This is a genomic window from Aeromonas crassostreae (assembly GCF_054052445.1).
Genome location: NZ_JBSTYM010000012.1, coordinates 56,293 through 113,315, shown reverse-complemented (window position 1 = coordinate 113,315; position 57,023 = coordinate 56,293). Strand labels below are relative to the sequence as shown.

Sequence of the window (57,023 nt, the reverse complement as noted above, 5' to 3'; positions counted from 1 at the left end):
AGCTCGGCCTAGGGCTCCAGCTCGCCGAGAGCGGCTATGTTGACCGGTGCCTCATAATCCACCCCGGGCAGTTCGAAGCCGTTGAGCTGCATGAAGTCCCGCCGCAGCCCGGCGAAGTCCCCCATGCTGGTGAAGTTCTCGGGCGTGACCTTGGGCCAGAGCGCCGAGACGGCGGCCTGAATGGCCGGATCCAGTTCGTGGTCATCCATGCGGATCAGCCGGTTGCCATCGGCGATCACCCCCCCGGCCCCATACATCTTGTCGGCAAACAGGCGGCGCATCTGTTCGATGCAGCCCTCGTGCACCCCGTGCTCCTTCATCACCCCCATCAGCAGACCCAGATAGACGGGCAGCACGGGAATATAGGCGCTCGCCTTGGTCACCAGCGCCTTGCAGACGCTGACCCAGGCGTGCCCATTTAGCTGTGCAAGCTGCAGGTTGATCGCCTCGGCGGTGCCGTGCAGGTGCTCCTTGGCGTAGCCTATGGTGCCGTCTCGATAGAGGGGATAGGTGGAGGCGGGGCCGATGTAGGAGTAGGCCACCGTCTGCACCCCGGGGGCCAGGCAGTCAGCGGCCAGCAGGGCCTGCATCCATTGCTGCCAGTCCTCGCCCCCCATCACGGTGACGGTATCGCGGATCTCCTCCGGGCTGGCCAGCGGCAGGGTCTGCTCCACCAGGGCATTGTGCTCCAGGCTGAGCCCCCAGCCGGTGAAAGGCTGCCCCGTGGCCTTGAGCACGGAGCGCACCCGGCGCCCGTCCGCCAGCACCCGCTGACCACTGGCCAATGAGTAGATGACCAGGTCCACCTCTCCCCACAGCTGGCGTATGGTGGCGATGGCCTGCTGGCGCATGGCATCGGAGAAGGCGTCCCCGATCAGGTTGATGGCCTGGTAGCCCTCCCGCTCGGCGGCCTGCTTGAACCAGATGTTGTTGTACCAACCCGCGCTGCCGATGCCCTGATCGGACGGACCCCGCTCAAACGACACGCCCAGGGTGTCCGCCCCGGCGCCGAAGGTGAGGGCGATGCGCGACGCCAGCCCAAAACCGGAGGAGGCCCCCAGGATCAACACCCGCCTGGGCCCGCTGAAAGGGCCGGCGGCACGGATCTCGGCTATCTGTTGCTCCACGGCGGCGCGACAGCCGATGGGGTGGCAATTGCGGGCGACACAGCCCTGGATCTGGGGGTGGATGATCATGGTACTTCTCCTGCGGATACAGGCTTGATCATAGCCAGCCGGGGCGAAGATGGCCTTGATGTGGCGAGGGGTTGGGCAGAGAAAACGGGGCAGAAAAACAAAAGGGAGCCATCGGCTCCCAAAGCGGTATTCAGATGCTTCTTGTTATGGTGCTCGTTGCGAGACACGGCCACATCCTATGCCGAGCACGGATGGCGGGCAAGGCGAGCACAGTGACCCCCGTCATGTTTCTGCTCGTTTTATCGCCACATCCTGTCCACAAGGGGTGCCGGCTCACACCGCTGGCACGCCAGGATGCCATCGCCGCGCCAGGCTGTGACGAGACTGACATTTTAGTTGCAACAGAGATTGGTATAGTGAAGGGAACACCTGTGAGGAGAATCCCATGAGCGGAACCCATTACCAACATGTGCTGGTCGCGATCGACCTGTCGGAAGACAACCGCAAGGTGATAGAGAAGGCGGTGGACAGGGCCATCTCCAACGGCGCCAAGCTGTCGGTGATCCATGTGGACGTCGACCTCAAGGATCTCTACACCGAGATGATCGATATCGACATCGACAACGTGCAGGATCAGGTCATCGCCGAGGCGAAAGAGAAGCTGGAGACGTTCCTGGCGCCGGTGGAGTACCCCATCGAGAAGAAGCTGGTGATCTGCGGCGATCTCAGCGAGCGGGTCAACCAGGCGGTGCGCGATTACGATATCGACCTGCTGGTGTGCGGCCATCGCCAGAGCTTCTGGAGCCTGCTTACCTCCAGCGCCCGTCAGCTGATGAATACCGTGCCCTGCGACCTGCTGGTGGTGCCCTTGCAGAAGTGAGCAAACAGGCGTAGCTTGATATGCCATGAACATGACCGCATTCAACCACAAGCACTGGTGGTGCCGCTCCTAAACAGGCGGCACCGCGTTTCTATTCTATTTTTCCCAAAGAAAACACCGTGACCGCCGAGAGGCGGTCATTGTTTCTATCCCTTTGTCGCCTCCCGGCTCACCCCGACTGGAGAGAGTGACATGCAAGACCCCATCATACTGACCGGCGACCGCCCCACCGGCAAACTGCACATAGGCCACTACGTCGGCTCCCTGCGCCAGCGCGTGGCCGCCCAGCACCATTACCGTCAGTTCGTGATGATCGCCGATCTGCAGGCGCTGACCGACAACGGCCAGGATCCGGCCAAGGTGAGCGGCAACGTGCTGGAGGTGATGGCCGACTATCTGGCCGCAGGCCTGGACCCGGCCAAGACCACCTTCTGCCTGCAAAGCGCCCTGCCCGCCCTCCCTGAGCTCACCACCTATTACCTCAATCTGGTCAGCGTCGCCCGGCTGGAGCGCAACCCCACGGTCAAGGCGGAGATCCAGCAAAAGGGGTTCGAGCGCAGCCTGCCGGCCGGTTTTCTGGTCTATCCCGTCAGCCAGGCCGCCGACATCACCGCCTTTCGCGCCACCCATGTGCCGGTGGGCGAGGATCAGCTGCCCATGCTGGAGCAGACCAACGAGATAGTACGCCGCTTCAATGCCCTGGTGGGCAAAGAGGTGCTGACCGAGTGTCAGCCAATCCTGAGCGACACCGGCCGCCTGCCCGGCATCGACGGCAAGGCCAAGATGTCCAAGTCCCTCGGCAATACCATAGAGCTCGGCATGTCGGAAGAGGCGATCCGGCAGGCGGTGTTCGCCATGTACACCGACCCCCATCATCTCAGGGTGAGCGATCCGGGTCAGGTGGAGGGCAATACGGTATTCGCCTATCTGGACACCTTCCACCCGGACAAGGCCCTGGTGGCCGAGATGAAGGCCCACTACCGGCGCGGCGGCCTCGGCGACATGCGCTGCAAGCAGCTGCTCAACGACTGCCTGCAGAGCCTGATCGCGCCGATGCGGGCCCGCAGGCAGCAGGCCATGGCCGATCGCGGCGAACTGCTCCGGCTGCTGCGCCAGGGCACAGAGCAGGCCCGCGTCATCACGGCCGCCGTGCTGGCGGAGGTGAAGGGCGCCATGGGGCTCAACTACTTCCCCTGATCCGGCTCAGGCCGGGCCGAGCGGCGTCAGGCCGTAGCGCGCCAGGGCCAGGGCATGGAGCTCGCCCTTGAGCCAGCGGATCGCCTCGTCGTGGGCGCTCAGGGGATGGCCCGCCATCAGGTAGACGATGGGAATGGCAGGCTCGAGCTGGTGCAGCCGCAGCGGATAGTGTTGGCTGAAGTGGCGCCCTATCATCTCGGGTACCACCACCAGGTAGCGGCCGGTCGCCATCAGCTGGGGCACCGCCATGAAGCTCGGCAGCCGCACCCCCAGCTCCCGCTCCACCCCGAAGCGGGCCAGCCAGAGATCCACCATGGCCTGGCTGTGGCCCCAGCTGGAGGTGTGAATATGGGGGCGGCCGATCAACTCGGCCGGCCCCAGGGTATCGGGCAACGCGCTGCCGAGGGGCGACAGGCAGACCAGGGGGTTGCTGAACCAGTCTTCGCGCCACAGCCGGGGGGAGAGATGATCCGCCCCGGCGAAGCCGACCACCAGATCCAGCTCCCCCTTCTCCAGTTCTCGCTCGTAGTCGCTGGCCGCCAGCTCGCACACCTCCAGGCGGCAATGGGGCGCCAGCTCATGGAGCCGCTCCACCATGGCCGGCACTAGGCCGTGCTCCACCGAGCCGGGCAGGGCCATGCGAAACACCCGGCGGGCGCTGGCGGGATCGAATCCCTTGGCCTGGCGCAGCCCCTGCTCCAGCATGGCCAGGGCCTGGCGCACCGGACCCGCCAGGGCCTTGGCCCGCTCGGTCGGCATCATCTCCCGCCGGCTCATGACGAACAGGGGATCATCCAGTGCCTGACGCAAGCGCCCCAGGGCATGACTGACGGTGGACTGGGAGAGGTGCAGCCGTTCGGCGGCGCGGGTGACGTTGCGTTCCTGCATCAGCACATCGAACAGGGTGAGCAGGTTGAGGTCGAGGCGGGCGAGGGAGAGTTCCATCGATATTCACCATGGGTTAATGCCAACAATTCATTTTCGACATAGTAGCAGACTCCCTAGAATGCGCTCATTGATTGCATCACCGACAACGAGACAAGACATGCGTAGTTATCTGTTGCTGCTGGCCATCGGCCTGCTGTGGGGTTCCCAGTTCATCTTCATGCATCAGGCCGTGGCCGAGCTGCCCCCCATACTGGTGGCCGCCGGACGAGCCCTGTGCGGCAGCCTGACCCTGGGTCTGCTCTGCCTGTTCATGCGCCTCAAGAGCGAACATACCCCCTGGCGCACCTACATGCTGATCGCCCTGCTCGATGCCACCATCCCCTTCATCATGGTGGCCTGGGGTCAACAGTACGTGGATAGCGCCATCGCCGCCGTGGTAATGGGCTGTATCCCCTTCGTCACCATACTGATGGCGCCGCTGTTCATCTCGGGGGAGAAGATCACCAAGAGCGGCCTGCTCTCCGTGGTCATCGGCTTCGTCGGCGTGTTGGTGCTGTTCTGGCCCGAGCTGGCCGGCGGCATGAATGCCGGCCTGCTGGGCGCCATGGCGATCCTGTTCGGTGCCAGCTGCTTCGCCATCGGCCTGCTGATGATCAAGCGCTTCGCCAAGGATCACCCCGTGGTGGTGGCGCGCAACATCCTCATCTCCTCGGCCATCCAGCTGCTGATCGCCGCCCCCTTCCTGATCGACTTCGACCGGCTCACCCTGCCGGGCCAGCGCGCCATCGGCGCCGTGGTCATGCTGGGCATCTTCTGTACCGGCCTGGTCTATTTCCTCTACATGGCGCTGATCCAGAAGGCGGGTCCCACCTTCGCCTCCTTCAGCAACTATCTGGTGCCCCTGTTCGGGGTGGTGCTGGGCGCCCTCTTCCTCGGCGAGCAGATCCACTCCACCACCGGGGTGGCGCTGGCCCTGATCCTGGGCTCGGTCGCCATGAACCAGTGGGCCCAGCAGAGACGCAGCCGTCGGGAGAACCTGTGTCAGGCATCCTGACCTCCCTGTGTGGCGGCCTGGTGCTGATCGCCAGCTGGCAGTACCGCCACAGGGTGGCGGGCCTGATCGGCCTGCTGATGGTGCTGCTGCCCTGGCTGTTCGACGGCAGGCTGCAGGCCATGCTGGGGTATGCCTTCCATGCCTGACGGGCACCTGGTCTGGCAGGAGAGTCCTCTCCTGCCGGTGGGGCCCATCGACGAACCCGCTCTGCCGCAACCGGTGCCCTGCACCGGTTTTTTGTGGCCGGGATCCGTTACCGGGCCCGATAGCGATAACCCAGACGTTCGTTCTTGCGCGGCCCCCGGATCTGCCAGGCGAGCAGAAAACCGTCCTCCCTCAGGGTCAGCTCGGCGCTGTAGTGATCCTGGCCACAGAGGTGGGGCTCGGCGGTCAGCCAGCGATCCTCCCCTTGCGGCAACAGCTCGAACAGTTCGACCGGCTGCCCATAACGCAGATGGGCGAGGCGGATCCCCCTATCGCTGTGCCGCCACCAGAAGCGGTTGTGCATGGCCAGCACCTTGCCATGGGGCGTGGTGTAGCGGCCCTGCTCGTCGAACAGCCAGCCCCCCTGATGATCGGTCACCCGCACCTCTCCCTCCCCACAGCCGCACCAGTCGGTCGCGGAGCCCGCCCCGTTGCTCGCCTCGAAGGCGAAAGATCCGATCTGTGGCAACCGCTCCCATAAACGCTGGATCGCGCCTTCCAACTCGGCCATCATAGCCACCTCCAAATTGACAACTGACGATAAATCAAACACATGAACTACTTGATAGGGGTTACCCTGCTCTGGTCCTTCTCCTTCAGCCTGATCGGGGTCTATCTGGCCGGTCAGGTGGATGCCTACTTCTCCGTGCTGACCCGCATCGTCCTCGCCAGCCTGGTGTTTCTGCCCTTCCTGCGCCGACGCTGGCTGCGCCCGGACCTGGCCCTCAAACTGATGGCCCTCGGCGCCATCCAGCTCGGCATCATGTATCTGTTCTACTACCACTCCTTCCTGCTGTTGACGGTGCCGGAGGTGCTGGTGTTCACCATCTTCACCCCCCTCTACGTCACCCTGCTCCACGATCTGCTGGAGCGGCGCTTCAAGCCCATCTATCTGTGGGCGGCGCTGCTGGCGGTGCTGGGGGCGGCCGTCATCCGCTTCGACGGCCTGACCGAAAGCTATGTCCTGGGATTCCTGGTGGTACAGGGGGCCAACCTCAGCTTCGCCCTGGGGCAGGTGGGCTACAAGGTGCTGCTGGCACGGGAGAAAGAACAGCCGCCCCAACATGCCGTGTTCGGCTGCTTCTATCTGGGGGCCCTGCTGATCGCCCTGCCCGCCTGGTGGCTGCTCGGCAAGCCGCAATACCCCAGCACCGGCTTGCAGTGGGGCATACTGCTGTGGTTGGGGGTCGGCGCGTCCGGCCTGGGTTACTTCCTGTGGAACAAGGGGGCGACCCTGGTCAGCAGCGGCGTGCTGGCCATCATGAACAACGCCCTGATCCCGGCGGGCCTGCTGGTGAACCTGATGCTGTGGGGGCGGGAGACGGATCTGCTGCGCCTCACCGTCGGCGGCCTGCTGATGCTGGCCTCCCTCTGGGTATGCAAGCCAGGGCGACTGGCCCGGGCCTGATCAGCCGACGACCTGGTTGTGCTCCTGGCGGGCCTGACCATGGCAGGAGGCGAGCCGGGCGAGCAGGTGATCGATCTGCTCCCCCGGTTGGTGCTGCACCAGGCCGATGCTGATGGTGACCGGACGCTCCGGCAGCAGGCTGGCATCGGCAATCTCGAGGCGCAGCCGCTCGGCTATCTCCAGCGCATCGAGCCGCTCTATGCCGGGCAGCATCAGGATGAAGGTGTCATCGTCCCAGCGGGCGAAGGGATCGTCCTTGCGCAGCTCGTGGCGCACGATGCGCGCCAGCTTGGCCAGCATGGCGTCGCAGTCCGCCTCGCCAAACAGCTGCAATATCTTGGCCCTGTGATCCACGGTCAGCTGCAGCAGGCTGAAGGCACCGCCCTGGCTTAGCCGCTCACCGAGCCGCTGCTCGAAGTGGCTGCGGCTCTCGAGCCCGGTCAGGGGATCCGTGCCCTGCGGCTCCGCCGCCTGGGCGTGGCGACAGCGGCGCACCATGCCGAGCAGATCGCCGTTCGCCATGCGCCTGGCCCGCTCGTCGAGCCGGATGTAGTGGCCGTCATGGTGCAGGATGCGGTAGTCCAGCCGCAGCGAGTCATGCCCATGCAGGCAGGCGGCGAACGCCTCGGCTACCCGCCCCATGTCATCCGGGTGAACCCGGGCCAGCCAGCTCATCTCATCCAGGGTCTCCGGGGTGAGGCCGAGCAGCGCCAGGCAGGAGGGATCCCGCTCTATCGCCTGATGCAGTGGCCAGCGCCAGACGCCGGCATCCATGATGGCCATGACATCCGCCATCAAGGAACAATCCAATTGGGTCACTGTATCCGCCAGCGGAGCCTTCAGTACATCCATCAAACGCCTCGAAACTGTAAAAATTATCATGAACCCCAATAAGTAGCATCGAGGCAAGGGATCGGCAATCCGGGTCCGGGCAAAAAACCGGGACGTCATGGCCAGGGCCGGGATCAGGCCACGCGGTAGCCTTCCATCAGGGTCTGCCAATTCTCGGGCACGAAGTGGAAACTGGTGTGCAGCTGCGCCTCCTTGTTGAAGGAGCGCAGCAGGCGCTCCAGATTGGCTTGCTGCCAGCTGCCCGGGGCGCGGATCTCCCCCTTGTCGAAATCGATCACCCAGACCTTCTGATCCTTGTCGAGCAACAGGTTGTGGCTGTTGAGATCCGCATGGTAGACGCCGGCATCGTGCAACTGGCGGATCGCCTGGCCGACCCGCAGCCAGATGTCGGCCGCGATGGGGCCTCGCTTGAGCAAGGCCACCAGGTCCTTGGCGCCGCGAATGCGCTCGATCAGGATGTCGGCCCGATAGAAGGGGCCCTGCTTGACCATGCGGGCCGCAAACGGCCGCGGTACCGGCAAGCCCTGTTCGCTCAGCTGGGCCAGCAGGCTGTACTCGGCCATGGCCCGGCTCGACTCCACCCCTTCGAACCAGAAGCGATCCCGCACCACCTTGCCCACCATGCCGCCACGGTAGTAGTGGCGCAACACCAGATGGCACGACTCCCCCTTCACGAACCAGGTCACACCGCGACCGATGGCGGACCCCACCACCTTGCCCTGATCCTGCCACCAGCCGGGATCGAACAGCCTGGGCGAGGGGTTGTGGAAGTGATCATCGGCAAACCAGCACACCTGGTTCTTGTCGGTTTGAATTTGCATCTGGCGGGTTCCGGGCAGTGATTGGCCGCAATTTTACAATCCACGAGGGAGTTTGCATAATGCCATTCATCGATTTCCCATCCATTGCGCCACATCATGCTGCCGTTCCAAACGCCACCCTCTTCCATCTGCATCCTGCGGCTCTCCGCCATCGGGGATTGTTGCCATGCGCTGGCCCTGGTGCGCGTCATTCAGCGGGCATGGCCAGAGACTCGCATCACCTGGGTCACCGGCAAGCTGGAGGCCGGGCTGTTTGCCGATCTGCCCGGCGTCGAGGTGATCCCCTTCGACAAGGGCCAGGGCTGGCGCGGTTATCGCGATCTGTGGCGTCGGCTGGCGGGCCGCAGGTTCGATGCCCTGCTCCATCTGCAGGCGGCCCTGCGGGCCAGCATCGCCACCCTCGGCATCCGGGCCGGGGTCAAGCTCGGCTTCGACCGGGAGCGGGCCAACGATGGCCAATGGCTTTTCACCAATCACCAGGTGCCCTCTCCCGCCTCTCCCCATGTGCTGGACGGCTTCCTCGCCTTCGCCAGGGAGCTCGGCATCCAGGATCTGACCCCGGACTGGCAACTGCCCATCAGCCCGGAGCACCAGGCCTGGGCCAGAGAGCAGATTGACGGCAAGCCCACCCTGCTCATCTGCGCCGCCGCCAGCAAGCCCTTCAAGAACTGGACCGCGGCCGGTTATGCCGCCCTGGCGGACCATGCCGCGGCCAGGGGGATGCAGGTCTACCTGTGCGGCGGACCGGCCAAGCTGGAGCGGGATCTGGCCGCCGAGATCCGGCGCTTAAGCCAGAGCAAGCCGGCCGACCTGGTGGGACAGACCAGCCTCAAGCAGCTGCTGGCCCTGATCAAGGAGGCGAGCCTGGTGCTGGCGCCAGACACGGGGCCCACCCACATGGCAACCATGGTCGGAACCCCCGTCATCGGCCTCTATGCCCACCACAACCCGGCCCGCACCGGTCCCTACCTGGCGCGGGACCGAGTCGTCAGCGTCTATCAGGAACTCATTGAAGCCGAGACCGGCAAGCCCCTCGATCAGTTGAGCTGGCGTACCCGGCTCAAGGATCCGGACGCCATGGCCAGGCTGCCGATAGCACGGGTGATCGCCCGATTCGACGAATATTGGCAGCAAAGCGCAGGATCCATCGAAAATCCCGAGTGATCAGCGAGAGATAACCTGATGGTCAGCCGGCGGCTTGCTCGCCAGAATGGCGGCCGTGTGGAGGCGACTCCCACAGCAAGCTACGAATCCTTTGATCGGCTGGAATATGATTCCGGCCGTTTTTTTATCTGCCGCCGTCTGCTACCATCTGCCGCCTTCATATGCCCCAGTGGCTTAATTTTCCGCGTTTTGTGCTTGGCTGTCGCCCTGTCGGGCACAAGACGGCGGCCTCTGCTACAACCAGAACACTATCATCGCTTAAAGGTACGGACATGGCGCAACAAGGCACCCTCTACATCATCTCCTCCCCGAGCGGAGCGGGTAAGTCCAGTCTGATCAGTGCCCTGCTCCGCCAGCCGGAAGCCGCCGGCCGGATGCAACTCTCCGTCTCCCACACCACCCGCGCCATGCGCCCGGGGGAAGAGAACGGGGTGCACTACCATTTCGTGCCGGTAGATGAGTTCAAGGCGCTGATCGAACGCGGCGATTTTCTGGAGTGGGCAGAGGTATTTGGCAACTACTACGGCACCTCCCGCGCCGCCATCGAGGCCTGCCTGGCCCAGGGCATCGATGTCTTTCTCGACATCGACTGGCAAGGCGCCCGCCAGATCCGCGAGCAGATGGAGACCCGCTCCATCTTCATACTGCCGCCGAGCCGCCCCGAACTGGAGCGCCGCCTGATCGGCCGCGGCCAGGACAGCGAAGAGGTGATCCGGGGTCGCATGGCGAAAGCCGTTGCCGAAATGGTGCACTACGACGAGTATGACTATGTCATCATCAACGAAGAGTTCGAGCTGGCCCTGTGCCAACTCAAGGCCATCATAGAGAGCCAGAGGTTGACGACGGGCCGCCAGCAGCAGGCACAACAAAACTTGCTACAACAGCTACTGGCGGAATAAGCTAAAACCAAGTAAACTTTTGCGTCATTTTTAAACACTGGAGTCCTGCATGGCACGCGTTACTGTAGAAGATGCTGTAAAACAGGTAGGTAACCGTTTTGACCTGGTGCTGGTCGCCGCGCGCCGCGCCCGTCAGATCGCGGTTCAAGGTAAAGATCCCCTGGTTGACGAAGAGAACGACAAGCCGACTGTTATCGCCCTGCGTGAGATCGAGCTGGGTCTGGTGAACAATCAAGTAATGGACACCCAGGACCGTTACGAGCAGCAGGAGCAGGAAGCCGCCGAGCTGGCTGCCGTTGCCGCTATCGCCGAAGGGCGCGGTTAAGTCCTCCAAGCCGGCACCCGCCCGGGTGCCGACTGTTCTCCCCCATTTACAACCGCTCGAAAACCTCGCAAACTCAGGGCTATACCCTCAATACCACGGATTGCTGAATTACCGCAGCGGGGCATGTCTTGTATCTATTTGAAAATCTTAAAGAAGTAGCTAGTTCTTATCTGCCAGCAGAGCAGGTTGAGAAACTCAAGCAAGCCTATGTGGTAGCCCGCGATGCTCACCAGGGTCAGATGCGATCCAGTGGTGAACCCTATATTACCCACCCGGTCGCGGTAGCCCGCATCCTGGGGGACATGCGTCTGGACCACGAGACCCTGATGGCCGCCGTGCTGCACGATGTCATCGAGGACACCCCGGTCACCAAGGCCGAGCTGGCAGAGCTGTTTGGCGATGCGGTGGCCGAGCTGGTCTCCGGCGTCTCCAAACTCGACAAGCTGAAGTTTCGCGACCGCAAGGAAGCCCAGGTCGAGAACTTCCGCAAGATGATGATGGCCATGACCCAGGACATCCGGGTCATCCTGATCAAGCTGGCCGACCGCACCCACAACATGCGCACCCTGGGCTCGTTGCGCCCGGACAAGCGCCGCCGCATCGCCCGCGAGACCCTGGAGATCTTCGCCCCCATCGCCAACCGCCTCGGCATCCATACCATGAAGAACGAGCTGGAAGAGCTCGGCTTCGAGGCGCTCTACCCCATGCGCTCCCGGGTGCTGAAGGAGTCGGTACGCCGTGCCCGTGGCAATCGCCGCGAGATCATCGAATCGATCCAGAGCGAAATCCAGGGGAGGCTGCAGGAGTCCGGCATCGAGGCCCAGGTGAGCGGTCGCGAGAAGAACATGTTCTCCATCTACAACAAGATGGAGAAAAAAGAGCTGCAGTTTCATGAGGTAATGGATATCTATGCCTTTCGCGTCAAGGTGAAGGACATAGACACCTGTTACCGGGTGCTGGGGCAGATGCACAGCCTCTACAAGCCCCGTCCCGGCCGCTTCAAGGATTACATCGCCATCCCCAAGACCAACGGCTACCAATCCCTGCACACCTCCCTGGTGGGGCCGCACGGGGTGCCGGTCGAGGTGCAGATCCGCACCGAGTACATGGATCAGATGGCCGACAAGGGGGTTGCCGCCCACTGGGCCTACAAGCAGGATGGCGACAGCTCGGGCACCACGGCCCAGATCCGTGCCCAGCGCTGGATGCAGAGCCTGCTGGAGCTGCAGCAGAGCGCCGGCAGCTCGTTCGAGTTCATCGAAGGGGTCAAGACAGACCTGTTCCCGGACGAGATCTACGTGTTCACCCCGGAGGGGCGCATCATGGAACTGCCCACCGGTGCCACCCCGGTGGATTTCGCCTACACGGTCCACACGGACATAGGCCATGCCTGCGTCGGTGCCAGGGTCGACCGCCACCCCTATCCCCTCAGCAGCCAGCTGCAATCCGGTCAGACGGTGGAGATCATCACGGCGCCGGGGGCCCGCCCCAATGCGGCCTGGCTCAACTTCGTGGTGACCACCAAGGCCCGCTCCAAGATCCGCCAATTCCTCAAGAACCTGCGCACCGAGGAGTCCGTGGTGCTCGGCCGTCGCCTGCTCAATCATGCCCTGGGCGCCAAGAACATAGAGGACATCCCGGAAGCCCGTATCAAGCAGGTGCTGACCGATACCAAGCACGAGAACCTGCATGGCCTGCTGGCCGATATCGGCCTGGGCAATGCCATGAGCGTCATGGTCGCCCGCCGCATGCAGGCCGATGAGCTGCCCCAGGACGATCAACCCAGGAGCAGCAGCAAGAAGATGCCGATCAAGGGTGCCGACGGCATGCTGGTCACCTTCGCCAACTGCTGCCGCCCGATCCCGGGGGATGCCATCATCGCCCACATCAGCCCGGGCAAGGGGCTGGTGATCCACCAGGAGTCGTGCCGCAACATCAAGGGCTACAGCCGCGAGCCGGACAAATACCTGCCGGTGCAGTGGGAAGTGGATCCGGATCAGGAGCAGGAGTTCAAGACCGGCATCCATATCGAGATCGTCAACCACCAGGGCGCCCTGGCGGAGCTGGCCAACGTGATCGCCGCCACCGGTGCCAACATTCACGGCATCAGTACCGAGGAGAAGGATGGCCGCGTCTATCTGGTCACCCTGCTGATCACCACCAAGGGGCGCATCCATCTGGCCAACATCATGCGCAAGATCCGGGTCATGCCCAATGTACTCAGGGTGAGCCGACAGAAGAACTGATCCCACAGGCGGCGCAAGCCGCCTGTTGCTTTTCAAGAGACCATCATGGCCCCACGCCATAGCAACCCCATATGACACTTGAACGCTTTAAATGGATCTCCGATATGCTGGCCCGGCGCCAGCTCGATCTCACCGTCTGCATGCAAGAGATGCGTGCACCAGCCCCACGCCATAGAAACCCATATGACACCTGAACGCTTTAAACGGATCTCCGACATGCTGGCCCAGCGCCAGCTCGATCTCACCGTCTGCATGGAAGAGGTGCATAAACCGCATAACCTGGCCGCCATCGTCCGCACCGCCGATGCCATCGGCATCCACCGGGTTCACGCCGTCTGGCCAAAGACCTGGATCCACAAACGCAAGGGCACGGCCCGCGGCAGCCAGAACTGGGTCGACGTCAAGCTGCACCCGGACATCGGCAGTGCCGTGGCCGAACTGAAAGCCTCCGGCATGCAGATCCTGGCGACACATCTATCTGAAAATTCAGTAGATTTTCGCTCCATCGACTACACCAGGCCGACCGCCATCCTGGTGGGCCAGGAGAAGCACGGCATCGGCGAAGAGGCGCTGGCCCTGGCCGATCACCATATCGTCATTCCCATGGTGGGCATGGTGCAGTCCCTCAACGTCTCTGTGGCCGCCGCCGCCATCCTGTATGAGGCTCAGCGCCAGCGCGAGCTGGCCGGCTGCTATCGGCGGGGCTGCCCACTCGACCTGGAAGAGCAGAACAGCATACTGTTCGAGGGGGGCTATCCCGTCTATGCCCAGCTCTGCAAGGAAAAAGAGATGCCCTACCCCCAACTGGGTCCGGCCGGCGAGATCCTGGCGGACGAGGCCTGGTGGCAACGGATGCAGCTGACCCGCAAGGGCTGGGCCGCACAACAGGACGATCCCCTGGATATGGAGTATCCAACCGATGAAATTTAACTATCTTCCCCTGTTGGCCCTGACCCTGTTCTCTGCCGGAGCCCTTGCCGTGACCAATCCCTATCAGCTCGCCACCGAAGCCGAGGTCCCCGTTCTCCATCAGCAAACCCTGCCCGACTTCTGGCGCCAGCATGCCGTTGAGGGAGAGTTCGAAGGCAAGGATGGGGTGACCATCCGCTACGCCGCCCTGCGCCAGGCCAAGGTGGACCGCGCCATCCTCATCGTCAACGGCCGGGTCGAGACCTATCTCAAGTATCAGGAGCTGGCATGGGATCTGTGGCGTCAGGGCTACAGCCTCTACCTGATAGACCATCGCGGCCAGGGGATGTCGGATCGGCTGCTGGCAGACAGGGAGAAGGGCTATGTGGCCGACTTCGAGGACTATGTGGTGGATCTGAAGCAGTTTCACGACCAGGTGATCCTGGCAGACCAGCCCGCCAAGCTGTTCCTGCTGGCTCACTCCATGGGGGGAGCCATCTCGGCACGCTATCTGGAACGCTGGCCAGATGACATCCGCGCCGCCGCACTCTCCTCCCCCATGATGGGCATTCACCTCGGCGGCCTGCCCCACTGGCTTGCCAAGGGGCTCACCGCCACCATGGCCAGGGTCGGTGGCTGGCTGGGCGAGCCCCCCTACGGTCCCGGCCAGGGCGCCTATCAGGATCAGGGGTTCGCGGGCAATGAACTGACCCACAGCGAGGCACGCTACGCCGCCTTCCGTCGGCAATACGAGCAAGCCCCCCAGGTCAAGCTGGGGGGCGCCACGGCGCACTGGATCCACCAGGGGATGACGGGGGCGGAGCGGGCCCTGGCGGAGGCGGGCAACATCAAGACGCCGCTGCTGGTACTGCAGGCGGGGGAGGACAGTGTGGTCGACAACCAGGCCCAGACCGACTTCTGCCAGCGCGCCCCCTGCGAGGGCGGCCAACCCCTGCGCATCGACGGCGCCTGGCATGAGCTCTTCATCGAGGCCGATTACAAGCGCCAACCCGCCCTCACCGCCATCTTGGACTTCTTCGGCCGCTTCTAGCCGCCGTTGGCCCATCGTCAGTGGTGCCCGGGCTGGTTATTTTTTGTAACCCTAAATAAATGGGGCGAGCCCAATGGCTGGAGTACACTGCCCCGGCATTTCTGTGAAACCGAGGTAACGATGTTCAAGGTAGTTGTATCCGATCTCGACGGTACCCTGCTCAACAAGCAGCACCAGATCTCCCCCCGCACCCGCGACACCCTGCACCGGCTGGTGGCCAAGGGCATCAAGTTCGTGGTGGCCACCGGACGCCATCACGTGGATGTTCGCACCATTCGCGATACCCTCGGGCTGGACATCTACCTCATCACCTCCAACGGTGCCATGGTCCATGACAAGCAGGACAAGCTGGTGTTCAACCAGTCCCTGCCGGCAGAGGTTGCCGCTGAACTTATCGCCCTGCCCCGCGACCCCGACATCCACCTCAACATCTATCAGGGGGATGAGTGGCTGGTCGAGGAGGAGCTGCCCTGGCTGCTCAGCTTCCATGACGAATCCGGCTTCAACTATCGGCTGGTCGATCTCCAGGCCCAATCGAAGGAAGGGATCAGCAAGGTGTTCTACATAGGCGAGCACGAGAAGCTGCTGCCCATCGAAGCCCGGCTCAACGCCCAATACGGTGACAGGCTCAATGTTACCTTCTCCCTGCCGGACTGTCTCGAGGTGATGCATGCCGGAGTGCACAAGGGCAATGCGGTGCAGGCGGTCTTGGCCCAGCATGGGCTGGAGATGTCTCAGGCGGTGGCCTTCGGCGATGGCATGAACGACTTCGAGATGCTGGACATGGTGGGCCGTGGCGTGGTGATGGACAATGCCCACGATCGCCTCAAGCAGGCCCTGCCCCGCCACGAGCGCACCCTGAGTTCGGATGAAGACGGGGTGGCCGTCTACCTGGAGCAACTGTTCTCGCTCTCCCCCTGCCCCCAGACCGAATAAGCGCAACAGAGGCGCCCCCGGCCGGATCGGGGGTTGCCTTGCGGCGCAGCTCAGGCGCCAGAATGCGAAAAACCCCGCCGAAGCGGGGTTTTTCTGAAAATGGTCGGTGATAAAGGATTCGAACCTTTGACCCTCTGGTCCCAAACCAGATGCGCTACCGGGCTGCGCTAATCACCGAGATATTTGGCATTCAAAAACAAAAAATGACCTTGCCGGTCATCTCTCGCATTCAGTCAGTATGGTGCGAAGAGAGGGACTCGAACCCTCACACCCGGGGGGCACTAACACCTGAAGCTAGCGCGTCTACCAATTCCGCCACCTTCGCGTACCTAACCAACTGTCACTTCTTCAGCTTGAATGGGGTGGCTGATGGGGCTCGAACCCACGACAACCGGAATCACAATCCGGGACTCTACCAACTGAGCTACAGCCACCACAGCTGTTTTTCGTTCCACAACACGCCCGCTATTCGGCGCACGTTTGATGGTGCGCCCGACAGGATTCGAACCTGTGACCTCTGCCTCCGGAGGGCAGCGCTCTATCCAGCTGAGCTACGGGCGCTACGCTGTCGAACGGGGCGGATTATTCATTACCCGGGACGACTTGTCTACTCTTTTTTTATTCTATCGATTCAACTGCTTCTTTTTCAGTCACTTGGCATCATTTTCCATCACTAACTCGGTGTTAGGCCCAGATCGGCACCAAGATGGCTTGTTTATGCTGCTTCTGTTTCCTTGACTTGCCTCCACATGATTCTAGAATGAATGAACGTTCATTCATGCGATCACCACAAGAGCCATGGACAAGAAAGAACGCATCTTCGATGCGGCACACGACATTCTCGCCGAACAGGGCTTCCATGGACTCTCTATTGCCCTGGTCGCCAAGCAAGCAAGGGTAGCGACCGGAACCATTTATCGCTATTTTAGCGATAAGGAAGACCTGATCCGCCTGCTTTATCGGCACACCATCCAACAATGTCATGATCTGATCATGAGTGACGTGGATATAGAAGAGACAACGTTCACGCAATATCGACAACTGTGGCTCAATATTCATCAGATCTTTGCCTCCGACCCCAATGCCCTCACCTGCAAGCTGCAGTATGAGAGTTCGCCGCTCGCCTGTGAGCTGGAGAAGGACCCCGTGATACTGGCGCTGTGGGAACCCCTGGATCGCTTCTATGAACGGGGACGGGCATCGGGACTGTTTATCGATCTGCCGCTCAGGGTGTTGCAAACCCTCAGCCTGGATAGCGCAGCCCAGCTGATGCAACAGTGCCGGGTGCATGAGCTGGAACTGACGGACAGCCAGCGGGAGGCGGTGATACACGCCAGCTGGCAAGCCATATTACAACCCTCAACCTCTCTACCAGGAATCTGTTCATGAAAAAGTGGATGGTCATTATGTTGTTGATCGCGCTCGCCCTCTTTGGCAGCGTCATCGGCTTCAACATGTTCAAACAGAAGAAGATCGCCGAGTACATGGCCAACCGGCCCGAACCTGAATTTCCGGTCACCGCCATGGTCGCCCAGGCACAGGACTGGACCCCGACCATAGAGGCAATCGGCTTCATCGAGCCAAACCAGGGGGTCACACTGTCGACCGAGCTGGCGGGCACCATAGACCAGATCGCCTTCGAATCCGGGATGGCCGTCAAGGCTGACCAGCTGCTGATCGGACTGGACTCCAGCGTCGAGAAGGCCAATCTGCGCTCCTCCACCGCCAGATTGCCCGCCGCCCGGGCCAAGTTCGAGCGCTACCAGAACCTCTACCAGAAGAACTCCATCTCCCGGGATCAGCTCGACGACGCCGAGGCGAGCTACCGCTCCCTGGAGGCCGACATCGAGAGCCTGAGGGCCACCATAGCCCGTCGGGAAGTCCATGCGCCGTTCGCCGGTGTCGTCGGCCTGCGCAATGTCTTCCTCGGCCAGTACATGGAGCCGGGCACCGACATAGTGCGCCTGGAAGACATCAGCGTGATGCGCCTGCGCTTCACCGTGCCCCAGACCGATATCTCCAAGATAAGCCTGGGCCAGACCATCAAGATCAGCGTGGATGCCTATCCGCAGACCGAGTTCAACGGCAAGATCAGCGCCATCGAGCCCGCCGTCAACTACCAGAGCGGTCTGATCCAGGTGCAGGCCGACATCCCGAACAACGGCGGCAAACTGCGCTCCGGCATGTTCGCCCGCGCCAGCATCATTCTGCCGACCATCAAGGATCAGATAGTGCTGCCGCAAAATGCCATCACCTTCACCCTGTATGGCCAGAACGTCTATGTCATCAAGGAGAAGGACGGCGTCAAGCGTGCCACTCAGGTGGTGGTCAAGGTTGGCGAGCGCCGCGGCAATGACGCCCATATTCTGAGCGGCCTCAAGGCCGGCGATGAGGTGGTGCTGTCCGGGCAGGTGCGACTGAGTAACGACACCAAGGTCAAGGTCGAGCAGAACGACGCCCTGGCCGCCCCGGCACAACCCCCGATGCTGTAAGCGCGGAGATCCGTAATGCGATTTACTGACATATTCATAAAACGGCCCGTGCTGGCGATCTCGATCAGTTTCCTGATCGCCCTGCTCGGCTTCCAGGCCATCTTCAAGATGCAGGTGCGGGAATATCCCGAGGTCATCAACACCGTCATCACGGTCAATACCAGCTACTATGGCGCCAGCTCCGACCTGATCCAGGGGTTCATCACCCAGCCGCTGGAACAGGCGATAGCCCAGGCAGACAACATCGACTTCATGACCTCCTCCAGTCAGCTTGGCAGCTCGACCGTGACGGCCTACATGAAGCTGAACACGGATCCCAACGCCGCCCTGTCCGACATCCTGGCCAAGGTCAACTCGGTGCGATCCCAGCTGCCCAAGGAGTCTGAGGATCCGTCCGTCACCTCCTCGACCGGCTCCACCACCGCGGTGCTCTACCTCGGCTTCACCAGCCCAGAGCTCAACTCGAGCCAGATCACCGACTACCTGGAGCGGGTCATCAAGCCCCAGCTGTTCACCGTGGGCGGTGTCTCCAAGGTCGATCTGTACGGGGGAACCGAGTTCGCCCTGCGGGTCTGGCTGGATCCGGCCAAGATGGCGGCATTCGATCTGACCGCCAGCGACGTGATGACGGTGCTCAACAGCAACAACTATCAGTCGGCCACCGGCCAGTCCACCGGCTACTTCATGCTGTTCAACGGCGACGCCAAGACCCAGGTCACGAATACCGAAGAGCTCAAGCGTCTGGTGGTCTCGACCCGGGAAGGCAAGGTGATCCGCCTGTCCGACATCGCCAAGGTGAGTCTGGAGAAGAGCCACGACATCTATCGCGCCACCGCCAACGGTCGTGAAGCCGTGGTCCTGGCCATCAACGCATCCCCGACCGCCAACCCGATCAACATCGCCCACGACGTGCTGGCGCTGCTGCCCAGCCTCAAGAGCAACATGCCGAGCACCATGGAGCTGAACATCCTCTATGACTCGACCGTGGCGATCAACGAATCCATCAACGAGGTCATCAAGACCATACTGGAGGCGGCCGCCATCGTACTGGTGGTGATCACCCTGTTCCTGGGCTCGTTCCGTGCCGTCATCATCCCCATCATCACCATCCCCTTGAGTCTGATCGGGGTGGTGATGGTGATGGACATGTTCGGTTTCTCCATCAACCTCATGACCCTGCTGGCCATGGTGCTCGCCATCGGTCTGGTGGTGGATGATGCCATCGTGGTGCTGGAGAACGTCGACCGACACATCAAGGAGGGTGAAGAACCGTTCCGGGCCGCCATCATAGGCACCCGGGAGATAGCCGTGCCCGTCATCGCCATGACCCTGACCCTGGCGGCCGTGTACGCCCCCATCGCCCTGATGGGTGGCATCACGGGCTCCTTGTTCAAGGAGTTCGCCCTGACCCTGGCGGGGGCCGTGTTCGTGTCGGGCATCATAGCCCTGACCCTCTCCCCCATGATGTGCTCCGTGATGCTCAAGGCCAACGCCAAACCGGGCAAGTTCGAGAGCACAGTGCACCACCTGCTCGAGCGCATGACGGATCGCTACGATCGTATGCTGCACGCCGTGATGCACAAACGTCCCGTGGTCATCGTGTTCGCCGTCATCGTGTTCGGCAGCCTGCCGCTGCTGTTCAAGTTCATCCCGAGCGAACTGGCGCCGTCCGAAGACAAGGGGGTCATGGCGGTGCTGGGCACGGCGCCCTCGAACGCCAACCTGGACTACATAGAAAACACCATGAAAGACGTGAACAAGATCCTGGATGACCAGCCGGAGATCGCCTATTCACAAGTCTTCTCCGGTGTCTTCAACGCCAACCAGGCCTTCGGCATCGCCTCCCTCAAGCCCTGGAGCGAACGGGAAGCGAGCCAGAAAGAGGTGCTCGACAGGGTTGGCCAGCAAGTGCAGCACATCCCCGGCATGTCCATCACCACCTTCCAGTTCCCCGAACTGCCGGGTGCCTCCAGTGGCTTGCCGATCCAGTTCGTCATCACCACCCCCAACAGCTTCGAGAGCCTCTTCATCGTGGCCAGCGAGATGCTGACCGAGGCCCAGGCCAGTGGCCAGTTCGTCTATTCGGATCTCGATCTGAACTATGACTCGGCCACCATGAAGATCAGCATCGACAAGGACAAGGCCGGTGCCTATGGCATCACCATGCAGGACATTGGCGTCACCATGGGCACCATGATGGCGGATGGCTACGTCAACCGTATCGATCTGGATGGCCGCTCCTACGAGGTGATCCCCCAGGTGGAGCGCAAGTACCGCCTCAACCCTGAGTCCATGAAGGGTTACTATGTGCGTGCCGCCGATGGCCGTGCCGTGCCCCTCGGCAGCCTGATCTCCATCGAGGTGGTTGGCGAGCCCCGCGCCCTGCCCCACTTCAACCAGCTCAACTCGGCCACCATTGGCGCCGTACCCACCCCGGGCGTGGCCATGGGGGATGCCATCGGCTGGTTCGAGACGGCCGCCGCCGACAAGCTGCCCCAGGGCTATCGCTATGACTTCATGGGCGAGGCACGCCAGTTCGTCACCGAGGGCAGTGCGCTCTACGCCACCTTCGCCCTGGCCCTGGCCATCATCTTCCTGGTGCTGGCCATCCAGTTCGAATCCGTGCGCGACCCCCTGGTGATCATGGTGTCGGTGCCGCTGGCCATCAGTGGTGCCCTGATCGCCCTGGCCTGGGGCATGGCCACCATGAACATCTACTCCCAGGTGGGCCTGATCACCCTCGTCGGCTTGATCACCAAGCACGGCATCCTGATCTGCGAGGTGGCCAAGGAGGAGCAGCTGCTGCACGGCATGAACCGGATGGAAGCCGTGATGCAGGCGGCCAAGGTACGACTGCGTCCGATCCTGATGACCACGGCGGCCATGATAGCCGGCCTGATCCCGCTGATGTACGCGACCGGCGCCGGCGCCGCCCAGCGCTTCAGCATCGGCATCGTCATCGTGGCGGGCCTGGCCATCGGCACCCTGTTCACCCTGTTCGTGCTGCCGGTCATCTACACCTTCCTGGCATCCGAGCATGAGCCGCTCAAGGAGTTCGACGAGTCGATCCCCCCCAAGGCGAAGGCGGGTCATTGATCCCCTGACGCAAGAGGCCCCGCGAGGGGCCTCTTCTTCATCCACATCCAGGGTCCGGCGACGGACCAATAAAAAGCGGCCACCCCGGGGGGGCCGCTTTCATGTCCGGCGCTTGCCGGCTCAGCCCAGACGCTTGACCGAGCGACGCACGATCAGTTCCGGCTGCACCGTCATGGACTCGACTTCGAGCTCCTTGTTGCGGATCCGGCTCACCAGCTGCTGCACCGCCAACAGGCCGAGCTCGGCCTTGGGGTGGCGAATGGTGGTGAGCGGCGGGCTGGAGAAGCGCGCCATCTCAACGTCGTCATAACCGATGACGGAGATGTCGTCGGGTACCTTGACCCCCGCCTCCCAGGCGGCGCAGATGGCACCGATCGCCATGGGATCGTCGAAGGCGAACACCGCGGTCGGCCGCGGCGTCAGGGCCAGGATGCGCTGCATCTGGTCGAACCCGCTCTGGCTCTCGTAGTCCCCTTCGAAGATCTGCTCCTCTTTCAGGGTGAGGCCCTGCTCGGCCAGGGCATCGCGCACCCCGTCCAGGCGCTGCTGGGTGGTCGGCTTGTCGATGTGCCCCGTGATGCAGACGATCTCCCTGTGCCCCTGATCCAGCAGATGGGTGACCGCCATGCGGGCACCGATGCGGGCGTTGTCGTTGATGACGTTGGCAAAATCGCACTCTGTGCCCCAATCCAGCACCACCTGGGGCACATTCTTGTGAATGCGAAGCATGTCACGCAGCGGCGTGTCTATGTCGGTCCCCAGCACCAGCAGGCCATCAACCCGCTTCTCCATCAGCATCTTGAGGTAGTGCTGCTGGCGAGGAGGCTGGTTCTCGGTGTTGCACAGGATCAGGCTGTAACCTTGTTCGAAGCAGTAAGCCTCGACGCCGCGCACCACTTCCGCGAAGAAGGGATTGGCGCTGGTGGTCACCAGCATGCCTATGGTCTTGGTCGAATTGATCTTGAGGCTGCGTGCCACCGAATTGGGTGCGTAGTTGAGCTCTGCCACCGCCTCAAGCACTTTCTGGGTCGCGTCTTCGCTGACCCGACGGGTGTGATTGAGTACATGTGAGACGGTGGAGATGGATACGCCCGCCCTGGAGGCGACATCTTTGATTGTGGCCATCTCTGTCTCCTGAATATGAAAAAGCGGAACCTTAGCAGATTTCCCGAATAAAGGCTTGAAATTCACGGGAACTGTCAAGCAATTACCGCTGCCGGCTAATCTAGGTGCTCCCCCTGATTTGCGCAAACGGATTTTGAACGAAATGGGAGCAGCATCAGAGTAAAAACTCCTCAGCTTTTTCCGCTATCAAATCAAACAGATTCAAATGTTAACTTGATGTTGCCGAGTCAATTCAGCAGGAAACACCAGCTAAATGTCTATACATAGCGATTAGCTTCATTCAACACCCTGCAAGTCCCCCCCCAGCCATATCTTTAACAGCTTGTTATTACCGGGGCAGGAGTGATAGAACCTTAACTATTGCCGGACAAGCGGGAAGTCTGTCCGGAGTGAAACAATCCACTGATTAAAGGGACGAATCTATGAATAACTGGAGCAAGGTAGCGGTCAGGGCAGCGGTTTCTATGGCGCTGTTTGGTTCTGTTTCCATGGCACATGCCGCCGACACCATCAAGATTGGCATCGCCGGGCCCGTCACCGGGCCGGTCGCTCAATATGGCGACATGCAGTTCACCGGCGGCAAGATGGCGGTCGAGATGATCAACAAAGCCGGCGGCATCAAGGGCAAGCAGATCGAAGCCGTCATCTATGACGATGCCTGCGATCCCAAGCAGGCGGTGGCCATCGCCAACAAGGTGATCAACGACGGCGTCAAGTTCGTGGTGGGCCACCTCTGCTCCGACAACACCCTGCCCGCCTCCGACATCTATGAAGATGAAGGGGTGCTGATGGTCACCCCCGCCTCCACCAACCCCAAGATCACCGAGCGTGGCTACCAGCTGACCCTGCGTACCATAGGCCTGGACAGCGACCAGGGCCCGACCGCCGCCAAGTACATCATCGAGCAGATCAAGCCCCAGCGCGTCGCCGTCATCCACGACAAGAAGCAGTACGGCGAAGGCATCGCCTCCAGCGTGAAAGCCGCCCTGGACAAGGCCGGCACCAAGGTGGTGGCGTTTGAAGGCATCACCGCCGGGGACAAGGACTTCTCCGCCCTGATCGCCAAGTTGCAGAAAGAGAACGTCGACTTCGTCTACTACGGTGGCTATCACCCCGAGCTGGGCCTGATCCTGCGTCAGGCGAACGAGAAGGGTCTCAAGGCCAAGTTCATGGGGCCGGAAGGGGTAGGCAACAAGGATATCTCCGCCATCGGTGGCCAGGGTTCCGAGGGGCTGCTGGTCACCCTGCCGAACAAGTATGACCTGGTCCCGGCCAATGCCCCGATCGTGGCCGCCTTCAAGGCCAAAGGACAAGACTCTTCCGGCCCCTTCGTCTGGACCACCTATGCCGCGGTCCAGACCCTGGCAGCCGGTATCGCGCAGGCGGGTGAAGACCCGATGGCCGTGGAAAAAGCCATCAAGGCCAGCACCATAGACACCGTCATGGGCCCCCTCAGCTGGGCGCCGAATGGCGACTTGAAAGGCTTCGAGTTCGGTGTGTTCGAGTGGCACGCCGACGGCACCTCTACCCAGCTCAAATAATAAATCTGCCGGAGGGGGTGAGCATGCTCACCCCCTCACGTCTTTGCGGGCAAGTACAGGGAACGCAGTATGTCCGAACATATACTCTATTTTGTTCAGCAGTTGCTGAACGGATTGACCATAGGTAGCACCTATGCGTTGATCGCCATCGGCTACACCATGGTCTATGGCATCATCGGCATGATCAACTTCGCCCACGGCGAGGTCTACATGATTGGCTCCTATGTCGCCTTCATGGTCATGGCCGCCCTCATGATGATGGGCATAGACGCCACGACCGTCCTGCTGGGCGCCGCCTTCCTCATCAGCATCATAGTGACCGGCACCTATGGCTGGACCATAGAGCGGGTCGCCTACCGCCCCTTGCGCGGCGGCAACCGTCTCATCCCCCTCATCTCCGCCATCGGCATGTCGATCTTCCTGCAGAACATGATGCGCATGGCACAGGGTTCGCGGGACATCGCCATGCCGACCCTGATCAGCGGTGGCTGGACCCTGGGTGGCGAGGAGGGCTTCCAGGCCAGCCTCTCCTACCTGCAGCTGGTCATCTTCGTGGTCACCTTCATCACCATGCTGGCGCTGACCCAGTTCATCAACCGCTCCCGCATGGGACGTGCCTGCCGCGCCTGTTCGGAAGACATCAAGATGGCCAACCTGCTGGGGATAGACACCCATGTGGTCATCTCCATCACCTTCGTGCTGGGGGCCACCCTGGCCGCCGTCGCTGGGGTACTGCTCGGCATGTATTACGGCGTCATCAACCCCTACCTCGGCTTCATGGCCGGGCTGAAGGCGTTTACCGCCGCTGTCTTGGGCGGCATCGGCAGCATTCCGGGCGCCGTGCTCGGCGGCCTGCTGCTGGGGGTGGTCGAAGCCCTCACCGCCGGTTATCTCAGTACCGAATACAAGGATGTGATGGCCTTCGCCCTGCTCATCTTCGTGTTGCTGTTCATGCCGACAGGCATCCTGGGTCGCCCGGAGGTCGAGAAGGTATGAAAATCCAATCTACGCATGCTCTCGCGCCGCTGTTCATGTCCACATGCAGCATCCTCGGTCGCCCGGAGGTCGAGAAAGTATGATGAAACGCCAATTTATTCATGCCTGTATCGCCAGCCTGGTGCTGATGGTGCTCTCCTTCTGGCTGCTGGGCTTCAAGCTCGAGACCGAAGGCACCCGCTTGCTGGTGGTGAGCCGCCTCGATGTGTCGCTGGCCTGGCTGCTGGGGGGCGCCGCCCTGGTGTTCTGCTTCCAGCTGCTGCGCAGCCAGATCCTGGGGCTGTTCAAGGGCTCCACCAGCGGCTTTGCCAAACTGGTGCTGCCAAGCCCCGAGCAGGCGCCTCGCCTCTACAACAGCGCGGCCCTGATCGTGCTGCTGCTGGCGGTCAGCTGGCCCTTCGTCGCCTCCCGGGGCGCCGTGGACCTCGCCACCCTCACCCTGATCTACATCATGCTGGGGCTGGGGCTGAACGTGGTGGTCGGGCTCGCCGGCCTGCTGGATCTCGGTTATGTCGGCTTCTACGCGGTCGGCGCCTACAGCTATGCCCTGCTCAACACCTATTTCGGCCTGAGCTTCTGGGAGTGCCTGCCCATCGCCGGTGGCATGGCCGCCCTGTTCGGCTTCCTGCTCGGCTTCCCCGTGCTGCGGCTGAGGGGGGACTATCTGGCCATCGTCACCCTGGGCTTTGGCGAGATCATCCGTATCCTGCTCAACAATCTCACCTCTCTCACCGGTGGCCCGAACGGCATCTCCGGCATTCCCAAGCCCACCCTGGGGGGACTGGAGTTCAACCGCACCGTCAAGGACGGGGGCTTTGGCACCTTCCATGACTTCTTCGGCATCGCCTACAACGCCAACCACAAGGTGATCTTCCTCTACCTGATGGCGCTGGTGCTGGTGATTGCCACCCTGTTCGTCATCAACCGCCTGCTGCGCATGCCGCTGGGCCGCGCCTGGGAAGCGCTGCGGGAGGACGAGATCGCCTGCAAGTCCCTCGGGCTCAACCCCACCATCATCAAGCTGACCGCCTTCACCATAGGCGCCTGCTTCGCAGGCTTTGCCGGCAGCTTCTTCGCCTCGCGCCAGGGCTTCATCAGCCCGGAATCCTTCGTCTTCATCGAGTCCGCCATCGTGCTCGCCATCGTGGTGCTGGGGGGCATGGGCTCCCAGATCGGGGTGGTGCTGGCCGCCATCGTCATGACGGTGCTGCCGGAGCTGGCCCGTGAGTTCAACGAGTACCGCATGCTGATGTTCGGCCTGCTGATGGTGTTCATGATGATCTGGCGTCCCCAGGGACTGCTGCCGATGACCAGACCACACTTGGAGCTGCAAAAATGAATCAGACGTTGTTAGAAGTCTCTGATCTGTCGATGCGTTTCGGCGGCCTGCTCGCGGTCAACGGCGTCAAGCTGGATGTGAACAAGGGAGAGGTGATCTCCATCATAGGGCCGAACGGCGCGGGCAAGACCACCGTCTTCAACTGCCTGACCGGCTTCTACCGCCCGAGCGGCGGCACCATCCGCTACAAGGGCGAGGAGATCCAGGGGCTGCCCGGCCACCTCATCGCCCGCAGAGGGGTGGTGCGCACCTTCCAGCACGTGCGGCTGTTCAAGGAGATGACGGCGGTGGAAAACCTGCTGGTGGCCCAGCACAGGCACCTCAACACCGGCTTCCTCGCCGGCCTGTTCAAGACGCCGGCCTTCCGCCGCGCCGAGCAGGAGGGGCTGGAGCAGGCGGCATACTGGCTGGAGAAGGTGGGGCTCAAGGATCTGGCCAACCGCCCCGCCGGCAACCTGGCCTACGGTCAGCAGCGCCGCCTCGAGATCGCCCGCTGCATGGCGACCCGGCCCGAGCTGCTGATGCTGGATGAACCGGCCGCCGGCCTCAACCCCAACGAGACCGACGATCTCAACGCGCTCATCGTCGGGCTGCGGGACGAGTTCGGGGTCTCGGTGCTGCTCATCGAGCACGATATGAAGCTGGTGATGGAGATCTCGGATCGCATCTTCGTGGTCAATCAGGGCACGCCGCTGGCCCACGGCAAGCCGGATGAGATCCGCAACAATCCGGCCGTGATCAAGGCCTATCTGGGCGAGTCGTAAGGAAAATGAGATGTTAGAACTTCGCAACGTATCGACCCACTACGGCAAGATCCAGGCGCTCCATGACGTCAGCGTCGAGGTAAAAGAGGGGGAAATCGTCACCCTGATCGGTGCCAACGGCGCCGGCAAGACCACCCTTCTGATGACGCTGTGCGGCGAACCCAAGCCCAGCAGCGGCAGCATCTGGTTCGAGGGGGAGCAGATAGACTCCCTCAGCACCGCCCGCATCATGCGCAAGGACATCGCCGTGGTGCCGGAGGGGCGCCGCATCTTCGCCCGCCTCACGGTGGAGGAGAACCTGAGGATGGGGGCCTTCTTCGTCGACAAGGCCGAGCAGCACGGCCTGCTGGATCAGGTGTTCACCCTGTTTCCCCGCCTGCACGAGCGGCTGGAGCAGCGGGCCGGCACCATGTCCGGCGGCGAGCAGCAGATGCTGGCCATCGGCCGTGCCCTGATGAGCAAGCCGCGCCTGCTGCTGCTCGATGAACCCTCCCTGGGGCTGGCCCCCATCATCATCCAGCAGATCTTCGACACCATAGAGCAGCTGCGCCAGAAGGGGATGACCATCTTCCTGGTGGAGCAGAACGCCAACCAGGCCCTCAAGCTGGCGGACAGGGGCTATGTGCTGGAGAACGGCCACGTGGTGCTGCAAGACACCGGGGCGGCCCTGCTGGCCAACCCTGCCGTGCGTCAGGCCTATCTGGGTGGCTGACAAGATGCGCCAGGCCAGGGGCGGCCTCCTGCTGGCGCCATCGCCGCCGGGAGTCACATCTCCCCGGAGGAGCGAGCCATGAGCCGGGCCGGAACCACGCCGGATCGCCACCTGTTCTGGCGTGACCCTGCCCTGCCCTTCATCGAGGCGCGGGCGGTGCAGGATGGCCGCCGCGTCTGCTACGACAAGCACAGTCACGCCCACTTCTCCATCGGCGCCATCACCGGCGGCCACAGCCACTACCTCAACCAGCGCAGCAGGCAGGAGGTCGGTGGCGGCAGCCTGGTGCTGATGAACCCGGAAGAGGTCCACGCCTGCAACCCCATCGCAGATCAGCCCTGGTCCTATCTGATGTTCTATCTCGACCTGGACTGGCTGCAGCGCCAGCAGCAGGAGGCCGGCCTTGGCACCGAATTTCGTCCCTTCGACATGACAGCCAGCCGGGATCCCCTGCTGTATCTCGCCTTGCAGCGCCTCTATCGCACCCTGCAAGACGAGGAGCAGGCCCCCCTCGCCAAGGAGGTCGCCTGCCACCAGTTCAGCCACCAGCTGCTGGCCAGGCTGACCCCAGCCAAGTGGGGCCGGCACCCTCCCCCGCACCTGAGACGCGCCGCCGAGCTTATCAAGGATGAGTGCGCCTCCCCCCTCACCCTGGAGCGGCTGAGCACCGTGGCCGGGCTGACCCCCTCCCACTTCGTGCGCGCCTTCAGCCGCCATTACGGCATGACCCCCCACGCCTACCTGCTCAACCGGCGCATCGGCCATGCCCGTGACCTGCTGGCGCGCGGCCAGCCCCTGGCCGAGGTGGCCCTGGCGACGGGTTTCTCGGATCAGGCCCACTTCCAGCGCCAGTTCAAGCGGCTGGTCGCCGCCACCCCGGGACAGTATCGCGCCCTGCGCCGCCCTCAGGACTCCAGCACCAGATAGGCGGCGCTGAGCAGCAGCAGGAGCGCCATGGCCCGGTTGAACCAGCGCAGCCGACGCGCACAGAGCAGGGTCTGCTGCAGAAAACTCCCGGCATAGGCCCAGCAGGCGATGGAGCCCAGGCAGATCACCAGATAGAGACTGGTGAACAGGGCCACCTGCCCAACCCCGCCTGCCACCCCGTAGGCTCCCATCCCCATGCTGGCGGCCAGCCAGGCCTTGGGATTGAGCCACTGCATCAGGGCGCCGTACCAGAAGGCGGGGGGCGCGCCTCGCTCGGCCTCGATCTCCCCCTTGTCCCGTATCAGCAGCCAGGCCATGTAGCAGAGAAAGAAGATGCCGCCCCAGTGGATGGCGCCAAGCGCCATCGGCCACCGGGACAGGGCGCCACCCAGCCCCAACCCCATCAGCAGCAGCAACAGGATGAAGCCCAGGGTAGCCCCCACCACATGGCGCAGGCTGGCCCGAAAACCGTACTGCGCCCCGGCGCTGAGGGCGACCAGATTGACCGGTCCCGGGGAGATGGACATGGCCAGGGCAAACCCGGCCATGGATAACAACAGACTCAGTTCCATGGATGACACTCGTTGCGGATATCGAGGTTCCACCCTAACCGCCGGCCTGGCCGGAATATTGAAGGAAATTGCGATCTCGTCCCATCAGGGAATGAACACATTGCGGGCTTAGCGCAACCGCACGCTTGCGGTAAACTGGCCGTCAATCACCTATTCGCAGGACATGTCAATGGACCAGTTTGCCCATATCAGTGCCCATGATGCCCACCAGAAACTCCTCGCCGGCGAGGCTCGCCTGGTGGATATTCGCGATCCTCAATCCTTCGAGGCGGCTCACCCGGTCGGCGCCTTCCACCTCACCAATGGCACCCTGGTGCGCTTCATGGACGAGGTGGACTTCGACACCCCCGTCATCGTGATCTGCTATCACGGCAACAGCAGCCAGGGGGCGGCTCAGTACCTGCTGCAACAGGGCTATGACGAGGTCTACAGCCTGGATGGCGGCTTCGAAGCCTGGCGCAAGGCGTTCCCCATCCAGGCGGGGGAGGAATGAGCGACGCTCCCGCCGGCATGATCCAGCTGCTGGTGCTGGGGGATGCCCGCATGGCCCAGGCCCTGGTGGACTATCTCACCACCCTGGGCATTGCCTGCGAGCTGACCCAGTCCGAGCTCGGGGTCAGCGTCTGGCTCGCCGACGAGCAGCGCCTGGCCCAGGCCCAGCTGGAGGTGAAACGCTTCCTGAGCGAACCCAATCACCCCCGCTACCTGGAGGCCTCCTGGCAGTCGGGCCGGGCCGATGCCCGCATCGACTACAGCAAGGGCATGGCGGATCCCGTCACCGACTTCCTGCACCATGCCGGGCCCCTCACCCTGCTGCTCATCGTCGCCTGCCTCGCCATCTACGCCCTGCAAGCCATAGGCCTGCCCATCTTCGATCTGCTGGCGTTCCACCCGACCCTGGCACAGTTCGGTGACTGGCAGGCCTGGCGCTACGTCACCCCGGCCTTCATCCACTTCTCCGTGCTGCACCTGGTGTTCAACCTGCTGTGGTGGTGGTATCTCGGCGGCCAGATAGAGCAGCGTCTGGGCAGCGGCAAGCTGCTGATCCTGCTGCTGGTCGGCGCCGCCCTGCCCAACATCGCCGAGTTCCTGGTGAGCGGCCCGCGCTTTGGCGGCCTCTCCGGGGTGGTCTATGCCCTGCTCGGCTACTGCTGGGTGCGAGGCCGTCTGCAGCCAGCGTCCGGCTTCACCCTGCCCCCGGCCCTGATGGGCTTCATGCTGTTCTGGCTGGCGCTGGGGTTCTTCGATCTGCTGGGTACCCGCATGGCCAACATGGCCCATCTGATGGGCTTGCTGGTCGGCCTGCTGCAAGGCTGGCTGGACAGGCACCACAAGCCGGGCTGAGGTGCTGTTGCCTGCTGGTTTAACCTGCTCGGCAACCACCATGATGGCCAACATGGTTCCTCTGTCTGATGGGCTTGCTGGTCGGCCTGCTGCAAGGCTGGCTGGACAGGCACCACAGGCCGGGCTGAGAGGTTCCATTCGCTCGGCAACCACCATGATGGCAAACATGGTTCATCTGTCTGATGGGCTTGCTGGTCGGCTTGCTGCAAGGCTGGCTGGACAGACCACAAGCTGAACTGGGTGATATCCAGCCCCATAAGAAACGCCGCCCCAAGGGGCGGCGTTTTTGCGTCTGCCAGCTAGCGCGGCTTATTGCGCGAGCAAGGTGGCATCCGTGACCTGGACCGCAGCGCCGCCGCTCATGAAGAAGCTGGCGAACTGGGTCTGCATCTCGGTAGTAACGTCGCCGGTCGGGTCGAAGTTCTCGTCCGGCGCCAGCAAGGAGCCATGACCCCCGGCCACGAAGCGGGCGGCATGGTGGTTGGCCGCCCCGGTGGCGCTCAAGGCTTGCAGGCCCATCAGGCTGAACAGCGGCTCAGTGCCCCCCAGCGGTGCGGTGGCGATGCGGTTCGGGATCACCTGGTCCGGCAGGCTGGTGGCGCCATCGCCGACGACTTCGGTGGCAAACAGCGGGAAGTCCGCCTTGATGCCGGCAACCAGGTTGACCGGGTCGGCGGAATCCAGCACCGACTGGGCCGCGAAGCTGTAGCTCTGCAGGGTGCTGGCCGCCGTCGCCTGGCTGGCCGCATCCAGGCTCGGCAGGAACTCGTTGACGAAACAGGTCGGTACCGCCGTCTTGCAGTTGGGGGCATAGGCGCTGAAGCCCGTCTTGAGTGCCGGGCTGCCCGCGGTCAGCACGCCCATCTTGATGGTCGGGCCGAAGGTGGGCGAGTTCAGCAGCAGCGGAGCTATGCCGCCACCCGGCATGGCCAGGCCGCCGGTGGTGAACTCGAACAGGGCATTCGCCTGGGCATTGCCGATGTCCTGGTTGGCGACGGAGAGCAGATCGGCCCCCGAGATGGCCCCCAGAGAGTGACCGAGGAAGTGGACCTTGAGCCCGGCACCGCCGAGCTGGGTGCCCAAGCCTTTGGCATTGGCCAGCCCCACCGCCAGGCGCAGGCCCAGCAAGTCGGCCACGCTCTGCTTGAGGTTGTCCCGCGCCACCGTCAGGTAGCTCAGGTTCAGGTAGGGAGTCGGGTTCTCATCCGTGGTGACCGAGTCCGTGCTGCCGGTCAGGGCATAGCCGCGCTCGCCGTGCAGCGGGTGATCGATCACCACCACGGCCACGTTCTTGGTCGCCTGCAGGCCTGCACCTATCTGGCTCAGGGCGATGGCGTAGGCATTCTCCTTCACCGAGGTGACGCCGTGCTGATAGATGATGACGTCGGTGATGGTCTTCAAGTCGTCGGTTGGGGCGAAGATGCGCATCGGCACCGACTGCACCTCGGTCAGGGCCGGCAGCGGGTTGAAGCGGCCTATGTTCCGCTCGGCATCCAGCGCCTTGCCGCCCGAGGTGAGGGTCACCCCGATCAGCTTGCTCGCCTCCGCCAACAGCTCGGCCTGACGGGTCGGATCGGCGATGAGCGCGCCCAGCAGGGCCGGATCCACACCGGCGCCCACCAGGCCGCCGATCACCTCGGCATCCTGCACCTTCAGGGCATTGGCGATGGCATAGAGGCTGGGGATGGCGCCATGCCAGGACTGGGTCCTGGCCTTGTCCCAGGAGCCGGCGCTGGCCGGGGTCGCCAGGAAATAAGGCAGCTTGACCGCCCCGGTGTAGACCTTGGTCATCTGAGCGATGCCGTTCAGCTTGGGGCTGTTGGTGATGGTGCTGTCGAGCAGGGACTTCTGCTCGTCCGGCAGGAAGGGCTCCCCCGCCAGTTGGGTCAGGAAATCGACCCCGCCATTGAGGCCCGTCATGGTATAGGTCAGCGGCAGGCTGTCATTGCCCGCGGCATCCTGCTGCCACAGGGCGGCCGCATCCAGGGTCGGGCTCTGGAGGATGGAGGCCGCGGCCCCTTTCACCGCCACCAGCACGTCGGCGCCGGACTGGGTGCCGAACCAGTCGGAGAAGATGACGCGATCGCTGCTCACCCCGGTCGCGGCCTTGAACAGGCCCTCCTGCAGGGTGATCAGGCCATGGATGGTCTGCTCCTGGGTGTTGCTGCCGGCGTTGCCCTTGAAGTTGCTGTAATCGCTGCCGGCCTGCAATGCCTCGCCATCGCTGTCCTTGAGGCTGTCGGTGGCGACAATCATGTAATAGGAGGAGGGATTGAGCGGCTTGAGCGGCACCAGGTTGAGCTTGCCCCCCGCACTGGCGACCACGTAGTCGCTGCCGTAGGCCAGCACCTTCTTCACGCCGCTCGGGCGCAGATTTTCGCTGTCGAAGGTCAGCTCCAGCAGATAGAGGGGGGCCACGGAGGCACCGAACTCGGCGGCGGCGGGAGCAGGAACCTGGGTGCCCGAGCCGGTGACCGGCACTATCTGGATGGCCTGGGTGGTGGACCAGCCATCCAGGGTGGACAGGGCGGAGACGGGGTTGGAGAGATCGCTGGTCTCGGTGGAGAACTTGAGGGTGCCATCGTTGGCCCGCGCCGCCAGGGCGCTGGGACGAACGGCATTGGAGCCCGAGATCAGATAGTCCAGATAGCTGGAGGTGTCGTCATCCTTGCTGTCACTGCCACCGCAACCCGCGAGCAGGGCGCTGAGCACGGCCACATAAACTAGCTTCTTTTTCATATCCATGTCTCTTTATTAGTTGTTATCCATATGAGTCGACGCTTCACCGTCGCCACCAGCATATTAACAGGCAGGCAACAATTATCACTCATCTGGTCAGTCATCTGATCTGCTTTTTTTGTGTACAAGGTCAAGGAATTGCATTCTGGAAGGACTCGATAGGTTACCATTTGCCGACAACGAACCAGACCCGACCAGACCTCAGCCACGGGAGAGGTCGCAAAAATCACCCCCCGGCATCGGCAACGGGGACAAATAGCCGGTAGAATGGCGGCCATCAGATGAGGAGAAGCCGTGATGATCGACCCGAAGAAACTGGAAGATATTGCCAAACAGGTACACAACGCCCTGCCCCCCGGCATTCGTACCATGGGTGAAGAGGTGGAGAAGAAGATCCGCCAGGTGCTGCAGGCCCAGCTCGGCAAGCTGGATCTGGTCAGTCGCGAGGAGTTCGACGTGCAGACCAAGGTGCTGCTGCGCACCCGGGAGAAGCTGACCGCACTGGAAGCCAAGCTGGAGCAGCTCGAGCAGCAGCTCGGCCCCAAGGGGGAATAAGTCCGGGACAGGGCCCCCGCCCCGCACATGAAAAACCCCAGCCTGGCTGGGGTTTGTCGTTTCTGCGCCCATCTGGGGGCTGGCGCCCCCTGACGAGCCGTCGCAATCAGCTCGCGACGTCGCGGCAGGCGCTCAGATGAACTCGTAGGCGTCGCCGAAGATGCGTTCGGGCTCGGCGCCCAGCAGCTTGAACTCTTCCCGCGCCGCCCCCGCCATCTCGAAGCGGCCCGCCACATAGATGTCGTAGTCGTGCAGGCTGACGAAGTCATCCATGATGGCTTTGTGCACCAAACCCGTCTTGCCGGTCCAGTCCGCTTCCGGTTCCTGCACCACGGGAATGAAGGTGAGCGGCGCATAACTGGCGGCCAAACGCTCCATCTCGGCCTGCTCGTAGAGCCAGTGCGCCTGGCGCACCCCCCAATAGAGGAAGACGGGACGCTTGCTGCCCGTCGCCACCAGATACTCCAGGATGGAGCGGGCATAGGAGAAACCTGTGCCCCCCGCCATCAGGATCAGGGGCCGGGGGGAGCTGTCACGCAGGAAGGCCTTGCCCGCCGCCAGCTCCACCTCGATCTTGCCCTGCTCTCGCATCCGGGCCAGCACCTGGCCGGCGTAGGCATTCTCCGGCGTGGCGCCGATCTGCAGCTCCAGCACCCCGGAGCGGGTCGGTGAGTTGGCGATGGAGAAGGGTCGCTTGTCCGAATCGCTCATCACCACCAGCAGATACTGGCCCGGCTTGAAATTCACCTCTTGCAGCGGCGTCAGGGCCACGTGCCAGATGGTATCGACATATTCGCGCAGTTCCTCTACGCGGCACTTGATACGTTGCATTCTTGTCCTTGCGACGGGCCAGCCGGCCCGCTCCGTTCAGTGATTCAGACCCGGGACCCAGGGGTCGCGGCGTCGAGAATATTCAGTTCAGCCCAGATGGCATCAATCTTCTGCTTGACCGCCTCGTCCTGGACTATGGGTTGGCCCCACTCACGGTTGCTCTCCCCCGGCCACTTGTTGGTGGCATCCATCCCCATCTTGGAGCCCAGCCCCGACACAGGCGAGGCGAAGTCGAGATAGTCGATGGGGGTATGTTCGATCAGGGTGGTGTCCCGCGCGGGATCCATCCGGGTGGTGATGGCCCAGATCACATCCTGCCAGTTACGGGCATCGATGTCATCGTCGCAGACGATCACGAACTTGGTGTACATGAACTGGCGCAGGAAGGACCAGACCCCCAGCATCACCCGCTTGGCGTGCCCAGGATAGCGCTTCTTGATGGTCACCACCGCCATCCGGTAGGAGCAGCCCTCCGGCGGCAGATAGAAGTCGACTATCTCCGGGAACTGCTTTTGCAGTATGGGCACGAACACCTCGTTGAGCGCCACGCCGAGCACGGCCGGCTCATCGGGCGGGCGACCCGTGTAGGTGCTGTGATAGATGGCATCCCGGCGCATGCTGATGTGGGTGATGGTAAAGACCGGGAACTCGTCCACCTCGTTGTAGTAGCCGGTGTGATCGCCATAGGGCCCTTCCGGCGCCATCTCTCCCGGCTCCAGATAGCCTTCCAGCACGATCTCGGCGCTGGCGGGCACTTCGAGATCGCAGCTCAGTGCCTTGGCCACCTCGGTGCGGCTGCCCCGCAGCAGGCCGGCGAAGGCGTACTCGGAGAGCGAGTCCGGCACCGGAGTCACGGCGCCGAGTATGGTGGCAGGATCGGCGCCAAGCGCCACCACCACGGGGAAGCGCTCACCCGGGTGGGCCTCCTGCCACTCGCGAAAATCGATGGCCCCGCCCCGGTGATCCAGCCAGCGCATGATCAGCTTGTTCCTGCCGATCTTCTGCTGGCGGTAGATGCCGAGGTTCTGGCGCTTCTTGTAAGGGCCGCGGGTGATGGTCAGACCCCAGGTGACCAGGGGCGCCACGTCGCCTGGCCAGCAGTGCTGGATCGGCAGCTGGTCGAGATCCACCTCCTCCCCGCTCATCACCACCTGCTGGCAAGGAGGGGAAGAGACCCGCTTGGTCGGCATGTTGAGCACCTGCTTGAAGATGGGCAGCTTCTCCATCAGCTCCTTGAGGCCGCGGGGCGGCTCGGGCTCTTTCAGGTAGGAGAGCCAGGTGCCGACCTGGCGCAGGGCGCCCACGTCCTGCTGACCCATACCCATGGCGACCCGATCCGGGGTACCGAACAGGTTGGTCAGCACGGGCATGGCGTAACCCTTGGGGTTCTCGAACAGCAGGGCCGGGCCACCGGCGCGCAGGGTGCGATCGCTGATCTCGGTCATCTCCAGGTAGGGATCGATCTCCTGGCTGATGCGCTTGAGCTGGCCTTTCTTCTCGAGCTGCGCGATAAAATCACGCAAGTCCTTGTATTTCATGCGGGTACCGACTGTGTTCAGGAGGTGGGGCATTATAACCCCGGGGCGGCACCGGTTGTACCCGAATCGGGTGCCAGCAGCAGGGAGATGTTCGGGCGCCGCTCCATGCGCGTCAACTCGTCGGCCAGACGCACCAGCAGCCTGGGCTCATCCACCTCGAGCAGCAGGCTGGCGACCAGGCTGCCGTACTGGCTGTTGCCAAGCTCGGCCAGCAGGAAGTCCTGGGCCTTGACGGGCAGGGGGGAGAGCTGGCTCAGGGCCTTGAGGGCAGGCCGCTTCAGCTTGGGGTACTTGGTCGCACCGATGAGCAGGTCGCTTGCCGCCTCCCCCTTCAGCAGGGAAGGCAGCGCCTTGAGCGCCCTCAGGCTGTCGTCGTCCACCGGTTGGCGCCACAGCATGCGATAGAGCGCCGGCTCCCCGGTACGCAGCAGCAACTGGGTCAGCAGGCGGTTGTCCGGCAGGAAGATGTTCAGCTGGCCCAGCACTTGCGCCTGCTGGTGCAGCAGGCTGGTGGGCAGCTGGGCCAGCGCCTGCAGCAGGGCCTGCTGCTGCCGGGGCAGGTCCGGGTTGCGACTGTTATAGACCCGTTTCCAGTCGAAACGGCCCTGGCTCAGCTCCCGGCGATACTGGGCCTGCCAGTTCTGCTGCTGCCAGTGGGTCAGCAGCAGGCGCGCCTCGGCGGGAAAGTCATAGGCGGGCAGCTGCATCAGGAAGCCATCCACCTCCCCCTCCACCAGCCATTGGGGCGCCTTGCCGGACTGGGTCTGTACCCAGGACTGCAATGCCGCCGTGGCCGGGATGTGGCGCAGGTCCGCCATCAGCTGATAGATCAGGTACTCCCGCTGCCCCACGCTCAGGGAGGCGAGCAGAGTATCCACGGCGTCGAACCGGCCGGCCTTGAGCTGCGCGAGCAGGTAATGCCTGCTCTCCCCGACGCCTTCGTCGGCCACCAGGGCGCTCTTGATGGGCGGCGCCTTGGCCGGGGGGACGGCCAGGGCGGTCTCCCCCGCCAGCAGGCCGGCCAGCAGTAACCACATCACTCCTCTCATGACGTCTCCATCCATGTGACATCGAAGCCTCATACTAAGGCAAATCCTCAAACAAAAACCGCGATCCCGTACGGATTGCGGCATCTTCTGGCCAAGATCTCCACCGCGCAGGCCAGTCTGCGGACATGTCCGGCTCCCGTTCGGGGCCCATCGGCGCCGATAAACAAAAACCGCGACCAGGGGTCGCGGTTTACACAAGACTCGAACAGCACTTATTTCTGCTGACGACGCATGGAGTCGAAGAACTCGTCGTTGGTCTTGGTAGCTGCCAGCTTGTCGATGAGGAACTCGATGCTGTCGATCTCGCCCATGGGGTGAATGATCTTGCGCAGGATCCACATCTTCTGCAGCTCGTCCGGTGCGGTCAGCAGCTCTTCCTTGCGGGTGCCGGAACGGGTGATGTCGATGGCCGGATAGACGCGCTTCTCGGCAATCTTGCGCGAGAGGTGCAGTTCCATGTTGCCGGTCCCCTTGAACTCTTCGTAGATGACTTCATCCATCTTGGAGCCGGTATCGACCAGCGCGGTCGCAATGATGGTCAGGCTGCCGCCTTCCTCGACATTGCGGGCAGCGCCGAAGAAGCGCTTGGGCCTATGCAGGGCGTTGGCATCCACACCACCGGTCAGTACCTTGCCGGAGGACGGGATGACGGTGTTGTAGGCGCGGGCCAGACGGGTGATGGAGTCCAGCAGGATCACCACGTCCTTCTTGTGTTCGACTAGGCGCTTGGCCTTCTCGATCACCATCTCGGCGACCTGGACGTGACGGGAGGCGGGCTCGTCGAAGGTGGAGGCGATCACCTCTCCCCTCACCATGCGCTGCATCTCGGTCACTTCTTCCGGACGCTCGTCGATCAGCAGCACGATGAGCTCACAATCCGGATGGTTGTAGGCGATGCTCTGGGCGATGTTCTGCAGCAGCATGGTCTTACCGGCCTTGGGCGGCGCCACGATCAGGCCACGCTGACCCTTGCCGATGGGGGACGCCAGATCCAGCACGCGCGCCGTGATGTCTTCGGTCGAACCGTTGCCGCGCTCCATGCGCAGACGCTCGTTGGCGTGCAGAGGGGTCAGGTTTTCGAACAGGATCTTATTGCGGGAGTTTTCCGGACGGTCGTAGTTGACGTCGTTGACCTTGAGCAGGGCGAAGTAGCGCTCGCCCTCTTTCGGCGGCCGGATCTTGCCGGAGATGGTGTCGCCGGTGCGCAGGTTGAAACGGCGGATCTGGCTGGGGGAGACATAGATGTCATCCGGGCCGGCCAGGTAGGAACCATCTGCACTACGCAGGAAGCCGAAGCCATCGGTCAGGATTTCCAGCACACCGTCGCCAAAGATATCCTCGCCACCCTTGGCATGCGCCTTGAGGATCGCGAAAATAATGTCTTTCTTGTGGGCCCGAGCCAGATTTTCCAACCCCATGGTTTCGCCGAGCTTGACCAGCTCAGACACAGGAGTGTTCTTTAATTCAGTCAGATTCATAGTGGTGAAAGTCTGTAAGCAAGGATTGAATGGGGACGAGACAGTCTGCTGGATTGATGCCGAGTAGAATTGAATTTGCCAGGCTGTTGTGGAGCAAAGCGTCAGGCAAAAAGGTTAGCAAACGAGCGATAAATTAGCACCAATCGGGGTGAGCGTCTAGGTGATAAAACACAAGGAGCGCATTATTGCAATGCGCTCCTTACTTGATAATTACAGGTTGCCGTCCAGAAACTCTTTGAGCTGAGTCTTGGACAGGGCGCCGACCTTGGTGGCTGCCACTTCGCCGTTCTTGAACAGCAGCAGGGTCGGAATACCACGGATGCCGTACTTGGGGGCGGTCTCGGCATTGTGGTCGATGTTCAGTTTGGCCACGGTCACGCGACCTTCATATTCTTGAGAGATTTCATCCAGTATCGGGGCAATCATCTTGCAGGGACCGCACCACTCTGCCCAAAAATCGACCAGAACGGGGCCGTTTGCTTTGATTACATCTGCCTCGAAGCTGGCATCGCTCAGCTGAACAATCTTGTCACTCATCTCCAACTCCAGTCAGTCAATAAGCCCTTAATTGAGACGTCAACAAAGGCAATAGTTGCCCTATTTGAAATGATCCTGTTTATTATTGCAAGCCTAACCTGATAACCTACCGCCATGAGCAAAACACACTTAACGACCGATAAATTCGCCCAAATGGGCCTCGAACCCGAAGTTCTGGCTGGTCTGGAAGCAAAGGGATTTCACTATTGTACGCCCATCCAGGCACTGTCTCTGCCCCTGCTGGTTGAAGGCCATGACCTCGCCGGTCAGGCCCAGACGGGTACCGGCAAGACCATTGCCTTCCTGGCCGCGACATTCAACTATCTGCTGACCCACCCCCTGACCAAGCCACGCCTGGTCAACCAGCCCCGCGCCATCATCATGGCACCGACCCGGGAACTGGCGGTCCAGATCTACAACGACGCCGACACCATGTCAGCCTCGACCGGGCTCAAGCTCGGCCTCGCCTACGGTGGCGAAGGGTATGACAAGCAGCTGGCCGTGCTGGAACAGGGTGTCGACATCCTGATCGGCACCACGGGCCGCATCATCGACTATTTCAAGTCCAACGTCATCGATCTGGGCAACATCCAGGTGGTGGTGCTGGACGAAGCGGATCGCATGTTCGATCTCGGCTTCATCAAGGACATACGTTTCCTGTTCCGCCGCATGCCGGAAGCCACCGAGCGACTGAACATGCTGTTCTCCGCCACCCTCTCCCTGCGGGTGCAGGAGCTGGCCTACGAGCATATGAACCACCCGGAACATGTGCAGGTGGAGCCGGAGCAGATGACGGGCGTGCGCATCAAGGAGGAGCTGTTCTATCCCTCCAACGAAGACAAGATGCTGCTGCTGCTCTCCCTGATGGAAGAGGAGTGGCCGGAGAAAGCCATCGTCTTCGCCAACACCAAGCATGTCTGCGAAGACGTGCAGGCCTGGCTGGAAAATGACGGCCACCGCGCCGGTCTGCTGACCGGTGACGTGCCCCAGAAGAAGCGGATGAAGATCCTGGACGACTTCACCAAGGGCAAGCTCGACATCCTGGTCGCCACCGACGTGGCCGCCCGTGGTCTGCATATCCCGGACGTGACCCACGTCTTCAACTACGACCTGCCCGACGATGCCGAAGACTATGTGCACCGCATCGGTCGTACCGGCCGCGCCGGCAAGAGCGGTCACTCCATCAGCCTGGCCTGTGAAGACTATGCCTTCAACCTGCCGGCCATCGAGGAGTACATCCACCACGCCATCCCGGTCAGCAAGTACGACAGAGACGCCCTGCTCGATGACGTGACGGCGCCCAAGCGCATCCATCGCAACCGTCAGCCGGTGAACCGCAACATGCGGGATCGCCAGGGTGGTGGCAACAGCAACAACCGCCGTCGTCCGCCCCGCAAGAACTAAATGCACAACTCGCCGCTCTACGCCGCCATCGACCTCGGCTCCAACAGCTTTCACATGCTGGTGGTGCGCGAGGTCGCCGGCGCTCTGCGTACCGTCACCAAGGTCAAACGCAAGGTTCGCCTCGCCGCCGGTCTGGATTCGGAATTTCGCCTGAGCCAGACCGCCATGGCCCGGGGCTGGGACTGCCTGCGGCTGTTCGCCGAACAGTTGCAGGACATCCCCGCCGACAACATCCGGGTGGTGGGCACCGCCACCCTGCGTCTGGCCACCAACGTCGATGAGTTCCTGAGCGAGGCCGAACGGGTCCTCAATCACAACATCGAAATCATCTCGGGCGAGGAAGAGGCCAAGACCATCTACGAGGGGGTCTCCTGGACCTCCGCCGGGGAAGGCAATCGCCTGGTGATCGACATCGGCGGCGCCAGCACAGAGCTGGTTATCGGCGAACACAGCGAAGCGAAACTGCTCAACAGCCTGCACATGGGCTGCGTCACCTGGCTCAACAACCACTTCGGTGACGGCGAGCTCTCCGAGGCCCGTTTCCAGCAGGCCATTGCCGCCGCCAAGGCGGTGCTGGAGAAGGTGACGGAGGATTATCGCGCCCTCGGCTGGCGTACCTGTGTCGGCGCCTCCGGCACGGTGCAGGCGCTGCAGGAGATCATGCTGGCGCAAGGGAAGAGCGAGCGAGTCACCCTGCCCAAGTTGCAGGAGCTGATGGGTCAGGCCATCGCCTGCGGCAGGCTGGATCGACTGCAGCTGGAGGGACTGGCGGCCGAGCGGCTCACCGTGTTCCCCTCCGGCCTCGCCATCCTGATCGCCATCTTCGAGACCCTGGGGGTCGAGAGCATGACCCTGGCGGGCGGGGCGCTGCGGGAAGGGCTCATCTACGGCCTGCTCGGCAACAATCACGACTGCGATGCCCGGGACAGAACCGCCGACAGCCTGATCAGCCGCTACCAGCTCGACAAGGAACATGCCGAGCGGGTGCGTGACACCGCCATAGAGGCGTTCAATCAGCTGCAACCGGCCTGGCGCCTCTCCAAGCGTTACGGTCGCCCCATACTGCGCTATGCCGCCCTGCTGCACGAGATAGGGCTGTGCATCGAGTACAAGAAGGCGCCGCAGCACGCCGCCTACATCATCGACAACATCGACATGCCGGGCTTTACCCCGGCGCAGAAGAAGCTGCTGTCGGCCCTGCTGTTCAACCAGCGGGATGAATTCAAGCTGGAGACCCTGGAGAAGCAGGGCGCCGTCACCGCCCGCCAGGCGATCCGCCTGGCCCGCATACTGCGCATCTCCCTGATCCTCTGCATGCGCCGCACCCAGGGCACAGTGCCCAGCTTCACCCTGCAGGCGGACGAGGATGCCCTCACCCTCACCCTGCCCAGGGGATGGATGGAGGAGCACTACCTGCGGGCCAGCGAGCTGCGCCTTGAGGTGGAGCGCCAGCAAAAGATGGGCTGGCCCACTAGGCTGCTGGAAGCCTGAACCCCCTCGAGCCAACAGACCATGACGGATTACCAACCCATCAACTGTGACCTCTACGACTGGCTCGAGATCGCCGCCCGCTGGCAACTGACGGTCACCCTCACCCGCCGGGATGGGCACCAGTGGGATGACAGGATCCGCACCATCGAAGCCAGAGAGGGGGTCGAGTATCTGCTGCTGGCGAGCGGCGAGCGCCTCAGCCTCGCCGATCTGGCGACCCTGGACCTCGTCTGGCAGGGGGAAGCAAGGCAGATACACTTCCCCGCCGCGCCCTGAGCCGCACGAAAAAAAGGAGGGCCAACATCATGTTGGCCCTCCTTTTTTGCATGCCGTCGGCGCCCGCCGTGCTCAGCACCCCGCCAGGGCCGCCATCACATAGACGTCGAAGCGGTTGTTCTTGGTCTCGATGGCCATGCTGGGTTTGTGCTCGTTGAGCCAGCCCGCGTAGGCAGGCCGCTTCACCACCACCCGCCGTTGCGCCATCTCCAGGGCCGCCGGCAACAGGCTATCCGCGTCGAGATCCGGCCCCACCAGGGACTGGAACACCCGCATCTCCTTCTTCACCAGGGCCGACTTCTGCTTGTGGGGGAACATGGGATCCAGGTACACCACCTCGGGCCGCTCGGCCAGGGCCAGCAGCTGCTCGGTAGCGGGCCCCTGGATCAGCCGCATCCGCTCCCTCACCCAGGGACCTATGTCGGGATCCTGGGCCGCCCGGGTCAGGCCATCCGCCAGCAGGGCCGCCACCACGGGACTGCGCTCGATCAGGGTCACCCGGCAACCCAGGGAGGCGAGCACGAAGGCGTCGCGACCCAGCCCGGCGGTGGCATCCACCACGGTCGGATTGGCCCCGGCCTTGAGGCCGACCGCCTTGGCGATGGACTGACCCCGGCCCCCGCCAAACTTGCGTCTGTGGGCCACGGCCCCTTCCACGAAATCGACATAGACGGCCCCCAGCTTGGCCTCATCCAGCTTGCGCAGCTCCAGCCTGGTCTCTGTCAGCACCAGGGCAAAGGGGGCGGGAAACGCCACGTCGGCGAGGCGCTGGCGCAGGACGTCGAGCTCGCCATCACGAGCGGGGGCTTCACAGGACACCTGAATAGGAAACATGGATGGACTCACGGCAACGAACAGGGCGGCCATGATAACAGAAGCCGGGGATCAGCTCACGATGGGCAGGCTCATGCCTGCCCGGTTGACCTCCAGATAGGCCACCAGATCCTCGAAGGCCAGCGGCCGGCTGAGCAGGTAACCCTGGGTGAAGGCGCACCCCTTCTGGCAGAGGAAGCTGAGCTGCTCCCGGGTCTCCACCCCCTCGATCACCACCTGCATGCCGAGGTTGTGCACTATGTTGATGATGCCGTCCAGCAGCAGCCTGTCCTGCTCGTTGAAGGGGATATGGCGCACGAAGCTGCGATCTATCTTCACCAGATCCACCGGGAAGGTGCGCAGGTAGGTGAGCGCCGAATAGCCGGTGCCGAAGTCGTCGATGGCCAGCTTGCAGCCCACCTGACGCAGGGATTCGATGCGGATCCTGTGCTGGTCGCTGCTCTCCATCAGCAGGGATTCGGTGATCTCTATGATGATGTCGCTCGGCTCCAGACCGAAGTGCTCTATCACCCTCAGCCACTCCGAGGCCTGGGGATCTATGGTCTGGAATTCCAGGGTGGAGCGGTTGATGGACATCTGCAGCTCGGGGAAGCCGTTTTGTTGCAAGCGGGCGAGATCCCGGCACGACTGCCACAGCACCAGGGCCCCCAGGCTCTGGATCAGGCCCGCCTCCTCCGCCAGGGGAATGAAATCGGCCGGGGAGACCTGACCCCAGTGGGGGTGATACCAGCGCACCAGGGCCTCCAGCTTGGCGACCCGGCCGCTGCGGTTGTCCCAGATGGGCTGATAGGCCATGGTCAGCTGCTCCTGCTTGATCGCCTCCGCCAGATCCTGCTGCATCTGATGGCGCTGACGCACCTCTTCACGCATGGAGGCGCAGTAGCTCTCGAGGGGACGGCCGAGCCGCTTGGCGGCAAACAGCGCCTGCTCGGCATTGCGCAGCAGTTCATCGCTCTCGCTGCCATCGGCGGGACAGAGGGTGACGCCGACCGTGGCCGTGATGTAGAGCTGCTGATTGGCCAGCATGAAGGGACGGGCGAAGCTGCCCTGCACCTGCTTGGCAAATACCTCCGCCTGACGACGGCTGACGATGCCAGGCACCAGGAAGGCGAACTCGTCGCCGCCGATGCGGGCCACCAGATCCTCGGTACGCACCCGGCTCACCAATCGATCCGACACCTCCCGCAGCAGGGCATCGCCGACATGGTGATCCATGCTGTTGTTGACCGCCTTGAAGTTGTTGAGGTCGAGCACCATGAGGGCGAAGCGCTCGCCCCGCTCGCAGAAGCGGGTCAGGCTGCGGCCAAACAGCCAGCGATTTGGCAGGCCGGTGAGGTTGTCATAGTTCGCCTGGGTCGCGATCTTCTGCTCGGCGAGCTTGGTCTGGGAGATATCGCTGGAGATGGCGATGTACTGGGTGATTTTTCCCCCTTCACGCAGGGCACTGATCATCAGCTGCTGGGGGTAGAGCTTGCCGTTCTTGCGCTTGTTCCACACCTCGCCACGCCAGATGCCGACCCGGGAGAGGGTATGGTACATGTCGGCATAGAAGGCCTTGTCGTGCAGGCCGGACTTGAGGATGCTGGGGGTCAGGCCGCACGCCTCCTCGCTGCTGTAACCTGTGATGCGCTCGAAGGCCGGGTTGACCGAGATGATGCGGCTGTCGGCGTCGCACACCAGGATGGCTTCGGACAGGTTGTCATAGACCCGGTGGGAGAGCTTGAGCTGCTCGGCGTGGCGCCGGGCATCGTCTATGTTCTCCAGCAGCAGCATCAGGTGATCGGGCTCGTGGCGCTCGTTGCGCACCAGGGTCACCGTCACCCTGCCCCACAGCTCATGGCCCAGCTTGTGACGATAGCGCTTCTCCAGGGTCACGACGCTGCGTTCGCCGCGCACCAGCTCGCCATAGCAGGCCAGGCTGCGCAGCCAATCCTTGGGATGATGCAACTCGGCGGCCGTTCTGTGCAGCAGCTCCTCCTCGCGGTAACCCAGCATCTTCTCGATGGCCGGGTTGGCCCACAGCAGGCGCCCCTGCAGATCCAGCTTGCCGATGCCGACCGGGGCGTGGGCCAGCATGCTGTCCATGGCGGGCAGGGGCAGCGTGGCGGGGGCGGCAGTCCGGCTCTGGCTCAGCGCCAGCTCGCGGCCCGCCAGCGGCGCCAGCAGGCGCAGCACGCTCATCACCCTGTCCATGCTGTCCATCCCCTGGCGAAACCAGAGGCTGCAGATGCCGATGGTCTGGCCCTGGGCATCCCGCAGGGCGATGCCGGCATAGCCGCGTACCCGATGGGCGATGAACAGGGGAGCCTGGGGAAACAGCTGGGGCAGGCGATCGCAGAACCAGGCCTCACCCTGCTGCAGCACTATCTCCCCCGGAGTGGCGGCGATGGGGACCCGGGAGCCCTGGATGCCCAGGGTCGCCGGAAAGGCGGAGTGCAGCTCGAACGAGGCACCGCTCGGATCTCGCCCTGCCACCAGCACCACATCGGCCTGCACCGCCGCCGCGAGCTCAGTGACGAAGCTGTCAAAGTACCCCAGCCCACTGGCGTGGGACAGGTTTGACATGATCCGATAGACAGATGTGACTGCTCGCCTCATGGCAAGATGCATTCTCTCCTGTGGGTATGGACTGCGACTCTACTCAAGCGAGCCGAACAGTGCAAATGAGCTCGAGGCAAGGTCTTCAAATTACGTGAAAAAAGGGACCATTGGTCCCTTTTTCTCGCAAAAATCAGGCAGAGATCCCGCTATGGCGCAAAAGTGTACCTACTTGACCCTCTCGCACCCGGGGTGCCGACCGCATCAGGCCGCGATCCCGCTGTGGCGCAACAGGGCGTCCACCTGGGGTTCCCGGCCCCGGAAGGCACGAAACAGCTCCATGGGTTCTTTCGAGCCGCCCTTCTCCAGAATGTGCTTCAGGAAGGATTGGCCGGTGGCCTGGTTGAAGATCCCCTCCTCCTCGAAGCGGGAGAAGGCATCGGCGGAGAGCACCTCGGCCCACTTGTAGCTGTAGTAACCCGCCCCGTAGCCACCGGCGAAGATGTGGGTAAAGCTGTGCTGGAAGCGGTTGAACGCAGGCGGTGTCAACACGGCCACCTGGCTTCGCACCTCCGCCAGCAGGGCCGGGATCTGCCCGGGGTTGGCCGGATCGAACTCCTGGTGCAGGCGGAAGTCGAACAGGGCGAACTCCAGCTGACGCAGCATCTGCATCGCCGCCTGGAAGTTGCGGGCGGTCAGCATCTTCTCCAGCAGATCCGCAGGCAGCGGCTCTCCCGTCTCATGGTGACTGGAGATGAAGGCCAGCGCCTCGGACTCCCAGCACCAGTTCTCCAGGAACTGGCTCGGCAGCTCCACCGCATCCCAGGCCACGCCGTTGATGCCGGCCACGCCGGCGACGTCGATCTGGGTCAGCATGTGGTGAATGCCGTGGCCGAACTCGTGGAACAGGGTCACCACCTCGTTGTGGGTGAACAGGGCGGGCTTGCCATCCACGGGGCCGTTGAAGTTGCAGGTCAGATAGGCCACCGGGTTTTGCAAGGAGCCATCCTGGCGGTAGCGACGACCGAGGCAGACATCCATCCAGGCCCCGCCCTGCTTGTGCTCGCGGGCATAGAGGTCGAGATAGAAGCTGCCGCGCAGCTCGTCTTCACCATCGAAGATATCGAAGAAGCGCACGTCCGGGTGCCAGGTCTCGATGCCGTACCGCTCGCGCACCTTCATGCCGAACACCCGACGCACCACCTCGAACAGACCGTTGACCACCTTGCCCGCCGGGAAGTAGGGACGCAGCTGCTCGTCGGAGATGGAGAACTTGTGCTGCTTGAGCTTCTCGGCGTAGTAAGGGAGATCCCAGGCGGCCAGATCGCGCTGGTCGTAATGCTCGGCGGCGAAGGCGCGGATCTCCGCCAGCTCGGCCTTGCCCTGGGGCAGGGAGCGCTCGGCCAGGTCGGTGAGGAAGCCCACCACCTGCTGCGGTTTCTCCGCCATCTTGGTGGCCAGGGAGAGCTCGGCGTAGTTGGCAAAGCCCAGCAGCCGGGCCAGCTCGCGGCGCAGGGTGAGCAGCTCCGTCATGATGGCGGAGTTGTCCCACTTGCCGGCGTTGGGGCCCTGATCCGAGGCACGGGTGCAGTAGGCACCGTAGAGCTCCTCACGCAGCGCCCGGTTATCGGCATACATCATCACCGGCAGGTAGGAGGGAATGTCCAGGGTGAACAGCCACCCCTCCTTGCCCTTCTGTTCGGCCAGCTGACGGGCGGCCGCCTTCGCACTCGCGGGCAGACCGGCCAGCTCGGCCTCGTCGGTCACCAGCTTGCTCCAGCTCATGGTCGCATCCAGCACATTGTTGCTGAAGCGGGACGCCAGCTCGGAGAGGCGGGCCTGGATCTCGCCATACCGCTGCTTCTGCTCCGCAGGCAGGCCGATGCCGGACAGGCGGAAATCCCGCAGGGTGTTCTCTATCTCCTTGCGCTGGGCACCACCGAGGCGGGGGAAGTCATCGCTCTGGGCCAGCTCAGAGTAGGCTTCATACAAGCCCTCATGCTGGCCGACATAGGTCTGGAATTCCGACAGCAGCGGCAGGCAGGCGTCATGGGCGGCGCGCAGCGCCTCGCTGTTTTGCACGGCGTTGAGATGGCTGACCGGTGACCAGATGCGGGCCAACCTGTCGTTGACCTCTTCCAGCGGGGCGATCAGGCTGTCCCAGGTGTGGGGGCCGCTCTGGGCCAGCACATCCTGGATCTTCTGTTTGCTGTCGGCGATCGCCTGCACCACGGCAGGCTGGACATGTTCAGGCTGAATGCGGCTGAAAAGCGGCAAGGAGTCCATTGTCAGCAAAGGGTTATTCATCCTGTCGTACCTCATTTCTCAGCCCCTGCTGTCCAGAAGCCTTATCATTTTGCTTGGACCACCTAAGATGTAGGCTCCGGGCGCATTAATCAAGCCTTTGCCTGCAACACCCTCGACTCAGCCACAGCTTGCGGCAAACCCCCACGACAGCGCTGAGTGAAGCGGTTAAACTGATGCCCTTCCTATCCAGACCGCAAGGACGCCATGTCAGGACTCTTCATCAGGACCGCAAAGGCCATCGGCTTCAACGGCCTCTCCTATCGCCTGCTCTCCTACATTCTCATCTGCAGCACGGCCCTGGCCCTCATCATCACGGCATTGCAGCTGGTCTGGGACTATCGCAAGGATGTGGCCCTCATCGAGGACAGCATCGGCCAGATCGAAGCCTCCTTCCTGCAACCCATCTCCGCCAGCCTGTGGAACCTGGATGAGGAGCAGGTCAAGGTGCAGATTGAGGGCATCATGAATCTGCCCAACATGCAGTTCGTCATGGTCAAGGAGCTGCTGGGTAGCGCCGAGGTGCCGCTGCTGACCCAGGGGATTGAGCGGGACAGGTACGACATCTCTCGCGAATTCATGCTGAGCTATCAGGGAGAGACGGTCGGCAAGCTGTTCGTGGCCGCGTCGCTGGAGCAGGTGTATCAACGCCTGATAGAGAAGTCCGTCCTCATCCTGATCAGCCAGACCATCAAGACCCTGGTGGTGTCCTTTTGCATACTCTGCATCATTTACTATCTGGTGGTGCGCCACCTGCACCGCATCGCCCACTACGCGGAGCAGTTCAATCTGGAGCGGCTGGATGTGCCCCTCACCCTGGAGGGGCGCCCGCTGCCCCGCAGGAAACCCGATGAGCTCGATACCCTGGTCGCCACCCTCAACGAGATGCGCAGCCGGCTGCAAGATGAACTCATGGCCCGCCATCAGTCCGCGGTGCAGCTGCAACAGGAGCGCGACTTCTCCGCCACCCTGATCAACTCGGCCAACATGATCATCTGCTGCCTGGAGCCCGACCTCACCATCGCCAGTGTCAACCCGGCCGCCGTCCTGCTCACCGGCTATCACCAACTGGAGATCCAGGGGCTCAACTGGCTGACCCTGTTCGTGGAGGAGGCGCAGCGCGACCCCATTCAGGCCAGGATCGCGCGCCAGGAGAAGATCGAGGATGAAGAGCTGACCATGTTCGATCAGGACGGCGGCGAGCTCACCCTGCAGTGGACCTTCGCCCCCTTCTACGAGGGGGAGGACCTCAAGTATCTGATTGGCTTTGGCTATGACATCACCCGCCTCAAGCGGATCGAGCGGGAGATCACCGAATTCAACGAACAGCTCGAAGGCAAGGTGCAGGAGCGCACCCGCAGCCTGAGCGAGGCCAACGATCAGCTGGGCAAGGCCTATCACGACCTGAAGCAGGCTCAGCAGACTCTGGTGGAGTCGGAGAAGATGGCGTCGCTCGGTTCCCTGGTCGCCGGTGTGGCCCACGAGATCAACACCCCCATCGGCATCAGCGTCACCGCCTCCTCCTATCTGCAAGAGCAGGTCGCCGACTTCAAGCAGCACCTGGAGGCCAAACAGCTCTCCCGCTCCTATCTCAATGAATTCACGGTCAATCTCGACGAGTCCATGCAGCTGCTGCAGGGCAACCTGCGCCGCGCATCCGAGCTCATCGCCAGCTTCAAGCAGGTGGCGGTCGATCAATCCTCCGAGGCCCGCTACAGCTTCAACGTTGCCGAGAACCTGCATCAGGTGGTGGTCTCCCTCGGTCACAAGCTCAAGAAGGCCCAGTGCGAGCTGGATATCCAGTGCGATCCCAAGCTCAGTATCTTCTCCTTCCCGGGCAGCTTCACCCAGATCTATTCCAACCTGATCCTCAACTCCATCCATCACGGCTTCGACGAGTGGGACAGACCCAAGAAGATCAGCATCCGGGTCGAACGCCAGGGGGAGGATCTGGTCATCGACTATGCCGACAATGGCCGAGGCATTCCCCCCCACATACTGCCGCGCATCTTCGATCCCTTCGTCACCTCCAAGCGGGGCCACGGCGGCAGCGGGCTCGGCACCCACATCATCTACAACCTGGTGGTGCAGCTGCTGCGCGGACGCATCCACTGCAGCAGCGAACCCGGCCATGGCGCCCAGTTCCACATCCGCGTGCCCATGCAGGAGGGGTGAATCGGCCCCTCCCCGCACGGTTCAGGGCGCGCCCATGACCCCGCTGCCGGACACCGGCTCTTGTGAGACGGCCCTTTTGTCCCCATCATCGGGTATTGCACCCTCAACCCGTGGAGAGCCAACCCAATGGCACAGCATTTCGACTATATCGCCATCGGCGGCGGCAGTGGCGGCATCGCCTCCGCCAACCGCGCCGCCATGCACGGCAAAAAAGTAGCCCTGATTGAAGCCAAAGATCTGGGGGGTACCTGCGTCAACGTCGGCTGTGTCCCCAAGAAGGCCATGTGGTATGCCGGCCAGATCGCCGATGCCCTCAAATACGGACCCGACTACGGCTTCGATACCACCCTCAACCACTTCAACTGGGCCAAGCTGGTGGAGTCCCGCCAGGCCTATATAGGCCGCATCCACCACTCCTACGAGAACGTGCTGGGCAAGAACGGCATCACCGTCATCAGGGGCTTCGCCCGCTTTGTCGACAGCCACACCGTCGAGGTGAATGGCGAGCGCTACAGTGCCGATCACATACTGATCGCCACCGGCGGCCACCCCGAGGTGCCTGCCATCCCGGGGGCCGAATACGGCATCGACTCCGACGGCTTCTTCGCGCTGGAGAGCCAGCCCAAACGGGTCGCCGTGGTCGGCGCCGGCTATATCGCGGTCGAGATAGCCGGTGTGATGCAGGCCCTCGGTTCGGAAACCCACCTGGTGGTGCGCAAGCACGCGCCCCTGCGCAGCTTCGACCCCATGATCCAGGAGACACTGGTGGAGATCATGGCCGCCGAAGGGCCCAGGCTGCACAACCACGCCATCCCCAAGGCCGTCATCAAGAACGCCGATGACAGCCTGACCCTGCAACTGGAAGATGGCCGCCACCTCACGGTGGACTGCCTGATCTGGGCCATCGGCCGCGCCCCCGCCACCGACGGCCTCAACCTGGCTGCCACCGGCATCACCCTGGACGAGAAGGGCTTTATCCCGACCGACAAGTTCCAGAACACCACCATCGCCAACCTCTATGCCGTGGGTGACAACACCGGCCGTATCCAGCTCACCCCGGTGGCCGTCGCCGCCGGTCGTCGCCTCTCGGAGCGGCTGTTCAACAACCAGCCGGACGCGCACCTCGATTACGATCTGGTGCCGACCGTGGTGTTCAGCCACCCCCCCATCGGCACCATAGGCCTGACCGAGCCGGAGGCCATCGCCGAGTATGGCGAGTGTCAGGTGAAGGTGTACCGCAGCCAGTTCACCGCCATGTACTCGGCCCTGACCCAGCATCGCCAGCCCACCCGGATGAAGCTGGTCTGCGTCGGCCCGGAAGAAAAAGTGGTCGGCCTGCACGGCATCGGCTTTGCCATGGACGAGATCCTGCAAGGCTTCGGCGTCGCCATGAAGATGGGGGCCACCAAGGCGGATTTTGACAACTGCGTCGCCATCCACCCCACCAGCGCGGAAGAGTTCGTTACCATGCGTTGAGGCTGGGGGAACAGGAAAATCGGGATCAACCCGACAACTGCGTTCCCGCTCCCCACCCGACCATCGTGACAATGCGATAAGCATGGTTGAAGCTGGCCTGTCACTATCAGGCCAACTTCAACAACTGCGTTCCTCTTCCCACTCCATCAGGCCAGCCTCGACAGCAGGCTGACCCTTCCAACCCGGCCCAGGCCGGGTTTTTTGCTCCCCCCTCCCCCAAGCCCTCGCAAAACCGGCGTTTTTTACGCCGATTTTACGCCTGTCCCCGGGCGCTTTATGGCGCCTTTACGCCGGTCTTACATACCCTTTCAGTGTCAATGACACCTTCGGGATCGACACGGACATGCATCGATCCCTGACGCTAATTACCTCAACGGAGTCGTTATGAATTGGCTATATCTGCTGCTGGTCCTCGCCCTGATGGGCTATCTGCTGCGCGCACTCACGCGCACCCATGAGTGAGGAGACGGACATGTGGCAAGAAATCCTCTATCCGGCAGCCTTTGTGCTGCTGGTACTGCTGCCGGCGCCCCTGCTTGGCAACTACCTGTACCGGGTGTTTGAGGGGCAGACCCGCTGGCTCGCGCCGGTCGAGCGCGCCACCCTGGCCTGTTGCGGCACCGATGGTCGGGAGCAGGACTGGAAGAGCTATGCCCTCAGCCTGCTGGCCTTCAACGGCGCCGGACTGGGACTGCTGTTCCTGATCCTGATGGCGCAGGGACTGTTGCCCCTCAACCCGCAGCAACTGCCCGGGCTGAACTGGCAACTGGCCTTCAACACCGCCGTCAGCTTCATGACCAACACCAACTGGCAGGCCTATTCCGGCGAGGCCAGCCTCTCCTACTTCAGCCAGATGGTGGGACTCACCACCCAGAACTTCGTCTCCGCCGGGACGGGGGCGACCGTGGCCATCGCCCTGTTTCGCGGCCTCTCCCGCCAGCAGACCCATCACATCGGCAACTTCTGGCGCGACCTGGTGCGTTTCTGCCTCTATGTGCTGCTGCCCATGGCGCTGGTAATGGCCCTGCTGCTGGTGTGGCAAGGGGTGCCTCAGAGCCTCGCCGCCTACCTGCCGTTCCAGGGCCTGGAAGGCCAGGATCAGCTGCTGCCGCTGGGCCCTGCCGCGTCGCAGATCGCCATCAAGCAGCTCGGCTCCAACGGCGGTGGCTTCTTCGGCGTCAACTCGGCCCATCCGTTCGAAAACCCGACCGCCTTCAGCAACTGGCTGGAGATGGTGGCCCTGCTGCTGCTGCCCGCCGCCCTGGTCTGCACCCTGGGCCGTTACGTGAAGGATGCGGGCCACGGCCGCGCCATCCTGGCGGCCATGACACTGCTGCTGGTGCTGGGGCTCGCCGTCACCATCAGCCAGGAGCTGAAGGCGGACCCGAACCTGGCCCAGCTCAGTGATCAGGCTGGCAACTGGGAGGGCAAGGAGAGCCGCTTCGGCCCCGTGCTGTCCGGCATCTGGGCGGTGGCGACCACGGCCGCCTCCAATGGCTCGGTCAACGCCATGCACGACAGCTTCACCCCGCTGGGGGGCATGGTGGCCATGGTCAACATGCTGCTGGGCGAGGTGGTGTTCGGCGGCGTCGGCGCCGGCATCTACGGCATGATGCTGTTCGTGCTGCTGACCGTATTCCTGTGCGGCCTGATGGTGGGGCGCACCCCGACCTATCTCGGCAAGCGCCTCGGCATCACCGAGATGAAGTGGGTGGTTGCCAGCATGCTGGTCATGCCGGTCGGGGTATTGGTGATCGGCGGCCTCACCCTGCTGTTGCCCGGCGCGCAAGCCGTGATCGGCCACGAGGGGCCCCACGGCCTGTCCCGGCTGATCTATGCCTATGCCTCGGCGGCGGGCAACAACGGTTCCGCCTTCGCCGGCTTCGGCGCCGGTGACAACTGGCAGTGCATCGCCATCGCCCTGGCCATGCTGCTGGGCCGCTTCGGCTACATCATTCCTGTGCTCGCCATCGCCGGTCAGCTCGCCCGCGCGCCTCGCCTGGATGCCGGAGAGAGCGAGTTTCCGATCCGCGGCCCGCTCTTCATCACGTTGCTGATCATCACAGTCCTGCTGATGGGGGGTCTCTCCTTCCTGCCCGCGCTGGCACTGGGCCCCCTCGCCGAGCAGCTGAGCCTGGCTCAGGGGGGCTTCTGATGAACGCCCTCTCCAATACCTTGCAGATGCCAACGGCCAACCTTTTGATACCGGGAGCTTTTCAATGAGCAAGTCCGTCTCGATGACAACCCACACCGACAAGGTGAAGGGTAAAAGACCAGCCTCGCAGACAGCGCAGGCCATGGTGGAAGCCCTCTACCGCTTCAATCCCAGGGCGTTGATCGGCAGCCCCATACTGTTCACCCTCTGGCTGGCCGCCGTGATGGCCACAATAGAGTCCTTTCTGGGCCAACCCCTGTCCGGGGTCGCCCCCGGTCTGGCCTGGCAGCTGACCGCCTGGCTCTGGCTGACTCTCTGGTTTGCCAACTTCGCCGAGACCCTGGCCGAAGGCCGTGGCAAGGCCAGAGCCGACAGCCTGAAGGCGGGCATGAGCCAGCTCAAGGCGCGCCGGGTTGCCGATAGCAGAGACGATCAGGGGGAATGGGTGCCCGCCACCAGCCTGCGCAAGGGGGACCTGGTGCTGGTGCGCAGCGGCGAGATGATCCCGGCTGACGGCGAGGTGATCGCCGGCATCGCCTCGGTCAACGAGGCCGCCATCACCGGGGAGTCCGCCCCCGTCATCCGCGAGTCCGGCACGGACCGCAGCGGCGTGACCGGCAACACCACTGTGGTCTCCGACGAGATCTGGGTCCGTGTGACCAACAATCCCGGGGAGAGCACCCTCGACAGAATGATCGCGCTGGTGGAAGGAGCCAAACGCCAGAAGACCCCCAACGAGATGGCGCTGGACGCCCTGCTGGTGGGACTGACCCTGATCTTCCTGCTGGTGGTGGCCACCCTGCCCTGGTTCCTCACCTACAACGGCAGCCAGGTGCCCAGGCTCTATCTGATTGCGCTGTTCATCACCCTGATCCCGACCACCATAGGCGGCCTGCTCTCCGCCATCGGCATCGCCGGCATGGACCGGCTGGTCAAGCTCAACGTGATCGCCAAGTCGGGCCGCGCGGTGGAGGCCGCCGGCGACGTGCGCACCCTGCTGCTGGACAAGACGGGCACCATCACCTTCGGCAACCGCATGGCGGACGAGCTGATCCCGGCCCCCGGGGTCGATCCGACCCTGCTGGCCCAGGCCGCCATGCTGGCGTCGCTGGGCGACAATACCCCAGAGGGCAAGTCCATCCTGACCCTGGTCGGCAAGAGTCTGATCCAGCCGAGCCAGCTGGAGAGCGATGAGCTGATCCCCTTCAGCGCCGAGACCCGGCTGAGCGGCCTGAACCGCAACGGTCATCAATATCGCAAGGGGGCGGTGGATGCGGTGCTCGCCTATCTCGCCCTCGACGGCAAGGGGCTGCCCGAACCCATTCGTCAGGCGGTGGACAGGATTGCCCGCCAGGGCGGCACCCCGCTGCTGATCTGCACCCAGGATCGGCTGCTGGGCGCCGTCTACCTCAAGGACATCATCAAGCCCGGCATCAAGGCCCGTTTCCAGGTGCTGCGCCACATGGGGATCCGCACCGTGATGATCACCGGGGACAACCCGCTGACCGCCGCCGCCATCGCCGCCGAGGCCGGGGTGGACGACTTCATCGCCGAGGCGACCCCGGAGAAGAAGCTGGCCTACATCCGCCAGGAGCAGGCGGACGGTCGCCTGGTCGCCATGTGCGGTGACGGCGCCAACGACGCCCCGGCCCTGGCCCAGGCCGACGTGGGGCTGGCCATGAACGAAGGCACCCAGGCCGCCAAGGAGGCGGGCAACCTGGTGGATCTGGACTCCAACCCCACCAAGCTGCTGGACGTGGTGTTGGTGGGCAAGCAGCTGCTGGTGACCCGGGGCGCCCTGACCACCTTCTCCATCGCCAACGATCTGGCCAAGTATTTCGCCATACTGCCGGCCCTGTTCGTCGCGGCCTATCCCCAGCTCGATGCCCTCAACCTGATGGGCCTCGCCAGTCCAGAGAGCGCCATACTGTCGGCCATCATCTTCAACGCCCTCATCATAGTGGCCCTGGTGCCCCTGGCCCTGCGCGGGGTGGACGTGAAGGGCACGGCGGCCCGCCTGCTGCGCCGCAACCTGCTGATCTACGGGCTCGGTGGCCTGCTGGTGCCCTTTGTCGGCATCAAGATCATCGACCTCGCCATCACGGGCTTTGGCCTGGTGTGACGCCATGACAAGGGTGCAAGGGCGCGCACGGCGCCGAAGCGAGCAGGCGCCCCTTTGCATCCCATCCCCCTTCAGCCGTAAGGAAATACCATGATTGCGATTAGAACCCTGCTGACCCTGACCCTGCTGCTCGGCGTCGGCTACCCCCTGGCAGTGACCGGGCTGGCCCAGCTGCTCTTCCCCTGGCAGGCCAACGGCAGCCAGCTCGTCGACAAGGACAACAAGCCCCTGGGCAGCGCCCTGCTGGCCCAGTCGTTCGAGCGAGCGGACTACTTCCACTCCCGCCCCTCCGCCAGCGACTTCACCACGGTCGGCGGTGGCGGCAGCAACCTGGGGGTGAGCTCGCCCCAGCGTCACGACTTTGCCGGGCAGCAGGCCGGGACAGCCAGGGAACTCTCCCCCAGCCTGCTGACCCGCTCCGGCTCCGGGCTGGATCCCCACCTGCCGCTGGATGCGGTGCTGAGTCAGGTGAGCCGGGTCGCCCAGGCCAGGGCGCTGGATCCCGCCCGTTTGACGGCCCTGGTCAAGTCCCGGGTGGAAGCTGGTATCCTAGGGCCGCAGGTGATCAATATTCTCGAGCTGAACCTGGCACTCGATAAGGAAAAGGATGCGTGATGAGCAGCGGGCCGACGCCCTGTTGGCC

Annotated in this window: 48 protein-coding genes, 4 tRNA genes and 1 pseudogene (1 of these 53 running past the window's edge); 33 read left to right on the top strand and 20 right to left on the bottom strand. The window is 63.1% G+C overall.

The window, feature by feature from the left end; all coding sequences use genetic code 11:
- Nucleotides 1–8: 8 nt before the first annotated feature.
- The gene (fabV, locus tag ACW5W4_RS11510) at nucleotides 9–1,196 is read right to left on the bottom strand and encodes an enoyl-ACP reductase FabV (RefSeq protein ID WP_427262574.1); all 1,188 of its coding nucleotides are present in this window, start codon (nucleotides 1,194–1,196) and stop codon (nucleotides 9–11) included.
- A gap of 385 nt (nucleotides 1,197–1,581) precedes the next feature.
- Between fabV and ACW5W4_RS11505 the strand changes: the two genes are divergently transcribed.
- Nucleotides 1,582–2,016: a universal stress protein gene (locus ACW5W4_RS11505; RefSeq protein ID WP_408791381.1), complete on the top strand. Its 435-nt coding sequence runs from the start codon at nucleotides 1,582–1,584 to the stop codon at nucleotides 2,014–2,016.
- Between the two features lie 192 nt (nucleotides 2,017–2,208).
- Entirely contained in the window at nucleotides 2,209–3,213 is a 1,005-nt protein-coding gene (gene trpS / locus ACW5W4_RS11500; protein WP_456689440.1) for a tryptophan--tRNA ligase, read from the top strand.
- A gap of 6 nt (nucleotides 3,214–3,219) precedes the next feature.
- Here trpS and ACW5W4_RS11495 read toward each other — a convergent pair whose 3' ends face one another.
- Complete coding sequence (locus tag ACW5W4_RS11495) at nucleotides 3,220–4,158, bottom strand: LysR family transcriptional regulator (RefSeq protein WP_408795894.1); 939 nt, start codon at nucleotides 4,156–4,158, stop codon at nucleotides 3,220–3,222.
- 100 nt (nucleotides 4,159–4,258) lie between these two features.
- Here ACW5W4_RS11495 and ACW5W4_RS11490 point away from each other — a divergent pair, with 100 nt between their 5' ends.
- A complete protein-coding gene (locus ACW5W4_RS11490; RefSeq protein ID WP_456689439.1) occupies nucleotides 4,259–5,155 on the top strand; it encodes a DMT family transporter in 897 nt (298 codons plus the stop codon).
- On the top strand, nucleotides 5,140–5,301 hold the full coding sequence (locus tag ACW5W4_RS11485) for a hypothetical protein (protein WP_456689438.1): 162 nt from the start codon (nucleotides 5,140–5,142) through the stop codon (nucleotides 5,299–5,301). Before ACW5W4_RS11490 ends, ACW5W4_RS11485 begins: the two co-directional genes overlap by 16 nt.
- A gap of 107 nt (nucleotides 5,302–5,408) precedes the next feature.
- On the opposite strand, the gene ACW5W4_RS11480 is transcribed toward ACW5W4_RS11485, so the two are convergent.
- Entirely contained in the window at nucleotides 5,409–5,870 is a 462-nt protein-coding gene (locus ACW5W4_RS11480) for a DUF6314 family protein (protein ID WP_456689459.1), read from the bottom strand.
- 42 nt (nucleotides 5,871–5,912) lie between these two features.
- Between ACW5W4_RS11480 and ACW5W4_RS11475 the strand changes: the two genes are divergently transcribed.
- Nucleotides 5,913–6,767 (top strand): carboxylate/amino acid/amine transporter, encoded by an 855-nt coding sequence (locus tag ACW5W4_RS11475; RefSeq protein ID WP_427262566.1) that lies wholly within the window; start codon nucleotides 5,913–5,915, stop codon nucleotides 6,765–6,767.
- Here the strand turns inward: ACW5W4_RS11475 and ACW5W4_RS11470 are convergent, their stop codons facing one another.
- Complete coding sequence (locus ACW5W4_RS11470) at nucleotides 6,768–7,619, bottom strand: sensor domain-containing diguanylate cyclase (protein WP_427262565.1); 852 nt, start codon at nucleotides 7,617–7,619, stop codon at nucleotides 6,768–6,770. It abuts the gene before it with no gap.
- Nucleotides 7,620–7,732: 113 nt separating this feature from the next.
- Complete coding sequence (locus ACW5W4_RS11465) at nucleotides 7,733–8,440, bottom strand: 3-deoxy-D-manno-octulosonic acid kinase (protein ID WP_427262564.1); 708 nt, start codon at nucleotides 8,438–8,440, stop codon at nucleotides 7,733–7,735.
- Between the two features lie 84 nt (nucleotides 8,441–8,524).
- Between ACW5W4_RS11465 and ACW5W4_RS11460 the strand changes: the two genes are divergently transcribed.
- From ACW5W4_RS11460 to ACW5W4_RS11430, 7 genes are all read left to right on the top strand, one after another.
- On the top strand, nucleotides 8,525–9,604 hold the full coding sequence (locus ACW5W4_RS11460) for a glycosyltransferase family 9 protein (RefSeq protein WP_427262563.1): 1,080 nt from the start codon (nucleotides 8,525–8,527) through the stop codon (nucleotides 9,602–9,604).
- Between the two features lie 272 nt (nucleotides 9,605–9,876).
- A complete protein-coding gene (gene gmk, locus ACW5W4_RS11455; protein ID WP_456689437.1) occupies nucleotides 9,877–10,503 on the top strand; it encodes a guanylate kinase in 627 nt (208 codons plus the stop codon).
- A gap of 49 nt (nucleotides 10,504–10,552) precedes the next feature.
- The gene (gene rpoZ, locus ACW5W4_RS11450) at nucleotides 10,553–10,828 is read left to right on the top strand and encodes a DNA-directed RNA polymerase subunit omega (RefSeq protein WP_005307060.1); all 276 of its coding nucleotides are present in this window, start codon (nucleotides 10,553–10,555) and stop codon (nucleotides 10,826–10,828) included.
- Nucleotides 10,829–10,956: 128 nt separating this feature from the next.
- Nucleotides 10,957–13,074, top strand: a complete 2,118-nt coding sequence (gene spoT / locus ACW5W4_RS11445; protein ID WP_427262562.1) for a bifunctional GTP diphosphokinase/guanosine-3',5'-bis pyrophosphate 3'-pyrophosphohydrolase — start codon at nucleotides 10,957–10,959, stop codon at nucleotides 13,072–13,074.
- A 183-nt stretch (nucleotides 13,075–13,257) separates the two neighbouring features.
- Nucleotides 13,258–14,004: a tRNA (guanosine(18)-2'-O)-methyltransferase TrmH gene (gene trmH, locus ACW5W4_RS11440; RefSeq protein ID WP_456689436.1), complete on the top strand. Its 747-nt coding sequence runs from the start codon at nucleotides 13,258–13,260 to the stop codon at nucleotides 14,002–14,004.
- On the top strand, nucleotides 13,994–15,034 hold the full coding sequence (locus tag ACW5W4_RS11435; RefSeq protein ID WP_456689435.1) for an alpha/beta fold hydrolase: 1,041 nt from the start codon (nucleotides 13,994–13,996) through the stop codon (nucleotides 15,032–15,034). The genes trmH and ACW5W4_RS11435 overlap by 11 nt, the downstream gene beginning before the upstream one ends.
- Before the next feature lie 120 nt (nucleotides 15,035–15,154).
- Entirely contained in the window at nucleotides 15,155–15,970 is an 816-nt protein-coding gene (locus ACW5W4_RS11430) for a Cof-type HAD-IIB family hydrolase (RefSeq protein ID WP_456689434.1), read from the top strand.
- 100 nt (nucleotides 15,971–16,070) lie between these two features.
- Here the strand turns inward: ACW5W4_RS11430 and ACW5W4_RS11425 are convergent.
- From ACW5W4_RS11425 to ACW5W4_RS11410, 4 genes are all read right to left on the bottom strand, one after another.
- Nucleotides 16,071–16,147: transfer RNA gene (locus tag ACW5W4_RS11425), tRNA-Pro, on the bottom strand.
- A 62-nt stretch (nucleotides 16,148–16,209) separates the two neighbouring features.
- Nucleotides 16,210–16,295 (bottom strand) — tRNA-Leu (locus tag ACW5W4_RS11420).
- 33 nt (nucleotides 16,296–16,328) lie between these two features.
- A tRNA-His gene (locus ACW5W4_RS11415) sits at nucleotides 16,329–16,404 on the bottom strand.
- A gap of 50 nt (nucleotides 16,405–16,454) precedes the next feature.
- Nucleotides 16,455–16,531, bottom strand: a tRNA-Arg gene (locus ACW5W4_RS11410).
- A 237-nt stretch (nucleotides 16,532–16,768) separates the two neighbouring features.
- On the opposite strand from ACW5W4_RS11410, the gene ACW5W4_RS11405 reads away from it, so the two are divergent.
- Genes ACW5W4_RS11405 through ACW5W4_RS11395 form a run of 3 tightly spaced genes read left to right on the top strand, consistent with a single transcriptional unit; the run spans nucleotide 16,769 to nucleotide 21,558 of the window.
- Complete coding sequence (locus ACW5W4_RS11405) at nucleotides 16,769–17,359, top strand: TetR/AcrR family transcriptional regulator (RefSeq protein WP_456689433.1); 591 nt, start codon at nucleotides 16,769–16,771, stop codon at nucleotides 17,357–17,359.
- Nucleotides 17,356–18,462: an efflux RND transporter periplasmic adaptor subunit gene (locus ACW5W4_RS11400; protein ID WP_456689432.1), complete on the top strand. Its 1,107-nt coding sequence runs from the start codon at nucleotides 17,356–17,358 to the stop codon at nucleotides 18,460–18,462. Before ACW5W4_RS11405 ends, ACW5W4_RS11400 begins: the two co-directional genes overlap by 4 nt.
- Before the next feature lie 15 nt (nucleotides 18,463–18,477).
- On the top strand, nucleotides 18,478–21,558 hold the full coding sequence (locus tag ACW5W4_RS11395; protein WP_427262555.1) for a multidrug efflux RND transporter permease subunit: 3,081 nt from the start codon (nucleotides 18,478–18,480) through the stop codon (nucleotides 21,556–21,558).
- A gap of 120 nt (nucleotides 21,559–21,678) precedes the next feature.
- Here the strand turns inward: ACW5W4_RS11395 and ACW5W4_RS11390 are convergent, their stop codons facing one another.
- On the bottom strand, nucleotides 21,679–22,683 hold the full coding sequence (locus ACW5W4_RS11390; protein WP_456689431.1) for a substrate-binding domain-containing protein: 1,005 nt from the start codon (nucleotides 22,681–22,683) through the stop codon (nucleotides 21,679–21,681).
- Nucleotides 22,684–23,105: 422 nt separating this feature from the next.
- Between ACW5W4_RS11390 and ACW5W4_RS11385 the strand changes: the two genes are divergently transcribed.
- The 6 genes from ACW5W4_RS11385 to ACW5W4_RS11360 all read left to right on the top strand — a co-directional run bounded on the left by ACW5W4_RS11385 (nucleotide 23,106) and on the right by ACW5W4_RS11360 (nucleotide 28,962).
- A complete protein-coding gene (locus ACW5W4_RS11385; RefSeq protein WP_456689430.1) occupies nucleotides 23,106–24,224 on the top strand; it encodes a branched-chain amino acid ABC transporter substrate-binding protein in 1,119 nt (372 codons plus the stop codon).
- 69 nt (nucleotides 24,225–24,293) lie between these two features.
- Entirely contained in the window at nucleotides 24,294–25,220 is a 927-nt protein-coding gene (livH, locus tag ACW5W4_RS11380) for a high-affinity branched-chain amino acid ABC transporter permease LivH (protein WP_456689429.1), read from the top strand.
- Nucleotides 25,221–25,302: 82 nt separating this feature from the next.
- Nucleotides 25,303–26,559 carry a high-affinity branched-chain amino acid ABC transporter permease LivM gene (locus tag ACW5W4_RS11375; RefSeq protein WP_456689458.1) on the top strand — a complete coding sequence of 419 codons (1,257 nt, stop codon included), beginning with the start codon at nucleotides 25,303–25,305 and terminating at the stop codon, nucleotides 26,557–26,559.
- Nucleotides 26,556–27,323, top strand: coding sequence for a high-affinity branched-chain amino acid ABC transporter ATP-binding protein LivG (livG, locus tag ACW5W4_RS11370; RefSeq protein WP_427262552.1), 768 nt, complete (start codon nucleotides 26,556–26,558; stop codon nucleotides 27,321–27,323). The genes ACW5W4_RS11375 and livG overlap by 4 nt, the downstream gene beginning before the upstream one ends.
- A gap of 10 nt (nucleotides 27,324–27,333) precedes the next feature.
- Nucleotides 27,334–28,035 (top strand): ABC transporter ATP-binding protein, encoded by a 702-nt coding sequence (locus tag ACW5W4_RS11365; protein WP_408795861.1) that lies wholly within the window; start codon nucleotides 27,334–27,336, stop codon nucleotides 28,033–28,035.
- 78 nt (nucleotides 28,036–28,113) lie between these two features.
- Nucleotides 28,114–28,962: an AraC family transcriptional regulator gene (locus ACW5W4_RS11360; protein WP_456689428.1), complete on the top strand. Its 849-nt coding sequence runs from the start codon at nucleotides 28,114–28,116 to the stop codon at nucleotides 28,960–28,962.
- Here ACW5W4_RS11360 and ACW5W4_RS11355 read toward each other — a convergent pair.
- Complete coding sequence (locus ACW5W4_RS11355) at nucleotides 28,941–29,534, bottom strand: LysE family translocator (RefSeq protein ID WP_427262550.1); 594 nt, start codon at nucleotides 29,532–29,534, stop codon at nucleotides 28,941–28,943. The two genes, ACW5W4_RS11360 and ACW5W4_RS11355, sit on opposite strands and share 22 nt — an antisense overlap.
- A 169-nt stretch (nucleotides 29,535–29,703) precedes the next feature.
- On the opposite strand from ACW5W4_RS11355, the gene glpE reads away from it, so the two are divergent.
- Both glpE and glpG read left to right on the top strand, forming a co-directional pair.
- A complete protein-coding gene (glpE, locus tag ACW5W4_RS11350) occupies nucleotides 29,704–30,027 on the top strand; it encodes a thiosulfate sulfurtransferase GlpE (RefSeq protein WP_427262549.1) in 324 nt (107 codons plus the stop codon).
- Nucleotides 30,028–30,044: 17 nt separating this feature from the next.
- Nucleotides 30,045–30,878, top strand: coding sequence for a rhomboid family intramembrane serine protease GlpG (glpG, locus tag ACW5W4_RS11345; RefSeq protein WP_456689457.1), 834 nt, complete (start codon nucleotides 30,045–30,047; stop codon nucleotides 30,876–30,878).
- 309 nt (nucleotides 30,879–31,187) lie between these two features.
- Here the strand turns inward: glpG and ACW5W4_RS11340 are convergent, their stop codons facing one another.
- Nucleotides 31,188–33,617: a VolA/Pla-1 family phospholipase gene (locus ACW5W4_RS11340; protein WP_456689427.1), complete on the bottom strand. Its 2,430-nt coding sequence runs from the start codon at nucleotides 33,615–33,617 to the stop codon at nucleotides 31,188–31,190.
- A gap of 297 nt (nucleotides 33,618–33,914) precedes the next feature.
- Between ACW5W4_RS11340 and ubiK the strand changes: the two genes are divergently transcribed.
- Entirely contained in the window at nucleotides 33,915–34,172 is a 258-nt protein-coding gene (ubiK, locus tag ACW5W4_RS11335) for a ubiquinone biosynthesis accessory factor UbiK (RefSeq protein ID WP_042000276.1), read from the top strand.
- 132 nt (nucleotides 34,173–34,304) lie between these two features.
- On the opposite strand, the gene fre is transcribed toward ubiK, so the two are convergent.
- The 5 genes from fre to trxA form a co-directional block, all read right to left on the bottom strand.
- Entirely contained in the window at nucleotides 34,305–35,003 is a 699-nt protein-coding gene (gene fre / locus ACW5W4_RS11330) for an NAD(P)H-flavin reductase (RefSeq protein WP_456689426.1), read from the bottom strand.
- Nucleotides 35,004–35,047: 44 nt separating this feature from the next.
- The gene (ubiD, locus tag ACW5W4_RS11325; RefSeq protein WP_427262589.1) at nucleotides 35,048–36,541 is read right to left on the bottom strand and encodes a 4-hydroxy-3-polyprenylbenzoate decarboxylase; all 1,494 of its coding nucleotides are present in this window, start codon (nucleotides 36,539–36,541) and stop codon (nucleotides 35,048–35,050) included.
- 32 nt (nucleotides 36,542–36,573) lie between these two features.
- The gene (locus ACW5W4_RS11320) at nucleotides 36,574–37,590 is read right to left on the bottom strand and encodes a hypothetical protein (RefSeq protein ID WP_456689425.1); all 1,017 of its coding nucleotides are present in this window, start codon (nucleotides 37,588–37,590) and stop codon (nucleotides 36,574–36,576) included.
- Nucleotides 37,591–37,802: 212 nt separating this feature from the next.
- The gene (rho, locus tag ACW5W4_RS11315; protein ID WP_042000284.1) at nucleotides 37,803–39,068 is read right to left on the bottom strand and encodes a transcription termination factor Rho; all 1,266 of its coding nucleotides are present in this window, start codon (nucleotides 39,066–39,068) and stop codon (nucleotides 37,803–37,805) included.
- 210 nt (nucleotides 39,069–39,278) lie between these two features.
- Entirely contained in the window at nucleotides 39,279–39,605 is a 327-nt protein-coding gene (trxA, locus tag ACW5W4_RS11310; RefSeq protein ID WP_456689424.1) for a thioredoxin TrxA, read from the bottom strand.
- A 114-nt stretch (nucleotides 39,606–39,719) separates the two neighbouring features.
- Here trxA and rhlB point away from each other — a divergent pair, with 114 nt between their 5' ends.
- The 3 genes from rhlB to ACW5W4_RS11295 are packed head-to-tail and all read left to right on the top strand — an operon-like array spanning nucleotide 39,720 to nucleotide 42,776.
- Nucleotides 39,720–41,009, top strand: coding sequence for an ATP-dependent RNA helicase RhlB (gene rhlB, locus ACW5W4_RS11305; RefSeq protein WP_408795848.1), 1,290 nt, complete (start codon nucleotides 39,720–39,722; stop codon nucleotides 41,007–41,009).
- Nucleotides 41,010–42,500, top strand: a complete 1,491-nt coding sequence (gppA, locus tag ACW5W4_RS11300; protein ID WP_456689423.1) for a guanosine-5'-triphosphate,3'-diphosphate diphosphatase — start codon at nucleotides 41,010–41,012, stop codon at nucleotides 42,498–42,500.
- Nucleotides 42,501–42,521: 21 nt separating this feature from the next.
- Entirely contained in the window at nucleotides 42,522–42,776 is a 255-nt protein-coding gene (locus ACW5W4_RS11295; RefSeq protein ID WP_456689422.1) for a Rho-binding antiterminator, read from the top strand.
- A 72-nt stretch (nucleotides 42,777–42,848) separates the two neighbouring features.
- Here the strand turns inward: ACW5W4_RS11295 and ACW5W4_RS11290 are convergent, their stop codons facing one another.
- The 3 genes from ACW5W4_RS11290 to prlC form a co-directional block, all read right to left on the bottom strand.
- On the bottom strand, nucleotides 42,849–43,610 hold the full coding sequence (locus tag ACW5W4_RS11290; RefSeq protein WP_456689421.1) for a class I SAM-dependent methyltransferase: 762 nt from the start codon (nucleotides 43,608–43,610) through the stop codon (nucleotides 42,849–42,851).
- A gap of 51 nt (nucleotides 43,611–43,661) precedes the next feature.
- Nucleotides 43,662–46,208, bottom strand: a complete 2,547-nt coding sequence (locus ACW5W4_RS11285) for a putative bifunctional diguanylate cyclase/phosphodiesterase (protein WP_456689456.1) — start codon at nucleotides 46,206–46,208, stop codon at nucleotides 43,662–43,664.
- Between the two features lie 204 nt (nucleotides 46,209–46,412).
- Entirely contained in the window at nucleotides 46,413–48,455 is a 2,043-nt protein-coding gene (gene prlC / locus ACW5W4_RS11280) for an oligopeptidase A (protein ID WP_456689420.1), read from the bottom strand.
- A 204-nt stretch (nucleotides 48,456–48,659) separates the two neighbouring features.
- On the opposite strand from prlC, the gene ACW5W4_RS11275 reads away from it, so the two are divergent.
- The 6 genes and pseudogenes from ACW5W4_RS11275 to ACW5W4_RS11250 form a co-directional block, all read left to right on the top strand.
- A complete protein-coding gene (locus ACW5W4_RS11275; protein WP_456689419.1) occupies nucleotides 48,660–50,627 on the top strand; it encodes an ATP-binding protein in 1,968 nt (655 codons plus the stop codon).
- Nucleotides 50,628–50,753: 126 nt separating this feature from the next.
- The gene (gene gorA / locus ACW5W4_RS11270; RefSeq protein WP_456689418.1) at nucleotides 50,754–52,103 is read left to right on the top strand and encodes a glutathione-disulfide reductase; all 1,350 of its coding nucleotides are present in this window, start codon (nucleotides 50,754–50,756) and stop codon (nucleotides 52,101–52,103) included.
- Nucleotides 52,104–52,575: 472 nt separating this feature from the next.
- The gene (kdpA, locus tag ACW5W4_RS11265) at nucleotides 52,576–54,258 is read left to right on the top strand and encodes a potassium-transporting ATPase subunit KdpA (RefSeq protein ID WP_427262885.1); all 1,683 of its coding nucleotides are present in this window, start codon (nucleotides 52,576–52,578) and stop codon (nucleotides 54,256–54,258) included.
- Nucleotides 54,259–54,322: 64 nt separating this feature from the next.
- Nucleotides 54,323–56,380, top strand: a complete 2,058-nt coding sequence (gene kdpB / locus ACW5W4_RS11260; protein WP_456689417.1) for a potassium-transporting ATPase subunit KdpB — start codon at nucleotides 54,323–54,325, stop codon at nucleotides 56,378–56,380.
- A gap of 90 nt (nucleotides 56,381–56,470) precedes the next feature.
- Nucleotides 56,471–56,995 carry a potassium-transporting ATPase subunit C gene (locus ACW5W4_RS11255; protein WP_456689416.1) on the top strand — a complete coding sequence of 175 codons (525 nt, stop codon included), beginning with the start codon at nucleotides 56,471–56,473 and terminating at the stop codon, nucleotides 56,993–56,995.
- Nucleotides 56,988–57,023 (top strand): annotated as a pseudogene (locus tag ACW5W4_RS11250) (DUF4118 domain-containing protein) (its annotated part continues 2,544 nt past the right edge of the window); the annotation flags it as partial. The gene ACW5W4_RS11255 and the pseudogene ACW5W4_RS11250, both read left to right, overlap by 8 nt.

Coding starts and splice junctions, on each gene's coding strand:
- ACW5W4_RS11400 (WP_456689432.1), top strand. CDS start 17,356: ATGAAAAAGTGGATGGTCATTATGTTGTTGATCGCGCTCGCCCTCTTT.
- ACW5W4_RS11340 (WP_456689427.1), bottom strand. CDS start 33,617: ATGAAAAAGAAGCTAGTTTATGTGGCCGTGCTCAGCGCCCTGCTCGCG.
- ACW5W4_RS11355 (WP_427262550.1), bottom strand. CDS start 29,534: ATGGAACTGAGTCTGTTGTTATCCATGGCCGGGTTTGCCCTGGCCATG.
- ACW5W4_RS11390 (WP_456689431.1), bottom strand. CDS start 22,683: ATGGCCACAATCAAAGATGTCGCCTCCAGGGCGGGCGTATCCATCTCC.
- trmH (WP_456689436.1), top strand. CDS start 13,258: ATGACACCTGAACGCTTTAAACGGATCTCCGACATGCTGGCCCAGCGC.
- ACW5W4_RS11505 (WP_408791381.1), top strand. CDS start 1,582: ATGAGCGGAACCCATTACCAACATGTGCTGGTCGCGATCGACCTGTCG.
- ACW5W4_RS11360 (WP_456689428.1), top strand. CDS start 28,114: ATGAGCCGGGCCGGAACCACGCCGGATCGCCACCTGTTCTGGCGTGAC.
- ACW5W4_RS11320 (WP_456689425.1), bottom strand. CDS start 37,590: ATGAGAGGAGTGATGTGGTTACTGCTGGCCGGCCTGCTGGCGGGGGAG.
- ACW5W4_RS11490 (WP_456689439.1), top strand. CDS start 4,259: ATGCGTAGTTATCTGTTGCTGCTGGCCATCGGCCTGCTGTGGGGTTCC.
- ubiK (WP_042000276.1), top strand. CDS start 33,915: ATGATCGACCCGAAGAAACTGGAAGATATTGCCAAACAGGTACACAAC.
- prlC (WP_456689420.1), bottom strand. CDS start 48,455: ATGAATAACCCTTTGCTGACAATGGACTCCTTGCCGCTTTTCAGCCGC.
- ACW5W4_RS11385 (WP_456689430.1), top strand. CDS start 23,106: ATGAATAACTGGAGCAAGGTAGCGGTCAGGGCAGCGGTTTCTATGGCG.
- kdpA (WP_427262885.1), top strand. CDS start 52,576: ATGTGGCAAGAAATCCTCTATCCGGCAGCCTTTGTGCTGCTGGTACTG.
- ubiD (WP_427262589.1), bottom strand. CDS start 36,541: ATGAAATACAAGGACTTGCGTGATTTTATCGCGCAGCTCGAGAAGAAA.
- fre (WP_456689426.1), bottom strand. CDS start 35,003: ATGCAACGTATCAAGTGCCGCGTAGAGGAACTGCGCGAATATGTCGAT.
- ACW5W4_RS11275 (WP_456689419.1), top strand. CDS start 48,660: ATGTCAGGACTCTTCATCAGGACCGCAAAGGCCATCGGCTTCAACGGC.
- ACW5W4_RS11290 (WP_456689421.1), bottom strand. CDS start 43,610: ATGTTTCCTATTCAGGTGTCCTGTGAAGCCCCCGCTCGTGATGGCGAG.
- ACW5W4_RS11295 (WP_456689422.1), top strand. CDS start 42,522: ATGACGGATTACCAACCCATCAACTGTGACCTCTACGACTGGCTCGAG.
- kdpB (WP_456689417.1), top strand. CDS start 54,323: ATGAGCAAGTCCGTCTCGATGACAACCCACACCGACAAGGTGAAGGGT.
- ACW5W4_RS11480 (WP_456689459.1), bottom strand. CDS start 5,870: ATGGCCGAGTTGGAAGGCGCGATCCAGCGTTTATGGGAGCGGTTGCCA.
- ACW5W4_RS11255 (WP_456689416.1), top strand. CDS start 56,471: ATGATTGCGATTAGAACCCTGCTGACCCTGACCCTGCTGCTCGGCGTC.
- ACW5W4_RS11430 (WP_456689434.1), top strand. CDS start 15,155: ATGTTCAAGGTAGTTGTATCCGATCTCGACGGTACCCTGCTCAACAAG.
- ACW5W4_RS11470 (WP_427262565.1), bottom strand. CDS start 7,619: ATGGATGTACTGAAGGCTCCGCTGGCGGATACAGTGACCCAATTGGAT.
- ACW5W4_RS11285 (WP_456689456.1), bottom strand. CDS start 46,208: ATGAGGCGAGCAGTCACATCTGTCTATCGGATCATGTCAAACCTGTCC.
- ACW5W4_RS11405 (WP_456689433.1), top strand. CDS start 16,769: ATGGACAAGAAAGAACGCATCTTCGATGCGGCACACGACATTCTCGCC.
- ACW5W4_RS11395 (WP_427262555.1), top strand. CDS start 18,478: ATGCGATTTACTGACATATTCATAAAACGGCCCGTGCTGGCGATCTCG.
- ACW5W4_RS11495 (WP_408795894.1), bottom strand. CDS start 4,158: ATGGAACTCTCCCTCGCCCGCCTCGACCTCAACCTGCTCACCCTGTTC.
- gmk (WP_456689437.1), top strand. CDS start 9,877: ATGGCGCAACAAGGCACCCTCTACATCATCTCCTCCCCGAGCGGAGCG.
- fabV (WP_427262574.1), bottom strand. CDS start 1,196: ATGATCATCCACCCCCAGATCCAGGGCTGTGTCGCCCGCAATTGCCAC.
- ACW5W4_RS11375 (WP_456689458.1), top strand. CDS start 25,303: ATGAAACGCCAATTTATTCATGCCTGTATCGCCAGCCTGGTGCTGATG.
- glpG (WP_456689457.1), top strand. CDS start 30,045: ATGATCCAGCTGCTGGTGCTGGGGGATGCCCGCATGGCCCAGGCCCTG.
- rpoZ (WP_005307060.1), top strand. CDS start 10,553: ATGGCACGCGTTACTGTAGAAGATGCTGTAAAACAGGTAGGTAACCGT.
- glpE (WP_427262549.1), top strand. CDS start 29,704: ATGGACCAGTTTGCCCATATCAGTGCCCATGATGCCCACCAGAAACTC.
- livG (WP_427262552.1), top strand. CDS start 26,556: ATGAATCAGACGTTGTTAGAAGTCTCTGATCTGTCGATGCGTTTCGGC.
- ACW5W4_RS11365 (WP_408795861.1), top strand. CDS start 27,334: ATGTTAGAACTTCGCAACGTATCGACCCACTACGGCAAGATCCAGGCG.
- ACW5W4_RS11435 (WP_456689435.1), top strand. CDS start 13,994: ATGAAATTTAACTATCTTCCCCTGTTGGCCCTGACCCTGTTCTCTGCC.
- ACW5W4_RS11465 (WP_427262564.1), bottom strand. CDS start 8,440: ATGCAAATTCAAACCGACAAGAACCAGGTGTGCTGGTTTGCCGATGAT.
- gppA (WP_456689423.1), top strand. CDS start 41,010: ATGCACAACTCGCCGCTCTACGCCGCCATCGACCTCGGCTCCAACAGC.
- ACW5W4_RS11475 (WP_427262566.1), top strand. CDS start 5,913: ATGAACTACTTGATAGGGGTTACCCTGCTCTGGTCCTTCTCCTTCAGC.
- gorA (WP_456689418.1), top strand. CDS start 50,754: ATGGCACAGCATTTCGACTATATCGCCATCGGCGGCGGCAGTGGCGGC.
- trpS (WP_456689440.1), top strand. CDS start 2,209: ATGCAAGACCCCATCATACTGACCGGCGACCGCCCCACCGGCAAACTG.
- trxA (WP_456689424.1), bottom strand. CDS start 39,605: ATGAGTGACAAGATTGTTCAGCTGAGCGATGCCAGCTTCGAGGCAGAT.
- rho (WP_042000284.1), bottom strand. CDS start 39,068: ATGAATCTGACTGAATTAAAGAACACTCCTGTGTCTGAGCTGGTCAAG.
- livH (WP_456689429.1), top strand. CDS start 24,294: ATGTCCGAACATATACTCTATTTTGTTCAGCAGTTGCTGAACGGATTG.
- rhlB (WP_408795848.1), top strand. CDS start 39,720: ATGAGCAAAACACACTTAACGACCGATAAATTCGCCCAAATGGGCCTC.